General features: G+C 35.4%; 65 protein-coding genes, 2 tRNA genes and 1 riboswitch (2 of these 68 running past the window's edge). Of the genes, 6 read left to right on the forward strand and 61 right to left on the reverse strand.

Annotated features, from left to right (window positions below; all coding sequences use genetic code 11):
• The 3 genes from mnmL to DES36_RS00535 form a co-directional block, all read right to left on the reverse strand.
• On the reverse strand, positions 1 to 547 hold the 5' portion of the coding sequence (gene mnmL / locus DES36_RS00525) for a tRNA modification radical SAM protein MnmL/YtqA (RefSeq protein WP_113919268.1). Its footprint begins 398 nt before the window's first position; 547 of the gene's 945 nt are visible here — the first part of the coding sequence; it begins with the start codon at positions 545 to 547; its stop codon lies beyond the left edge, outside the window.
• Between the two features lie 206 nt (positions 548 to 753).
• Positions 754 to 1,167, reverse strand: a complete 414-nt coding sequence (locus DES36_RS00530; RefSeq protein ID WP_113919269.1) for a hypothetical protein — start codon at positions 1,165 to 1,167, stop codon at positions 754 to 756.
• Positions 1,168 to 1,255: 88 nt separating this feature from the next.
• A complete protein-coding gene (locus DES36_RS00535; RefSeq protein ID WP_113919270.1) occupies positions 1,256 to 1,981 on the reverse strand; it encodes an alpha/beta fold hydrolase in 726 nt (241 codons plus the stop codon).
• A gap of 216 nt (positions 1,982 to 2,197) precedes the next feature.
• Here DES36_RS00535 and DES36_RS00540 point away from each other — a divergent pair, with 216 nt between their 5' ends.
• Positions 2,198 to 3,577 (forward strand): SpoIIE family protein phosphatase, encoded by a 1,380-nt coding sequence (locus DES36_RS00540; RefSeq protein WP_113919271.1) that lies wholly within the window; start codon positions 2,198 to 2,200, stop codon positions 3,575 to 3,577.
• A gap of 694 nt (positions 3,578 to 4,271) precedes the next feature.
• Here the strand turns inward: DES36_RS00540 and asrC are convergent.
• The 19 genes from asrC to lipB all read right to left on the reverse strand — a co-directional run bounded on the left by asrC (position 4,272) and on the right by lipB (position 21,267).
• Entirely contained in the window at positions 4,272 to 5,240 is a 969-nt protein-coding gene (asrC, locus tag DES36_RS00545; RefSeq protein WP_113919272.1) for a sulfite reductase subunit C, read from the reverse strand.
• A gap of 15 nt (positions 5,241 to 5,255) precedes the next feature.
• Entirely contained in the window at positions 5,256 to 6,047 is a 792-nt protein-coding gene (gene asrB / locus DES36_RS00550; protein ID WP_187387036.1) for an anaerobic sulfite reductase subunit AsrB, read from the reverse strand.
• Positions 6,047 to 7,057: an anaerobic sulfite reductase subunit AsrA gene (asrA, locus tag DES36_RS00555; protein ID WP_113919274.1), complete on the reverse strand. Its 1,011-nt coding sequence runs from the start codon at positions 7,055 to 7,057 to the stop codon at positions 6,047 to 6,049. Before asrA ends, asrB begins: the two co-directional genes overlap by 1 nt.
• A 199-nt stretch (positions 7,058 to 7,256) precedes the next feature.
• Entirely contained in the window at positions 7,257 to 8,039 is a 783-nt protein-coding gene (locus DES36_RS00560; RefSeq protein ID WP_113919275.1) for a formate/nitrite transporter family protein, read from the reverse strand.
• An 84-nt stretch (positions 8,040 to 8,123) separates the two neighbouring features.
• On the reverse strand, positions 8,124 to 8,828 hold the full coding sequence (locus DES36_RS00565) for a Crp/Fnr family transcriptional regulator (protein ID WP_113919276.1): 705 nt from the start codon (positions 8,826 to 8,828) through the stop codon (positions 8,124 to 8,126).
• A gap of 252 nt (positions 8,829 to 9,080) precedes the next feature.
• Positions 9,081 to 9,156, reverse strand: a tRNA-Met gene (locus DES36_RS00570).
• A 153-nt stretch (positions 9,157 to 9,309) separates the two neighbouring features.
• Complete coding sequence (locus DES36_RS00575) at positions 9,310 to 11,886, reverse strand: penicillin-binding transpeptidase domain-containing protein (protein WP_113919277.1); 2,577 nt, start codon at positions 11,884 to 11,886, stop codon at positions 9,310 to 9,312.
• 29 nt (positions 11,887 to 11,915) lie between these two features.
• Positions 11,916 to 12,398 (reverse strand): rod shape-determining protein MreD, encoded by a 483-nt coding sequence (mreD, locus tag DES36_RS00580; protein ID WP_113919278.1) that lies wholly within the window; start codon positions 12,396 to 12,398, stop codon positions 11,916 to 11,918.
• 14 nt (positions 12,399 to 12,412) lie between these two features.
• Positions 12,413 to 13,225: a rod shape-determining protein MreC gene (gene mreC / locus DES36_RS00585; protein ID WP_113919279.1), complete on the reverse strand. Its 813-nt coding sequence runs from the start codon at positions 13,223 to 13,225 to the stop codon at positions 12,413 to 12,415.
• A gap of 21 nt (positions 13,226 to 13,246) precedes the next feature.
• Positions 13,247 to 14,257 (reverse strand): rod shape-determining protein, encoded by a 1,011-nt coding sequence (gene mreB / locus DES36_RS00590; protein ID WP_207657406.1) that lies wholly within the window; start codon positions 14,255 to 14,257, stop codon positions 13,247 to 13,249.
• 75 nt (positions 14,258 to 14,332) lie between these two features.
• Positions 14,333 to 14,914, reverse strand: a complete 582-nt coding sequence (locus DES36_RS00595; protein WP_113919280.1) for a Maf family protein — start codon at positions 14,912 to 14,914, stop codon at positions 14,333 to 14,335.
• Between the two features lie 19 nt (positions 14,915 to 14,933).
• Positions 14,934 to 15,185, reverse strand: a complete 252-nt coding sequence (locus DES36_RS00600; RefSeq protein WP_113919281.1) for a DUF4321 domain-containing protein — start codon at positions 15,183 to 15,185, stop codon at positions 14,934 to 14,936.
• A 376-nt stretch (positions 15,186 to 15,561) separates the two neighbouring features.
• Entirely contained in the window at positions 15,562 to 16,383 is an 822-nt protein-coding gene (locus DES36_RS00605; protein WP_242981668.1) for an RnfABCDGE type electron transport complex subunit B, read from the reverse strand.
• A 13-nt stretch (positions 16,384 to 16,396) separates the two neighbouring features.
• A complete protein-coding gene (rsxA, locus tag DES36_RS00610) occupies positions 16,397 to 16,972 on the reverse strand; it encodes an electron transport complex subunit RsxA (protein ID WP_113919282.1) in 576 nt (191 codons plus the stop codon).
• Positions 16,965 to 17,579, reverse strand: a complete 615-nt coding sequence (gene rsxE / locus DES36_RS00615) for an electron transport complex subunit RsxE (RefSeq protein WP_113919283.1) — start codon at positions 17,577 to 17,579, stop codon at positions 16,965 to 16,967. Before rsxE ends, rsxA begins: the two co-directional genes overlap by 8 nt.
• A 16-nt stretch (positions 17,580 to 17,595) precedes the next feature.
• Positions 17,596 to 18,186, reverse strand: a complete 591-nt coding sequence (locus DES36_RS00620; protein ID WP_113919284.1) for an RnfABCDGE type electron transport complex subunit G — start codon at positions 18,184 to 18,186, stop codon at positions 17,596 to 17,598.
• Positions 18,186 to 19,109: an RnfABCDGE type electron transport complex subunit D gene (locus DES36_RS00625; RefSeq protein ID WP_113919285.1), complete on the reverse strand. Its 924-nt coding sequence runs from the start codon at positions 19,107 to 19,109 to the stop codon at positions 18,186 to 18,188. Before DES36_RS00625 ends, DES36_RS00620 begins: the two co-directional genes overlap by 1 nt.
• 12 nt (positions 19,110 to 19,121) lie before the next feature.
• Positions 19,122 to 20,453 (reverse strand): electron transport complex subunit RsxC, encoded by a 1,332-nt coding sequence (gene rsxC / locus DES36_RS00630; protein WP_113919286.1) that lies wholly within the window; start codon positions 20,451 to 20,453, stop codon positions 19,122 to 19,124.
• Between the two features lie 133 nt (positions 20,454 to 20,586).
• A complete protein-coding gene (gene lipB, locus DES36_RS00635; protein WP_113919287.1) occupies positions 20,587 to 21,267 on the reverse strand; it encodes a lipoyl(octanoyl) transferase LipB in 681 nt (226 codons plus the stop codon).
• A gap of 163 nt (positions 21,268 to 21,430) precedes the next feature.
• Between lipB and DES36_RS00640 the strand changes: the two genes are divergently transcribed.
• Positions 21,431 to 21,517, forward strand: a tRNA-Leu gene (locus DES36_RS00640).
• Positions 21,518 to 21,667: 150 nt separating this feature from the next.
• On the opposite strand, the gene coaE is transcribed toward DES36_RS00640, so the two are convergent.
• From coaE to DES36_RS00660, 4 genes are all read right to left on the reverse strand, one after another.
• Positions 21,668 to 22,303, reverse strand: a complete 636-nt coding sequence (coaE, locus tag DES36_RS00645; protein WP_113919288.1) for a dephospho-CoA kinase — start codon at positions 22,301 to 22,303, stop codon at positions 21,668 to 21,670.
• A 171-nt stretch (positions 22,304 to 22,474) separates the two neighbouring features.
• Positions 22,475 to 23,905, reverse strand: coding sequence for an aminopeptidase (locus DES36_RS00650; protein WP_113919289.1), 1,431 nt, complete (start codon positions 23,903 to 23,905; stop codon positions 22,475 to 22,477).
• Between the two features lie 48 nt (positions 23,906 to 23,953).
• On the reverse strand, positions 23,954 to 24,124 hold the full coding sequence (locus DES36_RS00655) for a DUF896 domain-containing protein (protein ID WP_113919290.1): 171 nt from the start codon (positions 24,122 to 24,124) through the stop codon (positions 23,954 to 23,956).
• Between the two features lie 306 nt (positions 24,125 to 24,430).
• Positions 24,431 to 24,697, reverse strand: a complete 267-nt coding sequence (locus DES36_RS00660; protein WP_113919291.1) for an HPr family phosphocarrier protein — start codon at positions 24,695 to 24,697, stop codon at positions 24,431 to 24,433.
• A 176-nt stretch (positions 24,698 to 24,873) separates the two neighbouring features.
• On the opposite strand from DES36_RS00660, the gene DES36_RS00665 reads away from it, so the two are divergent.
• The gene (locus DES36_RS00665) at positions 24,874 to 25,053 is read left to right on the forward strand and encodes a DUF1858 domain-containing protein (RefSeq protein WP_423230743.1); all 180 of its coding nucleotides are present in this window, start codon (positions 24,874 to 24,876) and stop codon (positions 25,051 to 25,053) included.
• Between the two features lie 175 nt (positions 25,054 to 25,228).
• Here DES36_RS00665 and DES36_RS00670 read toward each other — a convergent pair whose 3' ends face one another.
• The 34 genes from DES36_RS00670 to DES36_RS00835 all read right to left on the reverse strand — a co-directional run bounded on the left by DES36_RS00670 (position 25,229) and on the right by DES36_RS00835 (position 54,637).
• A complete protein-coding gene (locus DES36_RS00670; protein WP_113919293.1) occupies positions 25,229 to 26,008 on the reverse strand; it encodes a flagellar hook-basal body protein in 780 nt (259 codons plus the stop codon).
• A 7-nt stretch (positions 26,009 to 26,015) separates the two neighbouring features.
• Complete coding sequence (locus tag DES36_RS00675; protein ID WP_113919294.1) at positions 26,016 to 26,774, reverse strand: flagellar hook-basal body protein; 759 nt, start codon at positions 26,772 to 26,774, stop codon at positions 26,016 to 26,018.
• Positions 26,775 to 26,939: 165 nt separating this feature from the next.
• Entirely contained in the window at positions 26,940 to 27,407 is a 468-nt protein-coding gene (locus tag DES36_RS00680) for a hypothetical protein (protein ID WP_113919295.1), read from the reverse strand.
• Entirely contained in the window at positions 27,407 to 28,129 is a 723-nt protein-coding gene (locus DES36_RS00685; protein ID WP_113919296.1) for a sigma-70 family RNA polymerase sigma factor, read from the reverse strand. The genes DES36_RS00680 and DES36_RS00685 overlap by 1 nt, the downstream gene beginning before the upstream one ends.
• Positions 28,130 to 28,141: 12 nt before the next feature.
• Positions 28,142 to 28,768, reverse strand: a complete 627-nt coding sequence (locus DES36_RS00690; RefSeq protein ID WP_170128121.1) for a flagellar brake protein — start codon at positions 28,766 to 28,768, stop codon at positions 28,142 to 28,144.
• Positions 28,769 to 28,772: 4 nt separating this feature from the next.
• Entirely contained in the window at positions 28,773 to 29,669 is an 897-nt protein-coding gene (locus tag DES36_RS00695) for a MinD/ParA family protein (RefSeq protein WP_113919298.1), read from the reverse strand.
• Complete coding sequence (locus tag DES36_RS00700) at positions 29,660 to 30,595, reverse strand: flagellar biosynthesis protein FlhF (RefSeq protein ID WP_113919299.1); 936 nt, start codon at positions 30,593 to 30,595, stop codon at positions 29,660 to 29,662. Before DES36_RS00700 ends, DES36_RS00695 begins: the two co-directional genes overlap by 10 nt.
• Positions 30,592 to 32,667, reverse strand: coding sequence for a flagellar biosynthesis protein FlhA (flhA, locus tag DES36_RS00705; protein ID WP_113919300.1), 2,076 nt, complete (start codon positions 32,665 to 32,667; stop codon positions 30,592 to 30,594). The genes DES36_RS00700 and flhA overlap by 4 nt, the downstream gene beginning before the upstream one ends.
• A 46-nt stretch (positions 32,668 to 32,713) precedes the next feature.
• Positions 32,714 to 33,790, reverse strand: a complete 1,077-nt coding sequence (gene flhB, locus DES36_RS00710) for a flagellar biosynthesis protein FlhB (RefSeq protein WP_113919301.1) — start codon at positions 33,788 to 33,790, stop codon at positions 32,714 to 32,716.
• 237 nt (positions 33,791 to 34,027) lie between these two features.
• Positions 34,028 to 34,789 carry a flagellar biosynthetic protein FliR gene (gene fliR, locus DES36_RS00715; protein ID WP_207657407.1) on the reverse strand — a complete coding sequence of 254 codons (762 nt, stop codon included), beginning with the start codon at positions 34,787 to 34,789 and terminating at the stop codon, positions 34,028 to 34,030.
• Positions 34,790 to 34,794: 5 nt separating this feature from the next.
• Positions 34,795 to 35,061 (reverse strand): flagellar biosynthesis protein FliQ, encoded by a 267-nt coding sequence (gene fliQ, locus DES36_RS00720; RefSeq protein ID WP_113919303.1) that lies wholly within the window; start codon positions 35,059 to 35,061, stop codon positions 34,795 to 34,797.
• A gap of 10 nt (positions 35,062 to 35,071) precedes the next feature.
• Positions 35,072 to 35,782, reverse strand: coding sequence for a flagellar type III secretion system pore protein FliP (gene fliP / locus DES36_RS00725; protein ID WP_207657414.1), 711 nt, complete (start codon positions 35,780 to 35,782; stop codon positions 35,072 to 35,074).
• A gap of 58 nt (positions 35,783 to 35,840) precedes the next feature.
• Positions 35,841 to 36,215 (reverse strand): flagellar biosynthetic protein FliO, encoded by a 375-nt coding sequence (locus DES36_RS00730; RefSeq protein ID WP_113919304.1) that lies wholly within the window; start codon positions 36,213 to 36,215, stop codon positions 35,841 to 35,843.
• Between the two features lie 12 nt (positions 36,216 to 36,227).
• Complete coding sequence (locus tag DES36_RS00735) at positions 36,228 to 36,695, reverse strand: flagellar basal body-associated FliL family protein (protein ID WP_113919305.1); 468 nt, start codon at positions 36,693 to 36,695, stop codon at positions 36,228 to 36,230.
• 1 nt (position 36,696) lies between these two features.
• Complete coding sequence (locus DES36_RS00740) at positions 36,697 to 37,395, reverse strand: OmpA family protein (protein ID WP_113919306.1); 699 nt, start codon at positions 37,393 to 37,395, stop codon at positions 36,697 to 36,699.
• The gene (locus DES36_RS00745; RefSeq protein ID WP_113919307.1) at positions 37,388 to 38,191 is read right to left on the reverse strand and encodes a motility protein A; all 804 of its coding nucleotides are present in this window, start codon (positions 38,189 to 38,191) and stop codon (positions 37,388 to 37,390) included. Before DES36_RS00745 ends, DES36_RS00740 begins: the two co-directional genes overlap by 8 nt.
• On the reverse strand, positions 38,191 to 38,391 hold the full coding sequence (locus tag DES36_RS00750) for a flagellar FlbD family protein (protein WP_113919308.1): 201 nt from the start codon (positions 38,389 to 38,391) through the stop codon (positions 38,191 to 38,193). The genes DES36_RS00745 and DES36_RS00750 overlap by 1 nt, the downstream gene beginning before the upstream one ends.
• A gap of 286 nt (positions 38,392 to 38,677) precedes the next feature.
• Positions 38,678 to 39,595 carry a flagellar hook-basal body complex protein gene (locus DES36_RS00755; RefSeq protein ID WP_113919309.1) on the reverse strand — a complete coding sequence of 306 codons (918 nt, stop codon included), beginning with the start codon at positions 39,593 to 39,595 and terminating at the stop codon, positions 38,678 to 38,680.
• Between the two features lie 69 nt (positions 39,596 to 39,664).
• Positions 39,665 to 40,039, reverse strand: a complete 375-nt coding sequence (locus DES36_RS00760) for a TIGR02530 family flagellar biosynthesis protein (RefSeq protein WP_113919310.1) — start codon at positions 40,037 to 40,039, stop codon at positions 39,665 to 39,667.
• Positions 40,036 to 40,473, reverse strand: coding sequence for a flagellar hook capping FlgD N-terminal domain-containing protein (locus DES36_RS00765; RefSeq protein ID WP_113919311.1), 438 nt, complete (start codon positions 40,471 to 40,473; stop codon positions 40,036 to 40,038). The genes DES36_RS00760 and DES36_RS00765 overlap by 4 nt, the downstream gene beginning before the upstream one ends.
• A 12-nt stretch (positions 40,474 to 40,485) precedes the next feature.
• The gene (locus DES36_RS00770) at positions 40,486 to 42,234 is read right to left on the reverse strand and encodes a flagellar hook-length control protein FliK (protein WP_113919312.1); all 1,749 of its coding nucleotides are present in this window, start codon (positions 42,232 to 42,234) and stop codon (positions 40,486 to 40,488) included.
• A 304-nt stretch (positions 42,235 to 42,538) separates the two neighbouring features.
• Positions 42,539 to 42,973 (reverse strand): flagellar export protein FliJ, encoded by a 435-nt coding sequence (gene fliJ, locus DES36_RS00775; RefSeq protein ID WP_207657408.1) that lies wholly within the window; start codon positions 42,971 to 42,973, stop codon positions 42,539 to 42,541.
• A gap of 41 nt (positions 42,974 to 43,014) precedes the next feature.
• The gene (fliI, locus tag DES36_RS00780) at positions 43,015 to 44,352 is read right to left on the reverse strand and encodes a flagellar protein export ATPase FliI (protein WP_113919314.1); all 1,338 of its coding nucleotides are present in this window, start codon (positions 44,350 to 44,352) and stop codon (positions 43,015 to 43,017) included.
• On the reverse strand, positions 44,330 to 45,046 hold the full coding sequence (locus tag DES36_RS00785) for a FliH/SctL family protein (protein WP_113919315.1): 717 nt from the start codon (positions 45,044 to 45,046) through the stop codon (positions 44,330 to 44,332). Before DES36_RS00785 ends, fliI begins: the two co-directional genes overlap by 23 nt.
• Before the next feature lie 40 nt (positions 45,047 to 45,086).
• Positions 45,087 to 46,094, reverse strand: coding sequence for a flagellar motor switch protein FliG (fliG, locus tag DES36_RS00790; RefSeq protein WP_113919316.1), 1,008 nt, complete (start codon positions 46,092 to 46,094; stop codon positions 45,087 to 45,089).
• 11 nt (positions 46,095 to 46,105) lie between these two features.
• Complete coding sequence (gene fliF, locus DES36_RS00795) at positions 46,106 to 47,701, reverse strand: flagellar basal-body MS-ring/collar protein FliF (RefSeq protein WP_113919317.1); 1,596 nt, start codon at positions 47,699 to 47,701, stop codon at positions 46,106 to 46,108.
• Positions 47,702 to 47,730: 29 nt separating this feature from the next.
• Positions 47,731 to 48,093, reverse strand: coding sequence for a flagellar hook-basal body complex protein FliE (gene fliE / locus DES36_RS00800; RefSeq protein ID WP_113919318.1), 363 nt, complete (start codon positions 48,091 to 48,093; stop codon positions 47,731 to 47,733).
• A gap of 187 nt (positions 48,094 to 48,280) precedes the next feature.
• Complete coding sequence (gene flgC, locus DES36_RS00805; RefSeq protein ID WP_113919319.1) at positions 48,281 to 48,715, reverse strand: flagellar basal body rod protein FlgC; 435 nt, start codon at positions 48,713 to 48,715, stop codon at positions 48,281 to 48,283.
• Positions 48,716 to 49,066: 351 nt separating this feature from the next.
• Positions 49,067 to 49,453 (reverse strand): flagellar basal body rod protein FlgB, encoded by a 387-nt coding sequence (gene flgB, locus DES36_RS00810; protein WP_113919320.1) that lies wholly within the window; start codon positions 49,451 to 49,453, stop codon positions 49,067 to 49,069.
• Between the two features lie 264 nt (positions 49,454 to 49,717).
• A riboswitch (cyclic di-GMP riboswitch) is annotated at positions 49,718 to 49,795 on the reverse strand.
• A 223-nt stretch (positions 49,796 to 50,018) separates the two neighbouring features.
• Entirely contained in the window at positions 50,019 to 50,390 is a 372-nt protein-coding gene (locus DES36_RS00815; RefSeq protein ID WP_113919321.1) for a hypothetical protein, read from the reverse strand.
• The gene (gene fliS, locus DES36_RS00820) at positions 50,375 to 50,737 is read right to left on the reverse strand and encodes a flagellar export chaperone FliS (protein ID WP_113919322.1); all 363 of its coding nucleotides are present in this window, start codon (positions 50,735 to 50,737) and stop codon (positions 50,375 to 50,377) included. Before fliS ends, DES36_RS00815 begins: the two co-directional genes overlap by 16 nt.
• 387 nt (positions 50,738 to 51,124) lie before the next feature.
• On the reverse strand, positions 51,125 to 52,519 hold the full coding sequence (fliD, locus tag DES36_RS00825) for a flagellar filament capping protein FliD (RefSeq protein ID WP_113919323.1): 1,395 nt from the start codon (positions 52,517 to 52,519) through the stop codon (positions 51,125 to 51,127).
• A gap of 4 nt (positions 52,520 to 52,523) precedes the next feature.
• Positions 52,524 to 52,892, reverse strand: a complete 369-nt coding sequence (locus DES36_RS00830) for a flagellar protein FlaG (protein WP_113919324.1) — start codon at positions 52,890 to 52,892, stop codon at positions 52,524 to 52,526.
• Between the two features lie 419 nt (positions 52,893 to 53,311).
• Positions 53,312 to 54,637 (reverse strand): flagellin N-terminal helical domain-containing protein, encoded by a 1,326-nt coding sequence (locus DES36_RS00835; protein WP_113919325.1) that lies wholly within the window; start codon positions 54,635 to 54,637, stop codon positions 53,312 to 53,314.
• A 373-nt stretch (positions 54,638 to 55,010) separates the two neighbouring features.
• Between DES36_RS00835 and DES36_RS14685 the strand changes: the two genes are divergently transcribed.
• Positions 55,011 to 55,172, forward strand: coding sequence for a hypothetical protein (locus tag DES36_RS14685; RefSeq protein ID WP_170128123.1), 162 nt, complete (start codon positions 55,011 to 55,013; stop codon positions 55,170 to 55,172).
• Between the two features lie 259 nt (positions 55,173 to 55,431).
• Here the strand turns inward: DES36_RS14685 and DES36_RS00845 are convergent, their stop codons facing one another.
• The gene (locus tag DES36_RS00845) at positions 55,432 to 56,115 is read right to left on the reverse strand and encodes a DUF3298 and DUF4163 domain-containing protein (RefSeq protein ID WP_113919327.1); all 684 of its coding nucleotides are present in this window, start codon (positions 56,113 to 56,115) and stop codon (positions 55,432 to 55,434) included.
• 524 nt (positions 56,116 to 56,639) lie between these two features.
• On the opposite strand from DES36_RS00845, the gene DES36_RS00850 reads away from it, so the two are divergent.
• Together DES36_RS00850 and DES36_RS00855 are read left to right on the forward strand one after the other, a co-directional pair.
• On the forward strand, positions 56,640 to 57,653 hold the full coding sequence (locus DES36_RS00850) for an SPFH domain-containing protein (protein WP_113919328.1): 1,014 nt from the start codon (positions 56,640 to 56,642) through the stop codon (positions 57,651 to 57,653).
• A gap of 9 nt (positions 57,654 to 57,662) precedes the next feature.
• On the forward strand, positions 57,663 to 57,671 hold the beginning of the coding sequence (locus DES36_RS00855; protein WP_113919329.1) for a type II toxin-antitoxin system antitoxin. Its footprint extends 171 nt past the window's final position; only the first 9 of its 180 coding nucleotides appear in the window; it begins with the start codon at positions 57,663 to 57,665; its stop codon lies off the right edge, out of view.

A 57,671-nucleotide genomic window follows, 5' to 3' on the forward strand; every position in this document is an offset into this window, starting at 1 on the left:
CACATATATCAAAACCATAGCTCTTCACCATAAGAGCTCCATCAATAAATTCCCCTAGGGTATGACCTCTATTGATCTTATTTAATGTGTGGTAATTAGCTGTTTGCAAACCCAGCTCTATGGTAATATCTAAATTATTTTTCGTTGAAACATCTTTGAGAAATTCTAGATACTTTTCATTTATAGAATCAGGTCTAGTGGATACAGAAATACCGACTATATTCTCCCTGACAACTTGCACAATATGCCTTTTAAAGTCTTCTAAAGGTAAATAAGTATTCGTGTAGTTTTGAAAATAAGGAATAAATTTTTTTGCCTTATACCTTTTAGATATATACTCAATATTTTTATCTAGTTGTTCACTAGAACTCAGACTATTTGGCAAATTTTCATAACCTACTCCACTCTCACCACAGTAAATACAACCTCCCGTAGAAATATTTCCATCTCGATTTGGGCAAGAACAAGGTATGCTAATAGGAATCTTATAGACCTTTTCTCCGTACTTTTCTTTTAAATAATGTGAGTAATTATTATACAATTTCATGTTTTATTCCTCCGTTGAGAAGTATTATAACACAGTAAAGTGCCTTTGGCACTTTACTGTGTTATAAGTTCTAACCACATCAGAGTTGACTTTTTGTTTTTCCTGAACACCTTTTACAAATTAAAAAAAGCAAAGCGCTAGCTCTGCTTTTTTACTCTATTCATAATAAATTGTTTTCTACATTATTTCATTAGTAAAGGCAAATTTTACGAGAAAGCGTAGGCTCTATATTCCTCGGGTAATGGTTCATCGCTTGTGACGCTTACTATAAATGTTACATCGTACTTTTCGCTAAGGAGGTCTATTCCTTTAAAGAGTTCTTCTAAATCATCTAATTCTTCAATCTTTGCAATGCGAACTAAATTATCAACAAATATTGTATCGATGTCGTAATTGCCAGCAATCAATCCGTTAAGAAATCCAAATAATACGGCCGGTGTGTAAATATAAAAGTCGTTTGTGCTCACATAACGTATGCTCTTATTTATTTTTTCTCGGTACTTTTCTCTGTCGTTTATGAACACAATTTCTCCAGTTGTCTCTTTGATTTTCTCATTTGCAAAATCAATGATTTTCTTGGTTTTTCCACTTCCTTTTGGACCAGAAATAATTCGAACCATCTTAGACACCTCTTTCGCCTTTTTATTATATTATAGTATGTATTCGAGTACATTTCAAATAAAGTTCAAGAAAAGATCGAAATACCTACTACATTTTACATAAATAGGATAAAATTAAAAAATTCACCTTACATGGATCTTCTTTAAATATAAAATGATTAACTCCTTCTATAACTTGAAGTTTTGACATAGGTATATGGCGAGCAATAAGTTCAGTATGTTCTTTTTTGACCATATCTTTTTCTCCTACTAGAACTAAAGTTGGGCACTGTATCTTTTTTAACTCTCCAGGATCAAAATTTGGTTGACATACTATCAAATCTAATAAACTTGCTTTTTTCTTTGCTCTTTTGCTAAACCCAGAAGTAATCTTACACAACAAATAAGCCATAACAATAGGTACCTGACTTGCCATTTTTATTCCTGTAGGATATAAATTAGCTCCAGCTAGAACTAGTTTTTTAATTCGCTCAGGATATTTTAGAGCAATCTGTATGGCAATATTTCCTCCATCGCTAAATCCTATAATATGAGCTTGCCCAATTTCCAGCTCATTCATAACAGCTATGATATCATTTGCCATAAATTCAATAGTAAGGGGGTACATCCCAAAGGAGGAACGGCCATGACCTCTACTATCGATGGTCACTATTTTATATAGTTTAGAAAAAGGTTTTATTTGCTTATTAAAAGTATGCCAATCTTCTCCATGTCCATGAATGAGTATCATTACGGGTCTATCTTCTTCTCCAAAAACTTGAAAATAGATATTTGCAGTATTGGAAAATACATACCCTGTCTTATTTGGACTCACAAAATTTCACCTCAGATGTGATTATTACTATTCGCTTTTATTATAATATATAGAAATCTAAACCTCTACTAATTAAATCCTACAAAATAGTCTATAATATTTAATAACTCGTAAAAAATTTGATTCTTTATAAATTATCTAATCACCTTTTCGGGAATCTTATAGAAATTTTTACCTTAATATACTATAATTATTTTATGGGAGGAGGTAATTTATATGAGTGAAACTTATTTAAATTATTTTAAAGATGCAATTACATATCAACTAAAAGAACTTGAAGAACAAATCCCAATATCCATTAAAGATATTACTTGTCCTGTACGCAATGAATTAGGCCAAAATATCGACCTAGTATACATGCGACTTTTTAGACTTGCACTTCGCGATACTTATGGGAGCAAATTGTCTAGCTCTTTATTGTACGAAGCTGGAAGACATACGGCAATTAATAATTTTAAGTTTGTATCAATAGATGATATAGTAAATACCCTTAATGATCTTTCCATTGGCGTAATGAAAGTTGTTTATAATAATGGAGAACATATTATATTTCAAGAAGAGGAATGTGCAATTTGCTCGGGTATGCCTACTACTGATGAAGCACTGTGCTCTTTTGAATCTGGCTTTTTAGCAGGCGCCTTATCTTGTATTATGAACAAAAATGTAGTAGTTGAAGAAACAGAATGTTGGGGTCTAGGTGATCAAATCTGTCAATTTGAAGCATCTATTATCTCAGACACCCCTCCTAAATCTGATGAAAAGATGAACACCCTTGATCTTATTGCAACTCTTGCATCTAGGTCCTCTAAAGCAATAGCACTTAATAAAGAATTAAAAAAGAAAAATGACATCTTTAGTAAACAATTAGAATTTGCCCAACGAATCCAAAAGAAGATTATCCCTCATATGGATGCTTTTAAATCAGATTACTATAACTTCTACTCTTATTTAAAGCCTTTTAGAGAAGTGGGTGGAGATTTCTACGATTTCTTTTTTGATAAAGATAGCAATAAAGTTGCCATTGCAATTGCTGATATGGCTGGTCATGGTATTGATGCAGCAATGATTACGGGCATGATTAAACTCACTCTTAAACATTGCAGCAAAAAAAAGGGTCTTTTATGCAAACCAAGTAAAGTCATGGCATTTATAGAGGCAGATATATCGGACGTGGTACCAGACAACTTTTTTAGCATGATTTATATGGTCTTTGATCCGGACAAGCAATCTATTCGCTACTGTAATGCTGGACATCCTTCTGCCATACTGTACCGTAAAAAACAAAATATCATGCAGTTCCTGCATTCAAACCAACCCTTAGTTGGGCTAAGCCAATATATTGACGACTATCCTTTTGTTCAACAGTCCATCCTATATGAAAAAGGCGATCAAATTTTTCTATATACAGATGGAGTAACAGAACTGCGAAATAGATATGGAGAGTTTTACAAGACAAGTACTTTATTAGACATTATTCGAAACTCCAAGGACTTGTCTATATCCACAGCTTGTGAGAATATCATAGCCAGTTTAAATGAGCACAGGCAAGAAAGAGATTTTGAAGATGACATGTGCTTACTAGGAATACAATTGTAATCTAGTGACTAGCCATTAACCGCTAGTCACTAGTATCATGGTATTCCTCTAGGGTCCTTTTGCTATCAAAGGTAGCATTACGGTTTTTGGTTTTAAGATTTAGCTTACCACCTTATGTAGAACGATATAAGGGACGATTTCACACGATTTGATGAAATTCGTCCCTTATATCTTGTACTCAATCTCCATGCAATTTCCTTCCTGAAGCTAATCTTCCAAGGTGTGGTTTTATTAAAGATCAATCTATACTTTTAAGTGGTCACGCGTTACCTCTAATCCACTCCATAATGTAAACAGTTTAGACTACTTCCTAATTCCGTTTTAGGTTCCTTAATAATCCTTAAAGATTATTGGAGGATTCATCTGCTTATTTACCTACTGCTATTTTATAGATTAGCTTAAAAGCTTTGATTATCTTTTTATGAAACCTGTTACCTTGTACTGATAATATACCCTATTTTTTGAGGATTAAACACAATATTTTATTTTTGGAGTTAAAAACATCTACAAGGTTTTAGCCATCAGCTGCCAGCTATTAGTCACTAGTCTTTAGTCCCTAGCATTAGGGGATTCCTTTTGGGTCAAGATCCCTCGCTTGCGCTCAGGATGACCGGGTAAGAGCCAATGTTAAAAGCAGAGATTTCCTATTAAAAAACACTAGCGACTCTTGACTAGCCGCTAGTGACTAACGCGCCTAAGGCGCGTACTTAATGCCATTCCAGTATACTGTGTGTTCTACCTCTGCTTCTTCTGGGAACTCTACATCTTTTAAGGCCCACTTTTTAAATTCTTCAAAGCCAGTTCTGTCTACAATGTATCCGATGTGCTCTTTTCCACCTGGGGCATCTTTAGCAATATACTCTGTAACGTAATCATAAGTGTTTAATATGATTTTTACGATACTTTCTTCATCAATCCATTTAACAAAGTTTTCTCCTTGGCGAGGGTTTTTCTTGCCTGTTCTACCTAGAAGAGTTAATCTATAATATTTTTTATCACTGCGAGTCCATGCACCTGTTGGGCAATTTAAAACGCACTCACCACAACCTATACATTTTTCATGATTTCTTTCTACCTTATAATTCACCGTTTCTAAAGCGTTTACGGATTTCTTTAGGCATTTTTTCACGCAAGCACCGCAGTTGACACATCGGTCCTTGTCATATTGAGGCTCAGTCATTCCGATAATTCCAAAATCATGCATTCGCACTTTTGCACAATCATTATGGCAACCTGTTAGGGCAATCTTAAAGTGTAAATCATTTGGAAATATGGCTTTTTCAATTCGCTTAGCAAATGCAGATGTATTATAACATCCATAGGGACAGACATTATTTCCGATACAAGCTGTTACATTACGAGTTCCTGAAGCATTATAACCCTCTCCAGGATTTTCTTGATTAATATCCAATCCTTCAATAATTGGTTGTAATAGCTCGTTGACTTTTGGCATATCTTGATATGCAATACCAGGTACTTCAAAGCCCTGTCTCGATGTAATATGTACCGTTCCATTTCCGTATGTTTCTGCAATATTTTGTATCATAGACAAAAATTTAGCATCTAAATGACCACCAGGAACTCGAATTCGGGATGCAGTGATTCCCCTATGTTTTGTTACACGAAAAGCGTTCTTTTTTAATTGTTTTGTATTCATATCCATACTAGCTTCTCCCCCCTAATCCAATAATTGGCGACCTTTTGTATAATTAAATACTGGGCCATCTAAACACACATACACGTCATCGATTTTACAGTGACCACATTTACCTAGACCACAACACATTTTTCTTTCTTGTGAAATCCAAATGTTTTCTTCTTTAAATCCGATATCTAGTAGACCTAATGTTGAAAACTTCATCATCGGAGGCGGTCCTACGACGACAGCTACTGCTTCTTCTATATTTTCAAGTTGTAGTTTTGGAATATATTCTGTAACCATGCCTACATTGCAGATAAATCCTTCTTCAGCACAATCTACAGTCAAAATAACGTCCATAGTTTTTTCCCATTTTTCAAAATCTTTTGTAAACAAAATATCATCAGGGCTTTTAAATCCTGCAATGAAAGTAAGAGACTTAACTTCATCTTTATGATCGCTAAAATAATCTATTACCCCTCTAATAGGAGAAACACCTGTACCACCAGCTACAACAACTAAATCTTTTCCCTTATACTCTTCAATATCAAAACCATTTCCGTAAGGTCCTCGTAAAAACAATTTGTCTCCTACATAATGCTCAAAAATTTCATCTGTTACTTTACCTACTCGGCGTACGGTCAAATCTACAGTTCCTTCTCCTATCCCACTTACAGAGATTGGGGCTTCTCCAAACTTAGGAATAGAGACTTCAAAAAACTGTCCTGGTTTTACAGGTCCTGTATAGGTCATTCTAAAGGTGTATTCAATATCTGTATGCTTAATAACTTCTTTTATTTCTGATTGAAATGGAATATATTCATTTTGCATTATTTAGACACCTCCTGTATTGCATCTTCTAATTTATTGAGGATTTTAGAATAAGAGATATATTCTGGACAAACATCATCGCAACGGCCACAACCTGTACACATGTGATAGCCATTTCTCTTTTTAAAGTCATACACTTTATGCAATACTTTAAAGCGCATTCTTTGACCATTTTTCTTTCGGTAGCTTCCGCCGCCTGCTACATCTGTAAATCCATCAACCATACAGGAAGCTTGAACTCTTCTACGCTCACCAACTTTGCCATTGTCTGTGTAGAAGATATCCTGCATTGTAAAGCAAGTACAAGTAGGACATGAGAAATTACATCTACCACAATTAATACAACGGCTATCGTATTCATCCCACATTGTGGAGTTAAAAATGTCTAGTGTAATATTTTCTGGAATAGATACTCTTGTCATTGTTTCTGTTACGTGCGCAGGAACTACTTCCTCTATGCAAGAGCTATTAGCTGAAAGGAGGTCTTCCCAATCATTGTTTTTATTATCTATGCAGACTGTATCTCCTTTTCGTTCTAATGAAGCATCATAATCTTTTGATTCATTGGTACCCATATCTACGCAGAAGCAACTATCAAATGCACTTTCGCAGCCTATTAGCACAAATTTCACTTTATCTCTTAGTCTCTTATAGTAATAGTCTTCTGGACCATTATGTAAATAAATCTCATCTAGTCTTTTTACACTGTGCAAATCACAACTTCTAAGTAGTACAATTGCTCCTTTTTTTGGTGAATCTGCCTCTTTCACTTCATCTTCTGTAAAGAAGAAAAGGGTTTCTGATAGGGGAATAAGAATCTCTTTAAAAGAAAAATCGGATTTTTCATTTAATTCAATTTCCTCTACCTTTTGTACTTCTCCATAGCGTATGACGTCCGTATCTGAAAAAGCTCCACCTCCTACAAAACGCTTTGGGGCATAAATTACATTTTCTTCAGACCATTGCTTGAATACATCATTGGCTTTTTCCAGTGTCAAATGATAACCCATGTTTTACACCTCTTTCTTTTAATTTAAAGTCCATTTAGGACTACTTGCTCACTAGGTTTGTTTTATATGTTTGTTTTTTATTTTTCAAGTATAGTATATAATTCTAGAACAATGTTCACAGTGATATTTATCACGAACTTAATATTTTTTATTTTACCACTAATTTGCAACTATCAAACACAATTTATCTATTATTTTACTATTGTTCAAGAGCTTTTCCGACTTTTTTCCCTGCTATTATATAATAAGGAATGGCTAAAAATAAAATTCCGCCTATCATATTCCCTATAGTTACAACACCAATATTGTACAAGTATCCCCCTAAAGAAATTGCAGTTCCATGAGGAGCTAATAGCCCAATAGTTAAAAGAGTCATATTAGCGATGCTGTGTTCAAACCCTGATGTTATGAATGCAAATAAACAGAGAAAAATCATAATCAATTTGCCGCTCTCTGATTTACATCTAGTACTGCTCCAAATAGCTAAGCATACTAATATATTACATAGAACTCCTTTTAACAGAAGGGAAATCAGCGGAATGCTCATTTTTGTTGCTGACATTGCAGCAACAAACTCGCCAATTGGTCCAGTACTAATACCTGCCCCCCAGGATAGAATAGCTAAAACAATTGAACCTGCCCAATTGCCAAGGTAGCATACGATCCAAACTTTTATAGTGTCTTTCCAAGAAACCGTGCCCATTAACGCACCTGTGCCTATGACGAAATTATTTCCCGTAAACAATTCTGCCCCTGCAATTACTACTAGACTTAAGGCAATGGAAAAAGACACCCCCATAATGATTTTAGTATAGGGCCCACCTTGAAGCATCCCCCCAATAGAATGAATGAGCAATACGCCAAACCCTACATAGGCTCCACCTAACATAGATGCAATAAAATAGCCCAAAAGATTACCTTTCATAAAACTGACTTTTGCTTTTGCTGCCTTTGAAACTAGTTTTAAATCCTCTTCATACATTTTAGCTGTCCTCACAATCTATGTTTGTCTTTTATTTATCAACAATAGTATAGTACATAAATAAAAAAGGAACCGTGATAAAAGTCACGGTTCCTTAAAATAACTTGCTAATTTTTCACGATCGTAAACAATAAATTTCTTGTCTTCTATTCCCACGAGACCATGTTCCTTTAAAATTTTTATCTGTCTTGAAACCGTTTCTCTTTGGGATCCTAACATATCGGCGAGATATGTAATACTTAAGTCCATATCAATACAAATGCCTTTCTCACAAGCTACTCCGTAATCTCCAGACAATTTCCACAATTTAGCTGCAATTCGTTTATCTGCTCGTACAGAATTAGATGTATTTTTAAGCTGGCGATATAAGCGTCTAGTCTTTAATGACAGAGATCGCAAGACTCCCTTTGTCAAATTAAAGTCTTGGCTCATAATATGTAAAAACTTGTCTTTGTTCCAGCACAAAATCTCACTAGGCTCAAAGGCATCACAACTTATAGAAGATGGCAAACCCTGGAGTACTACTTCATTTATCATCTTTCCTTTTCCCAAAATAAAGATCACCTTTTTCTCACCCTGAGAACTCATCTTATAAAGAGAGACCAAACCACTTTTCACAAGATATAGACTAGAACACTCGTCTTTATCTTTGAAAATGTGTTCATTTTTCTTATACTGACGAACACTAAAACAATCAGCAAGAGTATCTAAAGTTTCAGATTTAGCCTCTCTAAATACTTCAATACCCTTAAGGATTTCTATTTTATCTGCACTGGTCCACTTTTCCATTTTACACCTCTTTTTGAACAGTAGTTAAACGATCTTGAAACCATAGTTGAACAATGGTTGAGCAATAGTTAAACGATGGTTAAACAATTGTATTAGACTCTCGCCTACGGCGAGTTCAACTTTAAAGGTTTTAAAATTTTGCTTACCACCTTACCACCTTACTACCTTACTACCTTACCACCTGACCACCTGACTACCTGACTACCTTAACGAAAAAAACACGAAATCATCTCTGATTCGTGTTTTATGAAATGGTTGCGGGGACAGGACTCGAACCTGCGACCTCCGGGTTATGAGCCCGACGAGCTGCCAACTGCTCCACCCCGCGATAATATTTATGTTCCTTGCGTGTAATATCTATTATAGCACTATTTCAAAGTTTGTCAACATCTTTTTTACTTTAAATTAACTTATTATGAGAAAAATACTAAATAAGTGGAAAGCTGCAATAAACTCACACTTTCCACTTTACATTTTACACTTATTCATCCTTTTCTTGCTGATCTACTTCAGCTTTTTCTTCTTCGTCGTTTTCTTTTTTAGGCTCTTCTTCTTTTTTCTTCATTTCTTGAGCTTCTTCAAAAGTATAATTATTGTAGAAATAAGCATCTATTACATCTCTCGCTACTGGGACAGAGTTGATACTTGTATCCCCTTGAATAATCATGGTCACTACAGCTATTTCAGGATCATCATAAGGAGCAAATGCCATAAACCACCCAGTATTGTCTATCTTTTCCGATCCGTATTGAGCTGTACCTGTTTTACCACCTACTCCTATGCCATTGTGATCAAAACCTAGAAAGCCTGATCGACCACTTCCTTGTAGCATTACATCCTTCATGCCTTTTTTGATTTCATCAATATATCCTTCATCTACGTTAACTTTATTTAGTATTTTTTCTTTATGTTCATAAGTGACTTTTCCATTGCTGTCTACAATCTTATCCACTAAATAAGGTTCTCTCCGAATGCCCCCATTTACTAAAGTAGCTAAAAAATTTGCCATTTGGATTGGCGTAGTAGAGTTTCCACCTTGACCGATAGATGCATTAATTGTGTCTGTTGTTACCCATCTTGAATCCATAATTTGCCGAGTGATATTTTGCAAATATACATTGTCTTTTACATTGTACTTAGCCATAATCGCAGTAACTTCTTCAAAAATACGATTGTATAATTGAGAGATTGAGTCGTATTCGTATTTGTCAGGCGTTATTTGAGTGTATAATTCTCTCGCAATCGCGTATGACTTATATACAGCTTGCTCTGTTCCATCCTCATTTGTAATAATAGCATTTCCCTTAATGCCCACGTTTTTTCGAATATAGTCTGATGTAGAATACGTTCGAATTTGTACTTTATCGGTTTTTGTCGCCAAGTAACCTGAAGACTCCGATATTTCTAGACCTGTTTTCTGGCCTATTCCAAATTCTTTAGCATATTTTTCGATATTATCTATACCTAATCGATATCCCGTTTCATAGAAGAAGATATTACAGGAGTCTCTCAGGGCTTCTCGAACGGTTTCTGCACCATGAGCCCCTAAACAAGTAAATTGGGGGAATCTCCCATAAACCCTTCCGCAGTATATTGTTGAATGTTTTGTAATGACCCCTTCTTGCAAACCTGCTGCAGCCATAAGAGGTTTAAATACGGAACCTGGCTGTAATGCCGACAATGTAGCATTGTTGTAAAGTGGTTTTGGGTATAATGGGTCATTTACGAGCACATTTAATTTATTCCAATCTTCAGAGCTAATTCCATTTGTAAATAAATTAGGATTGTAATCAGGATAACTAGCCAAAGCTAGTACTGCGCCTGTCTTTACATTTAAGGCTACTACTGCACCAGATTTTGCATTAGGCGCATTTGTTTTTTGAATTTTTTTGATTTGATTTTCTAAAGATTCTTCGGCTACTCTTTGTAAATCGTAATCCAAAGTTAAATATACATCATCTCCAGGAATAGGGTCTTGGACCTCTTGTGTTGGGTCGTTTTGGGCAATCCCTTTATAATCTGTAACGGCAAATCGCTGGCCATCTTCTCCTTTTAGATATTCTTCAAAGGAAGATTCGATGCCACTAATCCCCTTAAGATCTCTCATCTTATAGCTTCCATCTTCAACATCTTTCTCACTGACTTTACCAATATATCCCAAAACATGAGAAGCTAAATTTTGAAAAGGATATTCCCTCACAGGATTAGAAGCTACGCTGACTCCTGATAATTCATGTACTCTTGAATCAATTTCAAACACTGTTTCTAGTTTAATATTCCGAGCTACCTGAATAGGCTCCCAAGACCGAAATCCCTGTGCTTTTACCATCTGGCGAAACACTAAGATTTTTCTAGCATCTTCATTGGATAAAGTTTCATCTATTTCATACATTTTCCGAAGCTTTTGAAGAGATTTCTCAGCACTATAGTCATATTCTTCTTTCTTAAAGCCAAAATCTTTTTTCCACTGAAGTTCCTTCGTTTCATAGCCAAATATAATATCTCCATCTCTAATAGAAAGGGGTAAATTTGCATTCATATGAACCTTCTCAATAGCTTCTAGTGCCACTTCATTACTGATTTCATCTTTTACATTGTATTTATCTCTAAGTATGATTAGTGCTTCTTCTGCAGTAGCATTTCGGGGAATCTCGTGTTTTTCTTTCCACTCTTTTTCTTCTTTTTCATAAGTAAAAAATATAGATCCCTTTTCAATCAATATGGGGAATTTATCTTCAAACTCTTCCTCGTTCTTTTCAAGTAAATTATACAGTTGTAAAAGCACTTGATTTTCCTGTCCATCTTCGATATTGCTGTAGATGAGTTCTACTGAGTAACCGACCTTGCTTTTAGCTATCTCATAGCCATCTCCTGTAACAATAGACCCTCTAGGGGCCGTTTCAGTAATTTTTTGTACCATTTTATTCTCAGCCATCTGTGCATACTGCTCGCCACTGATAATCTGCAAGTAAGCAAGGCGAAAAAGAAATATTGTGATTAACAAAATTAAAAATACGAATAAAAAAATAAATCTATATTTATTCTTATTAACTATCATTTATTTAAAATTAACTCCTTATTTGCGACTTAATGACTGTTTCGAATCCATCTTAATGACAAAGGATAAATCAAAAGCAATGCCATAAAATTTATTACCCAATAGGTAAGATTAAAAAACTTCAAGTAATTGATAATGGAGATGTGATTCCCTATTAAATACAAGATTAAAACTCTCGCGCCATGATTGATAATAACTCCTATCGGAAAAACACTAATAGGAGCTAATAAACTATCTTTAAACATATTTTCACTCATTACGCTAGTAATAAATGCCGTCAAGAGAAAACTCAAAGCATATAGTCCGATAAAATCACCATATAAAATATCTCCTAGTAAACCTATGACGAATCCAAGAGTATAAGATTGCTTTCTTCCTAAAAGTATGGAAAAGCATATTAAACTAATTAATAAAAGATCTGGATATCTGCCACTTAAATTAAAAAATTGAAAAACAGTACTTTGTAATATAAGCTCAATCAACAATATTACACTTAATTTGACAATATTCAAACTATCACCTTATTCTACCGTTTAATGAGTAATACCTTATCGATCTTTTCAATGTCTATTGATGGCTCAATGGTGAGAATTTTTTCTAATCTTCCAGCATCTGTCTTGATCTCTTTTACTTTTCCCACGACGATATTTTTTTCAAATACACCGGCTAGACCTGAAGTCACGACAATATCACCCTTCTGTATTTTTGCTTCAGGATCAGCATATCCCTCCAGCATAGAATGATCATCTTTACCAGTAATCCGAATATAGTCTTTGCTTTTTACGCTTATACCATTAAACATACTTGTACTATCTATTATAGTCAAAACTTTGCTCGTTCCATTAGAGACTTCCTTTACTCTTCCTACAAGACCTTCGCTTAAAATGACCGTCATATCCTTTTTGACTCCTTCATTGCTGCCCTTATCAATTACTACTAAACTAAAACCTCTATAAGGGTCAACACTGACAACCGATGCAGATATATACTGATATTGACTATTTTCTTTTGTAAAATCCAACAATTTCAATAGCTCTTCATTTTCTTGAGTCAGTTTATCGTAATTTGCTAATTTAATTTGAGCTTCATTTAATTCTTTTTCCAACTGTTCATTTCTGGCTTTAAGAAACGGCAAATCAACGACGAAATCGTATAGATTTTTAACGTATTGTGACGATAAGTACAGTACTCTTTCTACAGGTGATGTAGTATTCCGTATTATGCCCTCAGGAGCAGTAGTATATGCTCTACCCTGAGATGTCGTTCCGATACATACGAACAGAAATAAAACCATTATGACAATATTTATGGCCACACGATGTTCTTTAAACCATTTCAATTACAAAATTACCTCCAGAAATTATTTTGCATTAAATATTTCATTATTGTATCCCTGCTCTAATACCATTACTGTTCCTTTTGCCACACAATCCAATGGATCCTCTGCGATACTGCACCTAATGCCTGTTTCCTTTTCTACTAGATTATTAAGACCCTTTAACAAAGCACCACCACCTGTCATGACAATTCCTCGCTCCATAACATCTGATGCTAACTCTGGCGGCGTCTTTTCTAATACGCTTTTTACAGATTCTACAATCGTCTGTATAGGATTTTCAATAGCGCTATAAATATCTTCTGTAGTAACAGCTATTGTCTTTGGCAAGCCAGATAGTAGATCTCGTCCTTTAATATTCATCTCTTCATCATGTAGATCTTTTATTGCACAACCGATAGTCATCTTTATGTTCTCTGCTGTTCTTTCTCCAATAGATAAATTATACTTATTCCTAATATATTGGATAATAGACGCATCGAAATCATCTCCACCAACTCTCTTGGAATTGCTGATAACAAGACCACCTAATGAGATTACCGCAATATCTGTAGTACCCCCACCAATATCGATGACCATACTTCCCGTAGCTTCACCAACTGGCAAACCTGCGCCAATTGCTGTAGCAAGAGCTTCCTCAATAATGCCTATTTGGCTAGCTCCTGACATCTGAGCGGCTTCAATGACCGCCTTACGCTCTACTTCTGTAATATCCGATGGCACGCCAATTAAAACCCGCGGTCTTCTAAACTTTGAAAGCTTAATAGCTTTATCGATAAAATATTTTAACATAATTTGCGTTGACCTAAAGTCTGCAATCACTCCATCTTTTAAAGGCCTAATAGCCACAATATTACCTGGCGTTCTGCCTATCATCTCCTTTGCCTCATTTCCAACGGCAATAGGTTCTTTGGTGTCTAAGTTTATGGCCACAACAGAAGGCTCTCTTACAATAATACCTTGTCCTTTTATAGCAACTAAAATATTTGCTGTACCTAAGTCAATGCCCACGTATCCATTATTAAATATACTCAATTAATTTCCACCTTTCTACATCTATTATCATTGTTAACTTTATCTATAATAGACCGACTTTCTCATTTAAGCTTCTTATAGGATATGAACATCAAATTCTGCTAGCATATCACAAAGCAGTGTAATTGGCAATCCTACTACATTCGTATAGCAACCCTCTATCGTATCTACAAATAGAGATCCTAAACCTTGAATGGCATAGGCTCCTGCCTTATCTCGTCCTTCTCCTGTTTCGATGTATCTCCAAATGACTTCATCACTATGAGTAGCAAATTTTATTTTGGTATTTCTATGACTTACAATTTTTCTGTTTTTTTCTGTACTAAAAACACATATCCCTGTAATTACTTCATGCTGTTTACCAGACAAAGACTTTAAAATGCAAAACGCTTCTTGATCATTTGTAGGCTTGCCAATTAATATGTCATCAGCAACTACCATAGTGTCGGCTGCAATAATAATTCCAGGGGTGTCATTTGTCTTTTCCGCCACATCTAATGCTTTTTCCAAAGCAATTTTCTCTACATTTTCTTCATTGGATAATTGTTTGTCTATTTTTTCTTCGATATCGCTGACTACAATATCAAATTTTAAGTTTAAATTTTGTAATATCTCTTTTCTTCTTGAAGATGCAGATGCTAAAATAATTCTACTCACAATTTTATCCCCTCTGTTATTAATTTCGGTAATAAAGGGCTAGAGCAAGTATTAAAAACACAATGCTACCTAAATTGATATTAATGACTACACCTAAAGTCAAGGTAACAAAGCTTAAATCTAATACCCATGGAGCACCACCACTTAAAATGCTAATATTAACAGTTTTCCCGAAAATACTTATGTAATCAGAAAGAAATTCTCCTGCCAACTGCCCAGCAAACAAGGAAGCAAGCACAATTAAGAGTAAAATCCCCTTATTATTCCTCATATACACTTAGGCCCCTTCCAAATAAACAGTCTTACTAGATGATATTATACAGTATATTAAAATTTTCTAAATAAGTAAAGAAAATTACGTCTGATTCCAAAATCAACCTTACTGCGGAATGTGGAAACTTTGTGGCGTAGGTTTTTACTTAGAATTTAAAATGTAGAACTTAGTGGTTAGACGGAAAAAAGAAAATAGCTGAATGCGGAATGCGGAAAGCGGAACTTTTTATAAGGTGGTCAGGAAAAACATTTAATCGCATTTCTGCGGGGAGTGCAACTTTACAATTAACATTTCTGTGACCCGAAAGAATACCCCAGTGCTAGGGAATAAAGACTAGCGCCTAGGGACTAAAAAAGCGCCCAAAGGCGCTTTTTTAAGATACTTTTTGCTTTGTTTGAATCATTTCTGCTGTGATTGCATTTGTTGGGCATTTTTCTACGCAGACCATACATTGTGTGCATTTATCGTAGTGGATTTTGGCTAAATTGTCTTCAAAGCCGATTGTTTCTTCAGGACAATTTTTTACGCAAGCTTTACAACCAATACAGCCCACTTTACAATTTGATTTTACTTCTTTACCCTTATCTTTTGAGTTACAATCTACGTGAACGCCTTTAGATGCTGGCACTAAATCAATAACTAATTTAGGACATGCTTCTATACATTTTCCGCAAGCTGTACATTTATCAGGGTCCACTTTTGCAATCCCATCTTCCGTTACGTGAATGGCGTCAAAAGGACAGACTCTTTCACAAGTTCCAAATCCCAAACAACCATAATTACAGCTTTTATGACCGCCTTGGGCAATAACCGCTTCCTTACAGTCTCTTACTCCATAATACTCAAATTTGTTAGAGCAATTAGAAGATGTACCTTGACAGATTACTCGAGCAATCATTCTTTCAGAACCACCAGCATCTACGCCCATGATCTCACCAATCTTTTCAGCAGTGCTCGCGCCTCCAACTGGACAGCTATCGACTTTTGCACTTCCTGCAGCAACAGCCACTGCAAAGGCTTCACAACCTGGAAATCCACAACCACCACAGTTTGCACCAGGCAGTACATCTAGAATCAATGGTACTTTAGGATCCTTTTCTACTGCAAATACTTTTGATGCATATCCTAGGATGGCTCCAAAAACTATGGCCATTCCTCCTAACCAAAGAACAGGAACAATTAATTCACTTATCAAGCCTTATCACCTCCTATAGTAATCCTGAAAAGCCTAAAAACGCTATAGACATTAAGCAGGCAGTAATCAATGCAATAGGAAAACCTTGTAATGGTTTAGGAATAGGAGCTATTTCTAATCTCTCTCTGATTCCTGCAAAGAGTACAATCGCTAAAGTAAAACCGAGTGCTGCTCCCACACCATTAAAAATGGTTTGAATAAAATTATACTTTGCATCGATATTTAAAATGGCTACCCCTAATACCGCACAGTTTGTCGTAATAAGAGGAAGATATACACCTAAAGCATCATACAATGTAGGGCTTACCTTTTGAATAACCATCTCTACAAATTGCACTAAAGATGCAATGACTAAAATAAAAGCTATTGTCTGCAAATACTGCAAGTTAAAGGGTTCTAATATCGTATATTGTATAATATATGTAACTGCAGAGGCAAGAGCCATAACAAAGGTAACTGCTGCTCCCATGCCTGCAGCTGTTTCTACTTGTTTAGATACTCCTAGAAAAGGGCAGATACCTAAAAATTTTACTAATATAAAATTATTTACTAGTATAGCACTTAATAGGATAATCAGTAACTCAGTCATTTACACTGCTCCTTTCCTTTTTTCTATCCGTCAACTTGTTTAGTAGTCCCATGAGAAGTCCTAGAGCAAGGAACGCACCTGGAGGTAAAATCATAATCAAAGCTGGTTCATAACTAGCACCAAACAGCGAAAATCCAAACATGCTACCCGCACCTAATATTTCTCTGACACTACCTAATAGAGTTAGTGATAAAGTAAATCCAATGCCCATACCTACCGCATCAGCTAAAGAATCTAAAATACCGTTTTTAGAAGCAAAAGATTCTGCTCTCGCTAAAATAGTACAGTTTACGACGATAAGAGGAATAAAAAGACCTAATGCCCTATCTAAAACAGGCACAAAAGCCTTTAAAAGCAATCCTACAATAGTTGTAAAGGATGCTATAATTACTACGTAAGCTGGTATTCTTACCTTATTTGGTATGAAATTTCGAAGTAGTGAAACTACTACATTCGAGCCAATTAATACGGCCATTGTGGCAAGGCCCATTCCCAAGCCATTAACCGCAGCAGTGGTTACTGCCAGTGTAGGACACATTCCCAAAACCAATCGAAAAATTGGGTTTTCTGGAATAATACCTCTCCAGAGATTTTTAATAAAATTCATAACTTATACCTCCCCCCTATTTATTCATTTCATTAAATACTTCAAGAGCAGCGTTTACCCCATCGGTAACAGCTTGTGTAGTAATAGTAGATCCCGTAATAGCTTGAACCTCACTATCACCAGCAGTACCTGATTTGATTACAGTAAGTGGGGTACTTGTAGACATTCCTGCAAATTGATCTTGGAAGGATTTTTCTGTAGCCTTTGCCCCTAATCCAGGAGTTTCACTGTGTCCAACTACCTTAAGCCCTGTAATCTCGCCCTCTATTGAAATCCCTACTAATATATTCATTTCACCACCATAGCCTTTTGGTAAGACTTTAAACGTATAACCTATTATCTCATCCCCTACAATATCTTTGTACACTTCAGAGATGATTTCGAGGTTATTAAAACCTAATTTCTTTTCATGATCAATAATCGTTTGCTGTTCAACCTGTTCAAAGTAGTCAGAAGGCGATATGACCTCTTCACGAGCTAATTTATTTTCCATTTCGATTTGTTCTGCGATTCTTTCTCCTGTAATCGAATTCGTGAACGCTAAGGCTAAAGCTGCAACTGCAGTAATAACAAAAAGTTTAAGAGCTAAATTAATAATCTCTTTCATCAACCTTTCACCTCCCCGTAAATTCTAGGTATGGTAAATCGCTCAATTAATGGTGCACATACATTCATAAGAAGAATTGCATAGGACACCCCTTCTGGGTAACCTCCCCATAGTCTTATGACTGTTGTCAATAACCCGCATCCAAAAGCATAAATAATTTGGGCTTTTTTTGTTGGAGGACATGAAGCATAGTCTGTAGCCATAAAGAAAGCACCTAAGAACAAACCTCCACTTAGAAGGTGATACATTGGGTTTTCGCCAAAAATGAATGCAAGTACAAATACAGTTCCCATAAATACTACTGGAATATGCCAAGTAATAACTCTTCTGTAAAGCAGATACAGTCCTCCAATAAGTAAAGCTAAGGCAGATACTTCTCCAATACATCCGGCTACATTACCTATTAGCAGATCCATATAACTTGGTAATCCTTCTGTAACTCCGCTTTTTACAAGTTCTAAAGGAGTTGCTGAAGTTGTAGCATCTACAAAAGCAGAAGAAGTCATCCTTGAAGGCCAAGATGCTACAAGCATCGCTCTTGCTCCAAGAGCTGGATTCATAAAGTTTTGACCGATTCCTCCAAAACATTGTTTGACGATGGCAATGGCAAATGCAGAACCGATTACAGCCAACCACCAAGATGCGCTAACAGGCAAGTTAAATGCTAAAAGTATGCCAGTTACTACTGCGCTGTAGTCATTAATAGTAATTTCTTTTTTCATTAATTTTTGTATTATTGCTTCTGTAACCAGACAAGTTCCTATGCAGATGGCTGTGAGTATCGCTGCTCTTATTCCAAATCGCACTACTCCAGCTATAAGTGCTGGCATTAAAGCAATGACCACATCTCTCATTATGCTAGAGGTACTGTGATTTGCGCGGATATGAGGCGACGATGATACGATTAATAAATCTTCCTTCAATGTTTAACCCCCTTATTTCTCTTTTCTGCTATTTGCGATAATTTCTCTTTTTGCAACACGAATGGAAGAGAGCAGTGTTCGCTTTGAAGGGCATATGTAGGAACAACTGCCACATTCCATACAATCTAATGCGTGATATTTCTTACATTTTTCATAATCTCCATTTAAAGAGTATTCTGCTATATACAAAGGCAATAATCGAACAGGACATATGCTAGCACATTTTCCACATCGAATACATAGTTGAGGATTTGGCACCTCTGCTTCTTCCTTTGTAAGACATGAAATACCAGTAGTTTCCTTGAGAAGAGGAATATCAGGAGAGTACTGAGCAAGTCCAGTCATTGGCCCACCATTGATAATCTTCGTAGGTTCTTCTGAAAAACCCCCGCAATTTTCAATTAAATCCGCTATATTTGCACCAATTTTAGCTTTTAATACACTTGGATTTTTTACAGCTCCGCCGGATATGGTTACGATTCTCTCTATGAGAGGCATTCCTTCTTGTATCGCATCAGAAATGGCAGCTGCTGTCCCCACGTTAAAAACTACTGCTCCAACATCAGCCGAAGAGCCTCCAGATGGAACTTCTTTACCTATAATTGCTGTTATTAATTGATCCTTATAACCTTGTGGGTATTTCGTATGTAGTGAAAAAAGCTCAATGGATTCGTCATTACCAAGAGCCCTACTTATGGCCTCGATAGCTTCCTTCTTGTTGTCTTCAATTCCTATGTACCCTCTTTGAACACCCATGCACTTCATCATTGCTTTTAATCCAAAGACTACTTTATCAGCATGATTGTTCATAATGTACTCATCTGATGTTAAATAGGGTTCACACTCTGCACCATTTAAAATAATGTGCTCTACTGTTTTTCCTTTTCTTGGGGTGAGCTTTACATGTGTAGGAAATGCAGCTCCACCCATTCCAATAATACCAGCCTCCTGTACAATTTGCTTGATCTCCTCAGGGGATAAGCTTTCTAAATCTCCTTTTGGTTTCACTTCTTCATAAAGAGTATCTTGCATGTCCGATTTGATGACTACAGATAAGATTTTTTGCCCTTTTGGATGAAGTCTTGGTTCAACGGCTATGACCTCGCCAGATACACTTGAATGAACCATAGCAGAGATAAATCCATTAGGCTCACCTATGCATTGACCTACTTTTACAAGGTCGCCCTTTTTTACTATAGGTTTCGCTGGGGATCCTGAGTGCATCAACATTGGAATGACAACGGTTTCAGGAGCTTTTGCTATTACTAACTTTTTACCGCTTGTTAGCTCCTTACGTCCTGGTGGATGAATTCCACCCTTAAAGGTAGAATGCTTAATATTCACTTAGAAACACTCCTTTCAATTATTTTATACAATGTGTCCATTATAACAGATTATTAAGTATACTACTATATTTTTGTTAAAAAATTATTTTACAAAAATGTAGCAATATACTTTTTGTAAAGCTTTTCATTGCTTAAGATGCTGTCAACACATCTTTTAAGCTCATAATAACTGGTTCTACTTCAAATAATTCACAGAAATATTTTACAGTCTTATCTTTTAGTTCATCCATATCCATAGGATGCCCCACTAGTTTTTCTAAGGAGATTGCTCCTCGGTCTTTAAAACCACAAGGATAAATCCAATTAAAATGCTCTAAATTTGTGTTTACATTAAAGGCAAAGCCGTGCATACTTACCATTTTACTTATAGATATGCCTATAGCCGTTATTTTATCATTGCCTATCCATACACCTGTATGTTCTCCATCGAGACCATAGGATTCAATATTGTATATTTCTCGTAACATCTTAATAAAGGTTTCTTTTATTCTCCAAACAAATTTGCGCACGTCTTTATTGTAGTTCTTTAAATGAAAAATAAGATATCCTACAATTTGACCAGGACCATGGTAGGTGACATCCCCACCTCGACTCAATCGAACTACATCTACCCCTCTACTTTGTAGAAATTCTTCGGAGACTAGTATGTTTTCGACTTTACCTTTTACTCCTAAGGTTAGTACTGCTGGATGTTCTACAATGAGAAGAGTATCCTCTATTTTATCATTTGCTCGAAGTTCTCTTAATTCTTCTTGTATTTTTAGCGTCTGTGAATAGTCCAAAGTTCCCAAGTTTACAATATTAATTTTCACAATTCATTCATCCTTTTCTCCCCTGTGGTATTTATTATACTAAATAAAATCATATTAATTAAAATATTTTTTAACAATGCTCTTCATCCAATAGATTTCAAAAAAGAGTTGAATTTTATCTATCAAACCTTTATAATGATTTAAGTAATTGATTATTACTACTGCGAGGGTGGCGGAACTGGCAGACGCGCATGCTTGAGGGGCATGTGAGAATTTTCTCGTAGGGGTTCAAGTCCCCTCCTTCGCACCAAATATACAAATCACGTTGCAATGAATAGTGAACAGTGAATAATGAGCAATATATGATAAGCGTAATCTAAGTGCTGCATATTTGTACTATTCCATGTTCAGTGTTCATTTTTTATTTTGCTAAAGGGTTTAGAGGATAAAGGGGACACATTTAAAATGTGTCCCCTTTATTCACTTTCAGCTTTCCGATTTTCAATATTTCTCTCCCTAAATAAATCACTGCATCTTTTAACTGATCATAATCTCCGTCATTATAAATTAAGTAATCCCCATAGGGAATCTTGTCTTTTATATTCATTTGAGATTCAATTCTTTTTATTGCTTCATCCTCTGTAAGATTGTTTCGCGCCATTAATCGCTCTAATTGAGCATCTTCACTGGAAACTACTAGAATCACTTCGTCTACAGTATCTGTAAGTTTTTCTTCTATGAGCAAAGGGCAGTCGTAAAGAATGGCTTCATAACCTTGTGTTCTATACTGATCTGCTACCTCATTGTATAGCTTAGCTACCTCTGGATGCACAATATTATTTAATATTTTGATGGCATGGCTACTGCCAAACACGATATCGCCTAGTTTTTTCCTGTTGAGAGTGCCGTCTGGTAAAAGAATACTTGGGCCAAATTCTTCTGTTATTTTTTCTAAACCAATGCTATCTGGCTCTACAGCTTTGCGAGCGAGCAAATCTGCATCGATAATTTTGGCATTACAATACTCCCTAAGAATATTAGAAACGGTACTTTTTCCTGTAGCAATACTACCCGTTAAGCCATATATTTTCATCATTACACCGCCTTTATAGTTCTAAGATATAAGTTCTAAGTTATAAGGAAAACCTTTTATTCACCTATGATAAGGTAATAATAATCTTTGCTTAAAAGGAACTCAATTATTTACAACATAGAACATAGAACATAGAGCATAGAATTGACCCTAAGATGTGACCTTGGTCACGCATTAGTATTCATAATTACTGTAGAAAAATGCTTTATATGCTTTATATGCCATATATATATCCGCTTTGCTAGCAATCTCATATGGAGCATGCATACTCAGTAAGGCGACTCCTACATCTATAACATCCATACCGTATTTTGCTGGAATATATGCGATGGTTCCACCACCACCTTCGTCCACTTTTCCAAGTTCGCCCATTTGCCAACAAATATCGTTCTCATTAAAGATTCTTCTCACTTCAGCGACAAATTCTGCACTAGCATCATTGCTTCCGCTTTTTCCTCTTGAGCCTGTATATTTTGTTAGTACAATACCTTTACCAATATAAGCAGCGTTTAACTTATCATGAGTTGTAGGGTAGTTTGGATCAAATGCTGCATTTACATCTGCAGATAAAAATTTGGAATTCATAAGACATCTTCTTAAGACTAAATCTGCTTTACCTACTCCTGATAAATGAATCAATTCACTTACTAAATTTTCAAAGTAATTAGAAGTCATTCCTGTATTGCCTACACTTCCAATTTCTTCTTTATCTGCTAAAATTGTTACACAAGTTCTCTTAGGAGCATCTATGTCTAAAAGAGCTTCTAATGCAGTAAAAGCACATACTCGATCATCATGCCCATAGGCTCCTACTAAGCCTCTATCGAACCCAATATCTCTTGCTTTTGCTGCGGGTACAATTTCTAATTCTGAAGAAGCTAGGTCTTCTTCTTTAATATCATATTTCTCATTTAATAATTTTAAAATATTAAGCTTGACACTATCTTTAATATCCTCATCATCCATTGGAATACTTCCTACTAGAATATTTAGCTGTTCACCTGTAATAGCTTCGCTAATTTTCTTTGCGTTTTGATCTTTTGAAAGATGTGGTAATAAGTCTGTAATATAAAACACGGGATCTTTTTCGTCTTCGCCAATATTTACAGTGATTTTTGTCCCATCTTGTTTAATAATTACCCCATGTAATGCTAGGGGTATGGTAATCCACTGGTACTTTTTTACTCCACCGTAATAATGAGTCTTGAAAAAAGCTAATTCTGTATCTTCATACAAAGGAGCTTGCTTTAAATCTAATCGTGGCGCATCTACATGTGCCCCAATGATATTTAAGCCTTTTTCAAAGTTTTCCTTTCCTATAACAAACAAAATTACTGTCTTATCTTTAAATAAGCCATATATCTTATCCCCTGGCTCTGGTCTTTTATGATTTTTAATATAGTAGTCAATGGATTTAAAACCTTTCTCTTCTGCAATTTTTGCGGAGTAAAGAGAAGCTTCTCTCTCGGTTTTACAAGTATCTAAATACTTTTTATAAGATTCACTAAAGTCCATGACTATTTCTTTTTCATTACCTTCTAATCTTCTCCATGCATTGTCATATCTCTTAACGAGTAATTTTTCTAATTCTTTATAATCTGACATGTTATTCTCCTTTCTTTGTTGCTGTAGCATATGGTTCTAAGTTTTGCTTTAGTCAACGAATTCAATATTGTCTAATTGTTTTCTAAAACTTTTTCTAAAATTCTCAAGATATTCTTTTCTAAGAGCGTCCTGCTCCTTCTGTTCTTCTAGATTCAGCCCTGTCTCTTTTTTTTTCTTTGCCAAATAATTTATTCTATCTAATTTTTCCTCACTAATCATATTTTATCTCCTTAAATTTGCATTATACTATAGCATACCCATTATCATGAGTACTAGGCACCACTTTATTTATGCAGATAACCCCAACCGCTTTATTGGTCGAGGTTATTATTTATTTATAGAAAGTCCTATATATATGATCTCTTTTTTACATCGAACTGCCCATTTGCATATTATAGCACAATTTTTGTAAATTTAAAGATAAGAAATAAAAAATATACAGGCAAACGAAAAAACTTTAGGTAAACCTAAAGTTTTTTTTTACATTCTTATACAGGCTCGTTTATTTAAGATTTTACAAATTTTTTATTCTTCGTTAAAATTGCTATCAATCAATTGAATAATTGCCTTTAACGCTTCCTCTTCATCTGAACCATCTACTTCTATTATTATTTCCGTGCCATGAGCTGCTCCAAGAGTCATTACTCCCATAATACTTTTGGCATTTATTGTCATATTATCCTTTTTTATAAAAATTTCACTTTTGAATTTATTGGCTAATTCGACTAATAAAGAAGCAGGTCTTGCATGTAGTCCAGATTTATTTGTTAGTACTGCTTTATTGGAAACCATTACATCACCCCACTTATCTACTCTACTCTATTACCTCTATTATACACATAAATCGACTTTTAGCAAACACAGTAATTTGAATTACGACAATTTTTCACAAAAAGGTATAGATATTATTTAACTATTGTATTATCATATATTTTATGGAGGTGAGCTTAATGAAAATTACTAAAGACATGGGTATTTTAACTTCTGTTGAAAATCACCCTGAAATTGTGAAGGTTTATGAAAAATACGGAATGCACTGTTTTGGATGTATGGCTGCACGATTTGAAAATATCGAAGAAGGTGCTCTAGCACACGGAATCGATGTAGATGCATTAATGAAAGATTTAAATGCTGCTGTAATAGCTTAAAAAGCGCCTTTGGCGCTTTTTTTAGTCACTAGCATTAGGGTATTCCTTCTGGGTCAAGATCCTTCGCTTACGCTCAGGATGACTGGGCAGGAGCTATGGTCAAAAGTAGGTGTTTCCTAGCAATCACACACCCCTCGCAGAAATGCAAATCAAATGGTTTTGCTTACCACCTTAATTATCTTTTAATCCCATTAATCATTCCCATAATCTCATCTGTCGTTTGGATAGCTTTGCTGCTCATAGAATAAGCTTTTTGAGTTATGATCATATCTGTCATAACTTTGCTCATATCTACATTAGAAGACTCTAATGCCCCTTGAACGATGCTGCCAAACATTTCTTCCTGGTCTATAGAATTGTATAGAGTAATACCTTGGCGATTTACGTACTTACCTTCTCCTAAGGAGATTAAAGAGTCTAAAACTTCTGGGTAGTATAGGGGGATTCGCCCTACTGTAGTAGCTACTCCATCAATATCCTTTATGATATCGCCTTTACGAGATATGGTAATATCTCCTGTTCTCCACTCTTCTATTGGCACACTTACATTTATCTCCAGATTGTGTCCATTATCATCTGTAATACTTAAGTCTTCATTGATGTGAAAATTCCCATTTCTCGTCAGAAAGAGATCACCATTTTCATCTCTTACGCCAAAAAAGCCATTGCCTTCAATAGCCAATTGATAATCACCAGATGTACTAATAATGGATCCTTGTTTAAAATCTACGCCGCTCACCCTACTTGTGGAGCCTACATTGATGCCTGAAGGATTCATATCTTCTGATAAGAGTACGTCTTCTTGATGAATTTCATTTAATAATAGCTCCTGAAAGCTTACCTTCTTCTTTTTATAGCCGGTCGTGTTGACATTTGCCAAATCATTAGCTATGGCATCCATTTTATTTTGATTTGAATGAAGCCCCGTTTTTCCAATGGTCAAAATCTTATTCATGGTTCACCTATAACCTTCCCAATTCATTTACTGCTTTATTTAAGGTCTCATCTGCAGCGTGGAGTAATTTTTGATTTGATTCAAATTCTCTTGATATTTCAATCATCCTAATCAATTCGTCTGCAACTTGTACATTGGAAGCTTCTACATAACCTTGTCTTACCTCTCCATTCACTCGGTTATATGCTTCTGCCTCACTTGTAAAAATCGTATTGCCAATAGTTCGCAAATTAGTATAATCTTCAAAATCGACTACAAGTAAATAGATCTCTTCTTCTGGAAAAAAACCTCTATTATCTATATGTACTTCATTGTTTTGTATTGGAATTTGCTCTAATTGGCCATTCTCATCTATGCCCATTACAGAGTAACCATCTAATGTGGTCAAAATGCCTTCATTGCTTATTTTAAAATTTCCATTTCTTGTATAGCCATATTGCCCATTGCCCATTTCAATGACAAAAAAACCTCTGTCTATAATTGCAAAGTCTGTAGTTTTATCTGTTTGAACTAAACTGCCTTGACTAAAATCGGTATAGACCTGATCTAATTGATTTCCATAGACATATCCACCCAATCTGTGTTCTAAATTTTCATTTCTTCCAGCAGTAAAGTTCACCATTTCCTTTGATTCCAAAGTACTTTGAACCATGTCTTGAAACTTATAACCTACGGTATTTACATTTGTAATATTGGCGCTGACATTTTCTTGTTTTTTCTGAAGTACATTCATATTTCTATTTAAAGTGTACAGGCTTCTAATCATTCTTAGGCTCCTCCGTATCTAAAACTTTTACTTCGGATGGATAAACCATTCCTAGTCTTCGTGCTTCTTGTTCAATATTGGCATTAATCTTTACCTGGTAGCTCCAATTCATAAGTATTGCAGAAATGAGTATACCTAGGCCAAAGGGAATAAGGTATTCCTTTTTTATTCTGAAATATTTTTGAACAAATTCTTTAATAATAAGAGCTCCCCCTTTTGCATATGTAATAAAGAAGATATTTGATCTAGAGTATAGTGTTTATTTTCGTATTCACATAGTTTTCTGTATTGATCTAAATATGTTTCATTGACCTGTATTTGATCTTTGTTTTGTGGTTCTTCTTCATGGACTATTTCTATTTCTTTAGGTGCCTCATCTTTATATAGCTCATCCATCTCTTCTTCTGAAGAGTGCCCCATAATCTGGTTTTCTAATTCTTCTTTAAAACTACTCATATCTTGAAATAGGAGTCTTTCCACAAGCTCTATTCGCTCTTTTATCTCTTTAATTTCATTTTCATTGTCTTGTATTTTTTTTATATGTACTACATCTTTATACGTGTTTTCTGATTTTCTCCCAAGAAAACCTAGCCCAATACATATACAGCCTAAAGCAATCAGTACATGAAACATTAGGCTTCCCCCGCATTCGTTGAGATATAATCTCTTAATTTTAAAAGTACTTTCCCATGAATTTGAGACACTCTAGGAATTGAAATTCCCAAAATATACGCGATCTCTTTTAAGCTCAATTCTTCTGTATAATATAGATTTAAAATAATTTGTTCTCTCTCTTTTAAACTACTTATAGCATCTTTCAACAAGCTTTCCTGCTCTCTTTTTACAATATGCTCCTCTGGCAATAAGACATGTTCATCTTTTACAAGATCTATTAATTGAACTTCACTTCCTTTTTCTGAGAAGACTACGGACTCTAAAGAAATCTCAGATAAATAGTGAACCGTCTCATGAATTTTATATAATTCTTTACTATCAATACTTAATTGCTGGCATATCTCTGATTCTTCAGGTGACCTCATCAATTTATTTTCTAATTCCTCTTTTGCCTTGTAGTATTCATTGAGTTTATAAATTCGGTCTCTTGACACCCGACCGGATTTTCTAAATTCGTCAATGATTGCTCCTCGTATACGCAAAGTAGCGTAAGCCTCAAAAGGGACGTTTTTCTTGTAATCGTACTTGTCAATGGCATCTAATAGTCCAATAACACCTAAGCTGACTAAGTCGTCTTTTTCATACCTATTGCCTTTTACCTCTATCTTGTCTGCAATCTTCTTCACCAAGGGTAAATATTTTATTATTAATTTGTCTTTTTGGCTTTTTTTATAACACATGTAAACCCTCTTTTACCTCATTTTGTTTTTTCTCATTAAGGCGAATAGATATTGAATAATCTTTTCTCTTTCCCTTTCTTCAATGTCTATAAATTTAATCCCGTAATGGTAGATAGACCTTTCCTTTTGAGGGATAAGCTCTTTATATACGATTTTAGCATTCAGTTGATACTCTCGATTCTCTATATCGAATCTAATGAATAAATTGGTATTCATTTTATAATTCACAGAACAAGATAGTCTCAAGCCACTTGCACTTAAATTCACGATAGTACCTTCATAGGGAATCCATTCCTTTTGCATAGAGTCTTTGTCTATAAATTCAATAGGTAGACTACAAGAAACTCTTACATCTTCTCTTCTCTGCATCTCTTTTAAATTTGTTATAGAGGATAGTTCATAAATGGGAGAGTCCGATTGAATTCGATCTGTCAGAATGGCTTTAAAACTCAAGATCGTCTTCGAATCACTGCTAATGCACTGTAGTTTTTCTCCTTTATGCAATAATTTAAACTCTTTGTCATCTGCAGATACAGCTACAAACACTTTATCTTTTATAATGTCGTAAATGATTCCATAGACTTTTTCATTTTCATTTGTAATTAATTCTATTGTGCTATTTAATTTTAAAGAATTCACAGTATCACCCAAATATTCTTAATAATTTATTGCTTAATTGCTTAAAATTAGAAACTTTATAAGAATACTCTTTGTCTTCTAGTATATTTTCACATATTTGTTTAATATTTTGACTAGCTAATCCATTAGGGTATTTTAATACTACTGGTATTTGTTCCATAATAGATTTCCTCACTCGGGTGTCGTAAAAGATAAAACCAATACTTTGTAATTTCATATGTAAAAATTGACTAGATGTCTTAAATAGCTTCTGAAAAGCTTCTTCCCCCTGCGACAAATCGTGGATTTGATTGACTACTACTTTCACTTGCTCCTTTAATTTGTAAACAGCTATAGCCTTTACAATTCGATATGCATCTGTTATCGCCGTAGGTTCTGGAGTGGTAATAATAATCACCTCATGAGATAATTGAATGAATGTCAGAGAGTACTTGGTGATCCCTGCTCCAATATCGATGATTAAAATGTCGTAGTCCATAATTTGGCTCATGGCATCGACAATCTCTTGTTGGCGAATATCTTCTATCGCTTTTAAAGATAGCAAATCTGCTCCACCTGAAATCAAGTGAATTCCACTAGGTCCCTTAGTGATAATCTGGTCTAATGTAGCTCTACCTTGAATGAGATCTATTAAACTTAGCTTGGTTTCCATGCCTAGCATAATATTTGCATTGCACATTCCCAAATCTGCATCCAGCAAAAGCACTCTTTTGCCCATTTGTTGAAATTTGATCGCCATATTAATCGAAAAATTTGTCTTACCCACTCCACCTTTTCCACTGACGACAGAATATATTTTGATATAGTGTTCTGCTTTCTTTTCAACTTGGGTAAGCTCATCTATTGTTCTATTTCTATTAATCATAGATCGTAGACTACTTGCTTGATCCATCATATCCATTTATTCTCCTTTGCAAAAGCAAATACATTGTCTATTGTAGCGTCTTTAATATCATCTGGAACACCTTGTCCATTACAGATGTATTGAATAGGAAAAGGGCAGTGTTCTATAATATTCCAAAGATTCGATAAATGATTTACCTCATCAAATTTAGTCAATATTAAAGCGTCATAATGCAAATAATTGTACTTATCTAATATGGACAATATCGTATCTTTATCTGTTGAAATGCTGAGAATTAAATAGGTGGTAATGCTTTTATTCACCTTTTGAAGGTATTCTTTTATTTCATATATTTTATCTTGATTCTTAGGGCTCGTTCCTAATGTATCTATTAAAATAATATCACAGTAGCTGAGTGCATTTACTTTCTCTTCCATTTCATTTGCTTCATTGACTACTTCAAATGGCAAACCAATAATATTGGCATAGGTTTTTAATTGCTCTACAGCGCCTATTCGGTAGGTGTCCATAGTAATTAATCCCACTTTTTTTTTATGAATCAAGTGCTCTCTTGCAGCAATCTTAGCAATGGTTGTGGTTTTACCTACTCCTGTTGGCCCTATAAAAACATTAATTTTAGATAGTTCTCCTCTTCGTTCAAAGCCGCTGTATTGATACTGATTTGTAATAAGATCTTTAAACTCTTCTATAGATAATCCTGCATCCTCCACACTTATAGGGATAATATGGGGTGGATCTTCCTTCTTCTCTTTTTCTTGTATAGAGGTGTCTTGTGGTGGTACAATTTGAGTATTTTCCTCTATGGCCACAGTAACTTCAATCTTTGTTTTTTTAAAAGGGTTATACCATTTCCCAATTTTTATATTGCGTTGACTAATAATAATGGCTTCTCGACCTAATTCGTATTTAGCCCTCACAACGGCTTCTTTCATATCATCTACAATATATCTTCTTACGATCATAGTTTTTCAACCTGCCCAACTGCTTCAATTTCAATATCATTTGGTATTTCGTGTAGGGATAGGACAGGCACATTAGGAAAGGTAAAAGAAATTAAATTCCTAAATGCTATTCTAATTTTTGGCGAAGTCAATATGATGGGTTCTATACCATTTATCATAAGGCTATTAATGGAATGATTAATATTGTCAAAAACTTTATGTATGATATCTGGCTGTAAAACTGGTATAGAACCTGACATAGATTTTTGTATGTTGTTTCCAATTAATTCTTCTAAATCTGGATGTACCGTCATAACCATAAGCACCCCATCTCTGTTTAAGTAATTTTTTACAATAGTGCGCCTTAATGTGTATCTTACCTGCTCTGTAAGAACTTCAATGTCTTTTGTCATCATTCCATTATCTGCTAATGCTTCTAAAATCGTAACCAAATCATATATAGGCACATTTTCCTTTAAGAGGTTTTGGAGTACTTTCTGAACTTCTCCTAAGGACAAGATATCTGGTATGAGTTCATCTACGACTACATTATACCTTTCTTTTATTCCTTCTAGTAATTGTTTTACCTCTTGCCTTCCTAAGAGTTCAGCGCTATTTTTCTTGATGACCTCTTTTAAATGAGTGACAAGTACGGTCACTGGTTCTACAATGGTGTATCCTTTTAAATCGGCTTTTTCACGGTTTGCTTCTTCTATCCAAAGGGCATCCAAACCAAAGGAGGGCTCTTTCGTTGGAATGCCATCTAACTCAAAATCGCTGTTTCCAGGGTCGATGATCAAGTACCTCTGAGTATATAATTCTCCTCCTGCAACTTTGTTTCCTTTGATTTTAATAGTGTATTCATTAGGACCTAATTGCAAATTGTCCCGGATTCGTATCGGATTGACCATAATACCCATTTCACTAGCACATTGTCTTCGAATGGCAGTGATATGATTAATTAAATTATCATCATTCCCCTCATCTACTAAAGAAATAAGCCCATATCCAATTTCTAAAGAAATAGGTTCCACTTGGTAAGTGGCGATATTTTCTTCTCTTTCTCCACTATTACTTGTTTCCTTCTGTGACTCTACTTTTGTCATAGCTAGTTCATTTTCATTTTTTTCATTTTCCATAAGCAAATACCCTAATCCACCTAAAATCAATGCTACAATCAAAAAAGGCAGTGTAGGAAAAGCTGGCACTAATGCAATAAGAAGTAAAATTACTGCTGCCACCATTATGGCTTTCGATACACCAAATAGTTCTCCTACTACTGAAGTACCAAAATCTAACCCATCATCAGATCTCGTCACCAATATACCTGAAGCTACAGAGATTAATAAAGAAGGAATTTGGCTCACTAGACCGTCACCTATAGTCAGTTTTCCAAATACATTTAGTGCTTCTACTACGCCTATACCACTTTGGACTCCATAGATCAATATTCCACCGACAAGATTGATTAATGTTATGATTATGGAAGCTATGGCATCTCCTTTGACAAACTTACTGGCACCATCCATAGCTCCGTAAAAACTTGCCTCTCTCTGTAAATCCTGTCTCCTCTTCTTTGCAATGGCTTCAGTGATTGTGCCAGAATTGAGATCTGCATCTATTGCCATTTGCTTTCCTGGCATTGCATCTAAGGTAAACCGCGCGGAAACTTCTGAAACTCTGCTTGCACCGCTGGTTACTACTATCATCTGCACAATGACGATAATAATAAAGATTACTGCTCCTACGATATAATTATTTCCTGTAACGAAATTAGCAAAGGCATCTATTACTTGACCAGCGTATCCTTCACTTAATATCAATCTGGTAGAAGAAATATTTAGAGATAATCGAAGCATGGTCGTTATCAACAATAAAGTTGGAAAAGTTGAAAATTCCAGTACATTCTTTGTAAATAGTGTTAAAAGAAACATTATTACAGATAATGTAATATTAAATACTAAGAGCAAATCTAATAATGGGGCTGGCATAGGTATAATGATAATTCCAATAACCGCAATTACTGTAAATGCTACCACGTATTCAATGTACTGATTGGATAGGGTTATGATTTTTCTTAAAATTCCAGCCATGATAAACTCCTTAGTAATTCATTTTGTATGATGTTCTCTATTGGTTTTAAATCTTATATTTGTTCTTTTTTTGCATTTGATATACAATTGCTAGTATTTCTGCAACGGCTTTATATAAATCCATTGGAATGAAATCTCCTATTTCAACCCTTTTATACATAGCTCGAGCCAAGGGCTTATTTTCTACAATAGGAATTTTGCCTTCTTTGGCTTTCTCCTTAATCTTGAGAGCTATATAGTCTGCGCCTTTTGCCACCACAATAGGGGCATTATCCTTTTCTCCATCGTATCGTATGGCGACGGCAATATGGGTTGGGTTTGTCACCACTACAGTTGCAGTGGCAATATCGTCCATCATTCTACCCATGGCCAATTGCCTTTGCCTCTGTTGCCTTGCTGATTTAATTTGAGGATTTCCTTCCATTTCCTTGTATTCATCTTTAATTTCTTGTTTACTCATTCGCAAATTCTTTTTATGGTCAAACTTCTGAAAAACATAGTCGACAAGAGCTATAATTAGCATAATGACTCCTATACTTATACTTAGTTCTCTGATAAAAGACATAATAAAGAGAAAAATCTTCTCTGTCCCTATACTTCCACTATTTAGTATTTGTTTCCCGGATTCTTCTAAATTCTTAAAAGTCAAATAAAAAACTAGGATTAATTTCATTAAATTCTTTAGCAATGTAACAAAAGCTTTTTTTGAAAAGATATTCTTAAAACCTTTTATAGGATTTATTCGACTAAAATCAGGTTTTATGGTCTCACTAGTAAATAAAAAGCCTGTCTGAATCAAATTGCTCACAATTCCTACAACAACAGCTATAAGGGCAAAAGGAAGTACAAGCATAAAGTAGTGAAATACTCCATTTGTAAATAAACTGTTCATATTCTCCATATTGACATTGATGGTGTAGCCAATCTTTAATGAATTCCTCATATAAGCTAGTCCATTTGAGAATAGATACTGGCTTAAAGTCAGCAAACCCATTGTAAAAACCAAGAAGGATATGGCAGCATTTAAATCATTGCTCTTTGCTATTTGACCTTTTTTCTTAGAATCTCGAACCCGCTTGGGGGTAGCCTCTTCCGTCTTTGTATCCTTATCTACATCTGGCACTTTTCACCACCACCTTCTTAAGCGACCAGCGGCCAGCGTTCAGCCATCAGCCATCAGCCTTTGGTATTCCTTTTGGGTCAAGATCCTTCGCTAGCGCTCTAGGATGACTGGGGGCATTCTCTCGTCCGAAGGCGAGTATTTCAGCTTTCGGCATTCAGCTTTCCGCCTTTAAGATTTTCCTGTCCCACCTTACTACCTTACCACCTTACCACCTTACCACCTTACCACCTTACCACCTTACCACCTTTGTGATTGTAAGAAATTCTCTATATATCCAGGTACACTTCCGACGATTCCAGATATCTCCCTCATCACCCAGGACAAAATCATCATAAAAGCAATAAAACTAATTATTGCTTTTAAGGGCATTCCTAGCATGAGCACATTAATTTGGGGTACTGTCTTGGATATGATGCCTAGTGCAATATCTGTAACTAAGACTACGATAATCATAGGAACAGACAAATTTAATCCTAATTCAAATGCCATTCCAAAGAGCTTTACAATACCTTCTGGATTGAATTCGTTCAATACTACTGTCCCTAAAGGAACGTATTGAAAGGACTTTACAAGTGTTTCAATGACTGCATGATGTAGATCCAATACAAAAAAGAGGCTAATGCTGAGCCAATAATACACTTTTCCGTAATTGGAAGCGGAGGTCCCTGATAGAGGATTGTATACAGAAGCCATGGAAAATCCCACTTGAAAGTCTATGAGCTGCCCAGCGATTTCTGCTGCTGCAAAAATCACTTTAGAGATAAAACCAATAGCCACACCAAGAAGCACTTCTTTAAAACTGAGGAGTAAAAAATGCAATAGCTCATTTCCAATCTCTATTTCAGGTGTGATAGAATAAACTAATACTGTAAAAACAAAGGATAGCGACACCTTTAATATATTTGGAAACCCTTTATATGAAAAACCTGGACACACAACTATAAAAGAAGTGATGCGAAGGAATATGAGAATTAGTTTTTGTAATTGAATAATCATCATATTTCCTAACTAATAGTAGGAATCAATTTAAAAAGATCCCCAGTAAAAGATATTAACGTATTTAACATAAAGCTTCCAAAAACGATTAAAGCCACCATTACAGCTACAATCTTAGGTACAAAGCTCAAGGTTTGCTCCTGTATTTGAGTTGTGGCTTGTAATATACTAATAATAAGTCCAACAATTAAGGCAATGATCAGGACTGGTCCTGATACAAAGACAATTGTAAAAAAGGCATTTCTCATAATGTCTAATACTAATGTTTGAGTCATCTTATCACCTCTATATAAAACTTTCTATTAAAGATTCTACTACTAAGTACCAGCCATCAACTAAGACAAATAATAAAATCTTAAAGGGAAGAGAAATCATTACAGGCGGTAACATAAACATTCCCATAGACATGAGTATACTTGCCACAACCATATCGATTACTAAAAAAGGAATATATATAATAAATCCTATACTAAAAGCCGTCTTTAATTCGCTAATGGCAAAGGCAGGAATTACAGTAGTTAAAGGAATATCCATAGGCTCTTTAATATTTTCTATACCTGATGCCTTGACAAACAGCGCCAAGTCCTTTTCCCTAGTTTCTTTTAACATAAACTCTTTAATAGGGATTTCTGCTATATCTATTGCCTCTTCTTGCGTAATCTCCTCATTTAATAATGGAGTGATAGCTTCATCCATGACCCGTCCATAAATAGGTTGCATAATAAAGAATGTCAAAAACAGGGCAAGTCCAATAAGCAATTGATTTGGCGGCGTTTGTTGAGTTCCTAAACCACTTCTAAGAAAGGATAACACTACGATAATTCGGGTAAAACAAGTGGTCAAAATCAAAATAGAAGGTGCTAATGAGAGAACCGTCATAAGTATTAATAGTTTTACAGTATCTACCGTCGCTTCAGGGTTTTCTTCTCCATCACCAAATACGATTCCCAAAACGCTATCATTTTCTGCAAATGTCACCAAAGGATTCATGGCCATTATTAGTAATACAAGTATTAGAACTACAATCCATTTTTTTGTTCGTTTTCTAGTCAATTTATTTCCTCGCTCTAAAAGCACTATGTAATTTATTTTTGATTTGCATCTTGTTTTCCATCTTTAAAGCCATATGAACAATCTGTTCTTGATTTATTTTCTTTTCTTCAATGATCTCTAAGACATCCTCTTTATTTAATTCCTTCAGTATTTTGTTCTCACTACCTGTAAAACTCATCAGATAATAAGAGCCACAAATCTCTACAATGTTCAAAGATGAATTGTTACTCACAGAAACCCTCTCATGGACTTTAATCATCTTATTTTGTTTATTCATATGCTTATTTACATATTTTAGCGTAATATTTGCCAGCGCTATAACTGCAATCAGCACAAATATCGTTTGGACAACAGAAAAAAAAGCATTATAATTCACTTTTTCACACCCTTACTGAACAACCAAATCTATAAAGTAGACTCCGTTAATCATATCCCTATTTAATGACGTATTTAAATTTGTTACCATTTCTGTTTTTATATTCGATATATTTCCATTATCTAAAATTTCCGTGGCTGTTTTTTCACGTAAATCTGCAATGATTACGTCTCTTAATTTGTTCACATTTGCCTCAATCACTTTTACATCCTTTTTATCTTTACACATAAGAGCAACTTTTACTTTTATATAATTTTTCACATTGTTTTCAGGCCGTAAATTTAAGACGAATTCATCTAATAAAACGGTATGCTCCTCTTTTGGCTCAGCCTCTTTTGAACCAAAAACATCTAAATCTCCACCTACCATATAATACCCTATTGCTAAAACGAGACCTATTAGCATCAACAATAATACAATAATGATGATGGCGACAAGCCTCTTTGATTTTGTTTCTGAACTTGCTTCACTCTTTGCCACTTTAACCCTCACTTTCCTCTTCAAAGACGATAAATATATTAACTCTTCTATTAGCAGCTCGATTGGTTACGCTGTCATTGGGAACCATTGGTCTGTATTCTCCATAGCCTGTTGCAGAAATCCTTTTTGCATCAACCCCCTGTACCTCTGTTAGGTATCTTACTACGGAAACGGCTCTAGCAGTAGAAAGCTCCCAATTGGTTGGATAATCCCCTCCGCTTGGAACATTATCCGTATGACCTTCTATGACAATATCATTATCAAAATTATTAATGAGACCTTCTAACTGTTGAAGGATACTAAGACCGCTGTGTTTGATTCCAGCACTTCCTGATTCAAATAAAATAGCCTCTTTTATATCTACATATACGCCCTGTTCATCTGCGCTAACAGATACCTTTTCTTCTAATCCCTGTTTTGTAATGTATTCATTTACCTGATCATAAATAGCTTGTTGTCCTCCACTTAGTATGGGCATATCTCCATCAGCCCCCTCAAAGATAGAGTCCTGTGTGTTACCACTACCTGCCAAAGCCAATTGAAGTGATGAACTAACATGTGCAAATTTTTCAGAATCGACGGAGGACATAGAAAACAACAATATAAAAAAGGTCAAGAGCAGAGACATTAAATCAGAAAATGTGGTCAACCACTCTCCTGAAGCACCGCTACTTTCCTTTTTTCTTCTTCTCCTACTCATAGCTCGTTGCCTCTTTTGATACATCAGCAGCATTAGCTAATTCCTTTTTCTCTGCTGGAGATAGATATGTAAGAAGTTTATCTTCTACCACTCGAGGATTGCTGCCCCTTTGAATTGCCAATACACCATCTATAATCATCTCGCCGGTGTAGATTTCTTCATCTGTTTGCACAGCTAGATTCGATGCAATAGGAATAAAAATCATATTCGCTAGTAAAGAACCATAAAATGTAGTAATTAAAGCAACAGACATACCACTACCTATAGTACTAGGATCTTCTAATTCCGCCAGCATAACAACTAACCCTATAAGAGTACCTATCATACCGAAGGCTGGAGCAAATTCGCCCCATTTTGAAAACACAGCTTGTCCAGACCTATGGCGATCTTCTAAGGCATCTAATTTGGACTCCATAATCTCCTTTATACTATCTGGCTCTACGCCATCAATAACCATTTGCAATCCAGAAACTAAAAATTCATTATCAATAGCTGAAATATCATCTTCCAGTGCCAATAATCCATCCTTTCGAGCTTTTCTTGCAAGATCTGAAAAGATCGTAACCAGCTCTTTTCTATTATTGGGAGGGGATGATATCAATTTTTTTATCATAATAGGTATCTTCAAAATGCTCTTTATGGGAAAGCTAATAACTAAGGCGCTAAAGGATCCAAATACAGTGATTACGATAGCTGGAAAATCATAAAAATTAAAAAGCTCTCCACTCTGATTAATGGACCAGAAAACCAATACCATTCCAACGACTATACCTATTAAAGGTGTTTTGTTCTTCATTACTCTCCTCCTGTTGCACCCCTATAAATGCGCCTTTTGTAGTCTACAATCTTTTCTACAATGTCATCTGTTTTATCTATTACCCGTAAGATTTTACCATCTGTCAATGTGATGATTGTATCAGGGGCTTGTTCAATTTTATATATCAACTCACTATTTAAGCAAAATTCTTTTCCATTTATAGTAGTAAGTACAATCACAATTCTATCTCCCCTTACGTGTTTAAGTGTTGTATTTGTTTTAGCGGAAAGCGGAAGTTTAGGTCACCAATGGTGACCGTAAGGCGGAACGGTGAGGCACCGTTCCCTACAATTTATCTCCAACATTCAACATCCAATGGTCATCTCTAACTTTCAACAGCCGCTAATCATCCTCAGCGTAGCGAAGAATCTTAGACCCAAAAGCTCGACCCAAGCATTATCTCGCCTCTAGGCGAGTTGGTTTTGCTGACCACCTGACCACCTGACCACCTGATCACCTAATAAACTATCTCTTCAAATTAATCAACTCTTGCAACATCTCATCGGAAGTAGAGATGGTTCTTGAATTGGCTTGATATGCTCTGCTTGTAACGATCATCTCTGTAAACTCTGTTGCCAAGTCTACATTCGACATTTCTAGAGAGCTTTGGCGAATGTAACCATAGCCTGGGCTTCCTGCTTTTCCGTTTTCAGGGATACCAGAATTCTCTGTAGCTAAGTATGTGTTGCCTCCAGCTTTCTCTAAACCTGCAGTATTGCTAAAGCTTACTATTCCAACCTGCCCGAGTACATGAGATTGTGTTATGTTTACACCATCGCTGTAGACGCCGACAATTTTACCAGTTCTATCAACAGAAAAACTCTGAAGTTCAAGAACTGTTCCTCCAACAGTCAGTTCTTCTGGAATCGTTAATGGTTTTAGCTGAGTTGGATCGTGGATAATTGTTTGCGCAGTCGTTGGAAAAGTATCTAATATACCATCAGCATTACTATCTGTACCATCTGTATAACCTAATACTTTGTGACCACTACCTGTTACAAGATTTCCAGCATAATCCTTATAAAGCGCACCATCTCTTGTGTAGCTTACAGATAGTCCATTATCCTCGGATACTGCAAAAAAACCATTCCCTTCTATTGCAAAATCCAATTCTCTATTAGTAGATTGTAACGAACCATCTGTCATTATGGTATCAATAGCGCCTACTTTTACACCTAAACCAACTTGTTGTGGATTGACACCACCAGAACCAGCAGTAGGAGCTTGTTCATTGGATATGGTTTGACTTAACATATCCTGAAAATTTACTCTGCCTGATTTAAAGGCTGTCGTATTTACATTGGCTATATTATTTGCAACTACGTCCATCTTTGTTTGAAAGCTCTTCATTCCTGTTACACCTGAATACAGTGATTTTATCATCTTACTTCCTCCTAAATGTGCTCCGCTTCAATCAGTCAGCGGGCTTCGGCTTCCATAAGGTCCAGCCGTTTATTTTACTACAATTGCACTATCAATATTAGTTACTACATCCATCTCTTTATTCTGCATAGCAGTAATAATAGTTCTATTACTTACACTGGCGATAAAAGCCATATCCTTATAAATCATCAAGCTTTCCTTTGCACCCTTTTTTTCTAGGGTATCCATGGCTTGATTTAGTCGAGTTAGATCTCCATCATTTAAGCTTATATGCCTTTCATTTATCCTTTGCTGAGCATGAGCAGAGATTTTTATTTTATCTTCCTTTTTGCCAATGCTATCTTGTAATACCTTTTGAAAATCCTTGCTATTTGTTTTAGCACTTTTCGTATCTGTGCTATGAATGGGTGGGATAAACTGTCCTCGATGAATTCGAAAACTCATTTGCTCACCTCTGGATTTGAAACTTCTACTATTGAGCCTAAGTAGTAGTCTTTTCCTTGTACTTGAATAATTCCATAACCGCCTTCAAATTTGACTTTTTCTACATTACCTGTAATATTATTGCCTTCTCCATCTGATAAAGTTACTTCTTTCCCCATAAGGCTAAAAGCATACTGTTGCTGTCCCATTAATGTGAGGATATTTAAACTGTCTGAAATCTTACTCATCTCATCTAGAACAGAAAATTGTGCCATCTGAGAAATGTAATCCGTATTGCTTCCACTTCCTCCACTGCCTCCCATGGGATTTTGATTACTGATTTCAGCAGCCATAATTTGAAGAAAGTCCTCTGTGGATAGACTGCCTCGATTATTGGTTTTAGTGCTATCATTAGCTGTAGTTTGCCCAATGGCAATACCATTTCGTATCTCCATATTTTCCCTCCTTTATGCTAAGATACTTATCTGTCTACTTCCTGATGATTTTGATTCACCATAAGAAAGCTCTGGTGATGTGGTTTTTAGATCATACCTTGTTTTTACATAATGATTTTTATGCTGATGGGGGTTAGAATCTCTGTGAGCACTGCCGTCCCCTTGATCATTTAAATCAATATGTACTTCATCTAATTGAATATTTTGTCTGTTTAAATTATCATTTAATTCACTTAGTTTACTTTGAAATAATTGTTTGACAGATTCATTATCTACTAGAATCTTTGCCATAACTTTACCCTCTTCTAAATGAAGAATCACATTAACAGTACCTAGCTCTTCAGGATAAAGTTTTACCTTCATTACACTAGTGTCTCCATCAGACGTAGTCTCAATAAGCTCTATAATAGAATCATTAACCTTTTGCAGATTTTCATTAGAATATTCACCTTCTAATGAATTCATCATAAATTCGTTAGAAGTAATTTTTAATTCTTTCATAAAAGGATCTACTATACCAGTTTGTGTTACTTCATGAGTCTCTGTAGTCAAATTGTCCTGAAAGTCTGTATTTATTTCATTACCATCGATTTTCACAGCACCTTTATCATTTACTTCTAAAGTCCCTTTTATATTGTGAATATCTAATGTAGTAGGCGCTTGGCTAAGGATAGAGTTTTCTACTTGATTTAAGTTCACACTCTGTCCTAAATTGGCTGTACGAGTTAGCTTGTCTGCACTTTTCATATTGTCTATCGAACCACTAATAATTTGCGTCCTAGCTTCTATATCTTCTACATAGTCTATCTTGGCATTACAACCATCCTGTTGCTCATGGATGAGTAATCCATCCTCATTACTTGTCTTAATACTGCCTACAGGACTATAGTAATTCGAATTGATGGTGTCTCTAACTTGTTCTTTCGTTTCACTAGAAATCTTCTCAGGTGCAAAAATCGTTTGTGGCAGCTCTTGATTTTTATCAGGGCTTACTCCTTCAAGTGCTTCAGCAATGGTGTTCTTCATAGGATTCACTTTACCATTACTTAATGGACTATTGTTTTGTTCAGGAGGTATCTCCATTTTAATTCTCCCAATAATAGGAAGGTATTCTTCTCCATTTTCACCCTTTTGAATCTGATGATATGGCAAGTAATTCGTAGGAGCACTCTCTGTTTGTGTATTACTGTGTTCATTCACATTGTTCGTCAGCTCTAGAGCTTCTGGACTTGATGTAATAAGGTGTTGTGGTTTGATTGTATTTAGCTCATTTATATTTTCTATAGCTACTGTCTCTACTTTGCTGGTGATTAACACATTATTGTCATTAGGTAAAGCATTTTGTAGCCCTATATAAAATGGATTGTACAGAGTGTTTTCTTGGTAGTGAACTAACTTTTGATCATCCTCCGATGGAAACTCCATCTCGCTTAAAGTCTTCCCAGCCATATAAACAGCCTCTTCATCAGATTTAAGAGGTTGTATATCAATCTGCACATCATGCCCTGTTGACGAGTTGTCCTGTACATCTGTCAGAGATGAGCTTGAAATCATATTATGCGATCTTTTCATCAGCTTGCTATTTTCTTGAATAGAGTCTTGATTTATAGAATTTGTCTCGGCATCTCCTAAGTGGTTGTAATGGGGAGCTTCTCCATTTAATATATCAACAAGCAACTGCTCAAAAGCTACAGGATTGGCTGTATTAGACTTCTGGATTTTTGTACCTGGCAATATGATTTGGATGTTTTCGGTCTTCACTTTTTTCACCTCCTTTCGTTATCGTTATAAGTTGTAAGTTCTATGTAAAAACCTAGGTGTGCTAATCGCATATGAGGGATCGCGCCATTCAAAGCGTAGCGAAGAATCTCACAAACTAACTATTAAGTTGTACATCATATATTAGAAAGACTTTATAATCCTTTTATATATTCATTGGACACTGAAAAATGAACACTGAACATTGAATAGTACAAATATGCGACTATTTACTTAGGTTTTATATACTCCTAATTGTTTATTGTTCCATATTCATTATTCATTGCGACATAAGTCGCATATTCGCTTACCACCTTACCACCTCGTATTTTAGCACCGCCATCTCATCTAAATTCTTCTGCTCTATCGCCTTTTCACTGTCTTGGTACGCTTCAAAGTCTTTTTCTTTGAGCTTTTCTATAATCTTTCGGTCTTTTTGGGCGGAGATGAGTTCTTGGCGGGCTTTTTCTAGGTTTTTTCTTGATTCTTCGATACATATTAATTGAGCTTGTATCCTTTTTTCTAACCATTCTTTGCATAGGTATAGCTGTCTAAGTTCTACAATGTTTTTACATCGATTTGATTTTAGCTTTATGCTGTCTTCTTCTGTTCGGAGTTCTATAAGTTTGGACTTTTGCTTCATTAGGTCCCGTTGCATAGATGCAAAGTTTTCCATTGAGGTCTTTTCTTTATTTGCTCGTAATTCTAGTACTTTTTCCATGGAAAATTTATAAGTTTTCATCATTAACCTCGTTTAGTTTAATGTCATTATCATTATTAGCTCTATTTCATGGCTTCCTCTAACAATCCTTTTGTGTCTTCATAGGAACAATACTCTTCTACTCTTTGTCTTAAAAATGTATTGATTCGATTATTAAGTTCAATTGCTCGATCTATTTTAGGATTGCTTCCACTTACATAGGCACCTACATTGATTAGATCTTCGGATTCTTGATAGGTTGCCAAATTTTCTTTTAGCTCTCCTGACAAAAGATAATGATCTTCTGAGACGATTTCTTTCATAATTCTACTGATGCTATTTTGAATATCTATTGCAGGAAAGTGATTCTTTGCGGCGATTTTTCTCGATAAGATAATATGTCCATCTAGTATTCCTCGAACCGAATCGGAAATAGGCTCGTTCATATCATCTCCTTCTACTAGCACTGTATAAAAGGCAGTGATGGATCCGGTTTTGGCCATACCACTTCTTTCTAGCAATTTCGGTAATTTTGTAAAGACCGAAGGAGTATATCCTTTCGTCGTTGGAGGTTCTCCAGTTGCCAAACCAATCTCTCTTTGTGCCATGGCAAACCGCGTGACAGAGTCCATCATGAGCATGACTTTTTTACCTTGATCTCTAAAGTACTCTGCAATAGCAGTAGCTACGAACGCTCCCTTTAATCGGACTAATGGGGGCTGATCTGAAGTAGCACATACGACAATTGATTTTTTATAGCCTTCTGGACCTAAATCCTTTTCAATAAACTCTAAGACTTCTCTTCCCCTCTCGCCTACAAGGGCTATAACATTTACATCAGCTTCACAATAGCGAGCAATCATCCCTAGCAAGGTACTCTTGCCCACACCACTACCTGCAAAGATTCCAATTCTTTGACCCTCTCCGCAAGTGAGTATGCCATCTATGGCTTTGACCCCTGTGCTCATGATTTGTTCAATCTTTCTTCTCTCAAAGGGATTAGGTGGAGACCTGTCTACGTCGTAAAACCCCCCTTCTATTTCAAAATTGCTGTCAATAGGTCTTCCTAAGCCATCCAAGGTATGTCCTAAAAGCTGATCACTTATCTGTACTTTTAGGGCACTTCCTGTAGGTTTTACGATACATCCAGGTCCAATCCCTTGTAAATCGTCTAAAGGCATTAGGAGTACACTATTGTCTTTAAAACCAACTACTTCCGTTAGAACGACCTTGTCAGAGGATTGAATGTATATTTCACATATCTCTCCCATAAATACATCCAAGCCTTCTACCTGTATGATCAAGCCAATAACGTGAGTTACCTTGCCCATTACAGTATAGTAGTTTTTTTTCTTGATGACATTTCTATAGCGTTCAAAAGGTATCGTAAACAAAGAATCACTCCATGTTTGTAATCTCATGTATCATTGATTTTATTTGTGTTTTAATTTGTAAATCTACAATTTGCCCTTCATCCTCTATGACTACACCATCTTCTTCTAAATTAGAGTCTTCTAAGATGATAAATTTTCCATTAGGGCACATATTCTCTAATTGATATACATTCATCCTTACATGATTTATATTATGAGGATGACACCTGAGAATGATATTCTCTTTCTTACCATACTGCTCAAGAATAGGTTTAATCAATAAGAGGATATTTTGTGAGGATGCATCAATAGTAGTGTGAACAATTGCCTCTGCCATATCCGCTGCCAAACCAATAATTGAGTTTTTGTTGTCGTGGCAATACTTTTTGACTTCCTCTTCTGCTTGTCTTAGCAAGTTTATGGCACTGTTTCTAATAGCTTGACCTTCACCATGTGCCTTTTCCATTCCTTCTTCATAACCTCTGCTAAAGCCTACCTGATACCCTTCGTCAAAGCCCTTTTGGCTGGCTTCACTCTTTATCTTTTCAGCTTCTTCATAGGCATTTTGGAGGATAGATTGTTTTTCTCTTTCTATCTCGTCTAGAAGTTCTCTTTGGATTTTTTCTCTAAGAGTAGTTTCTACTTCACTGCTCACTGTTTCCTGTACCACGGGCTTTTCTTCATCTAGTACAGATGGTATAGAGGATTTTTCATAATCAATCTTCGTATCGATGAGAGACACTTGGCCATTGTCGTAAGCAATGGCATGATTTTTTATAATTTTATAAGATGACAGAATCTTGATCGCCTCTTCCTATTACAATTTCACCTGCTTCATCTAGTCTTCTAATGATGCCTACAATTTTTTGTTGAGCATCTTCAACAGTAGAAAGTCTTACAGGACCCATAAATTTAATGTCTTCTTTTAGCATATCCGCAGCACGTTTTGACATATTGCTAAATACTGTGCTAGATACAATCTCTGATGCTCCCTTCAATGCAAGAACCAGATCTTCATTTGCAACTTCTCGAAGAATTCTTTGAATAGAACCTTTATCCAGATTGACAATGTCCTCAAAGATAAATAGATTAGATTTTATAATTTCTGCTAAATCTGGCTGAGCGTCTTCAAGTGCATTAATGATGTTTTTTTCAGTACTTCGATCTACGGAGTTGAGAATCTCTACTAGTGTTTTTACGCCACCTATAGTCTCTGTATCATTCTCTACAAGGCTAGTAAATTTATTTTCCATAATTTCTTCAATCCTCTTAATGACGATTGGAGAGGTTCGATTGATGGTTCCGATTCTTTCAGCGATTTCCGTCTGCAATTCAACAGGAAATTCGGATAATACTATAGCCGATTTTTCTGGTTGCATATAGCACATAATTAAGGCTATTGTTTGAGGGTGTTCATTTCTCAGCAAATTGGTCAACTGCTGTGGATCTGCTTTTCTCGCTATGGCAAAAGGCTTTTCTTTTTGCTGTATTTGATAGAGAACATCTATGACCTCTTTCGCACGCTGAGCCCCTAGGGCCTTATTTAGTAAATTCTTTGCATAATCTATGCCCCCATCTAAAACGTATTCTTTTGCAGACGCCATATCTACAAAGTCACTAAGAACTTTATGTTTTTCAGCAGGCTCCACATAGTCAATATTTGCAATCTCATAAGTAACCTTTTTAATAATATTATCTGGTAATGATTTTAGTATTTGTGATGATGTTTCAGGACCTAAAGCTATTAGTAAAATAGCTGCCTTCCTTGCACCACTGTTTTTTGTCTGCATTGTCGCCACCTTTACTCTTGAATCCATGTTTTGATTAAATCTGCTACGATCTCTGGATTATCCTTCGCATAATTTTGCGCCTTTACTTCCTTCGCATCTGTTTTTACTTCTATATTTAAAGATTGTTTCGTATCCTCTTCATTTGCCATCCTTAACATCTCCATTGCTGTTGCTTCAGGCTGCAAATCCATCGCTAATTGACCTTGAGCTAGTTCCCTATTAGCAAATAACTCTTTCTGTTTTCTCCTAGAGAAGATGAGTCTAATGAGAGCTATTAATATCACAATTCCAAGGGCACTTAATAATGCGAAAATCACGTACTCACCGTATTTTTCAAATAGACTGCGATTATTTAATTCTTCTAATTCAATGGCTCGTAGTTCTTCTTCTAGCTGTTTTTCACTGGTTTTGTCAAAGATTACACCTTCAACGGTAATGACATCGCCCCGTTCTACATTGTATCCTGTTGCTGACGCCACAATATTTTGTATGCTTTGAATATCTCGATTTGCTAGCTCCCCATCGTAAATAACAGATGTAGTTAATTTATTTACCTTTCCAGGAGCCTTTATCCTTTGGGTTGTGGTAGAGTTTAATTCATTATTTATAGTTCTTTCATAAGTAGAGCCGCTGCCCTGTTGGCTCTCTACTACATTACTTACATTGTCATCTATATTGCCACCGGTAGCATTTTGCATCTCAATAGTATCTCCACTAGCAGATACTTGCTCGCTTCGAAGAACAGGCTCTTGATATGTGATTATTGTGCTTTCTTCTGAATCAAAGTCTAAATCTGCATAGACGGATATTTTTATTTTATCCTTGCCATAAGCACTGCCCAACAAATCATCTAGATTGGATTCAAGCTCTGATTCAAATTGTTTTTTTATTTCTTGATAGCCAGATGCAATATCTGTTGCATTTAATTCAGTATCTTCTTGTAAAAATGCGCTGAGGAGATTGCCCTTTGAATCAATTACTTGAATGTTTTTTTCAGGCAAATTGTCTACTGCCCCAGAAACCAATGAGGCAATGCCTTTGACCATGTCGTTTGTGACTTTTTGATTGGGTTTTACATCTACTATAACAGATGCACTAGCCTCTTTATCCTCTTTTTCAAATATGCTCTTTTCAGGCATCACTAAGTGCACTTTTGCAGACTTTATAGCCTCTAAGGACATAATTGAACGCTGTAGTTCTCCTGTTAGAGCCCTTTGATACATGATCTCTCGATCTTCTTCTGTGGCCATTAAGCCCGTATCATCAAAGATCTCAAAACCGGTGGAATTTTCAGGCATCATTGCATTCATTGCCAATTGCAAACGGTATTCATCTACTTGTTTTTTGTCAATGAGGATATCACTACCGCCATTTTCTAATTTATACTTCATTTTCTTCGTTTCTAGATCACTTACGATATTTCCTGCATCACTAAGTTCTAAATCACTAAATAAAGTAACGTATTCTGTTCTTTGTGTAAAATAGGTATAGATAGAAACAAAGGCAAGAATACTTACTAAAAAAGTAATCATTAAGACTTTTTTCCTCTTGTCAATCTTGTTCCAACCACTCTTTGCTCCATCTAAAACTGCCACAAATCTTTCCATCGTATTAAAATAACTCCTTTACAAGTCAACTATAATTGCATGTTGTTGATTTCTTTATACGCTTCCACGCATTTATTGCGAACTTGAACGGCAAGCTCTAAGGCAATTCGGGCTTCTTCTGTTGCTATCATAACACTATGCAAATCTTCAACTTCACCAGTAATGAAATCTTGTGTTAATTTATCAGCCTTTACCTGGGTATTATTTAATTTTTCAATTTCATTGCTAATAATATCTTTAAAGGAAGAAATTCCTTCAACAGAAGAGTTTTCACTCGGTAAAATGGTAGAATCTGTTTTATTGACTGTAGGTATATTGGCACTTGCTAATGACTCATAACTTATTTGGTTTGTATTAGCTAGAATACTATTGTATAAAGACAATATGTTCATTTACGTTTCCTCAATTCTATTGTTTTTAAGGTGGTAAGCTTTAAGGTGGTAAGGTGGTAAGGTGGTAAGGAAAAGCATTTTTGCCACCGGTGGTGGCTTAGTGATAGAACGGTGAGGCACCGTTCCCTCCCCTGTCTCAGCTTATTTTTCTTCCACTTTCAGCTTTCCACTTTCCACTAACCTGAAATCACCCTTTAGAAATTTCCAAGGCCTTTTTTAGTATGCTCTTGCTGGTATTTAAGGCAGTTACATTTGCTTCGTATGCTCTCTGTGTGCTGATTAAATGAATCATTTCATCTACCATATTTACATTTGGCATCATAACATATCCTTCTTCATTGGCATCAGGATGAGATGGATTGTAAACCATTTCGAGATTTTCCTCATCTTGAGCAATGCCAACCACTCTAACACCAGCGCTCTTTTTTTCCATACGTCCTGTAACCTTGCTGATTTCAGTTCTTAATTTCTCTTCAAAGACTACGTCTTTACGCAAATAAGGCCCACCCTCTTCTGTTCGAGTAGTGTTTACATTGGCAATATTTGTAGAAATCGTATCCATCTTTAATCTTTCAAGAGCTAATCCACTTGCGTTAATTTGCATGGAGTTAAACACTGACATATTAAACTAACCTCACTTTAAAAACATTTTAAAAATGTCTTAGTATATTGTTTGTTCTCTAATAGCTAGTCTTCAAAGATCCTTCGCTACGCTCAGGATGACTGGGGCAGGAGCTAGGGCGCTCAGAATGAATGAGCAAGGAGCTTGGGTGCTCAGAATGACTGAGGCAAGAGCTTGGGTGCTCAGAATGACTGAGACAAGAGCTTGGGCCTTCGGCACTTAGAGATACGAAGAATCGCCTCTAACCAACTCCCCGGTCATCCTAGAGCGCAGCGAAGGATCTTCACATCAGCCACCAGTGGTGGCTATAAGGTTTTGCTTACCACCTGACCACCTTACCACCTGACCACCTTATTTATTAATTACATAGTTCAAATTAGCGAGCCTAGAATTCAACTGAGAGACTAATGTATTGTAATACAATTCATTAGCTGCTAATTCGGTCATTTCTAAATCGACATCTACATTGTTTCCATTGTCGTTTAGAGAAGTAGATTCTCTTTTTTTTACAATAGGTTCTATATCTTCTACTTCCCCAATGCCAAAGTGATTAGGATGAGATTTTTCTAAAGTCACTGCATTTTCATCTATGGCTGTCTTTAGTAAGTCTTCAAATTGAACTTTATTCACTTTGTAATCAGGTGTGTTGATATTTGCAATATTGCTAGATACGGTTCTTTGACGTAAAGAGGACATATCTAATCCTTTTTTGATCAAATCATAACTAAAATTACTCATTGTAAAACCCCTTTTATACAGTTTCTAATACCCATTTTATACAATAGTCTAACGATTCTTGTACAGTTGTTTAATAGCTGTTCCACTTTGGTTAGCAATCGTTAATAATTTAGTACAAATTATTCTAAACTTAAAAGTTTAGTCGTCTATTAGTAAGTTCTATTTTTAAGCTTTCTTATTCTCCCTATTAAACATATAGGTTAAGTTGACTATTTTAAAATAAAGTAGACCTTTTACAATATTACTAAAAATTGACAAAAAAAATATAGCAACTGGCTGCCATCTTGCGAAGGCCCTATAGCTTTGCGTCCTTACCTTTCGATAAGTTTGCCATTATAGTACATATTATCTTTATATGACATATTATCACAAATTTTTACATCTAACAACAAAAAGCGCAAAAAATACATGGATTTTACATGGATTTTCTTTGCGCTTTGGTTTTATTTAACTTGAATAAGATTTAATTTATCGTTCTACCTTAATCGTCTTTTAATGACAACTACGTTTGTGTGTTAGAATGTTGGAAATCAAATTTATTTTATACCTTAAACTTTACGTATACTTAAATATCCTTATCTATAAATATAGCTCTTTTACTGACAGATATATAACTATCTACTACATTATTTCGTTTTTTCACTTGTTTCATAGCTCCTACCAAATTTGCCTTTTTCTTTTGTAAGGATTCCATTAATTCTCTTTGTGCTGTAGAAAGAATATTAATATTTGTGCGATAAACTTCGTCTTCTGCATAGGAGCCTTGTTCTTCTTTGACAGCTTCCGTAATCTTTATGACTTGATCAAATTCGATTTTATTCTCCTCAATCAACCCTATACCTGTTTCTATTTCTCCGTCCCAAGATTGAATGTTTGCGATCACCTTTTTTAGAATTTCATTCCTTCGGTCAAGTAAATTTTCTAAATCTGCGCCCATGTGTCTCTCAACTCTTGCAGGTAATTTTTCACTTCAATAATACCCTCTGGATTTTTGTCAATATTAGCACGGACGAGTTTAAAATTCATATACTCATAAAGCTGGTATAAATTCTTGGCAATGTCTCCACCTGTTTCAAAATTTAAGGTAACCATAAACTCATTTATTATATCTTGAGCTTTCTTTAGGTTTGTATTAACCGTTTCATAGTCCTTACTCTCTAAAGCCATCTCCGCTAACTTACAATTTTTTATAGCACCATCATATAACATAATCAACAGTTTTTTCTTAGGTGCCGTCGTGATTTGATTATTTTTATATACATTGTTTGCATAAGCGTGGTTCATTTTTTTCTCCTTTATGCGGTTATTTGATATATGAGGTTTCTGAAAGTAATTAGTGCTCTAGCTAATCAGAGTTGTTAGTCGAAAAAAGCGGAAAGTGGAACTCGCCCCTAGGCGAGATTGTGTAAGATCCTTCGCTACGCTCAAGATGACTGAGGTAGTTAGCTTCGGTGATTACACAAGTCTCTGCACCCCTTAGATCTAAGCTACTGCTTTGTCATCCTGAGGAGCGCAAGCGACGAAGGATCTTTGACCCCAAAGCTTGACCCTAGCCTCCCACTTCCAACTTCTTACCTCCTGCATCTAAATGCATAGGGAACGGCGCCCTCATCGTTCCTCCATTAAGCTACCACTGGTGGCTAAGACGGTTTTGCTGACCACCTTACCACCTTATTTCTTACTCACATTCATCGCATCAATCTGCCCCACCAACCAGCTCATCTGGCTCTCTGCTTCCATCATGGCTACGTCTAAGGCGGTGAACATCTTTATGTATTGGGCTTGTTTCTTTTCCATTCGGAGGTTAAATCGGTCGATTTGATCGTTTAAATCTTCTAAGGTCTTTTCTAAACTTTCTGTCTTGCCTTTGATAATCCCTTTATCAGATGTAATATAGGAATTAATGTAATCATTTAATCGTACGCCAAAACCACTTTCTTCACCTTTGCTGTCCTTACTATTAAAGAAATTCGCTACATTTTGTGGGTCTTTCTCTAAAGCTTCGGTCAATTTACTAGAGTCAAATTGCAATTTACCAAACTTATCTATGGTAGTGACCCCTAGTTCCGAAATATCTTTAATCGTCGTGTTTTCATTACCTATAGTAGAAGTCACCAGATTACGAAGAGAGGAATGAAGCCTCATTAATGTACTATCTCCTGCCAAAGTTCCTCCACTACCTGGTATTTTAGGATCTCCTGCTGCTAGCTTGTCCTCTATAAAAGTCATAGTAGAATTATACTGGTCTACAAAATCCTGTATGGCACCAGATAACTTGGAAGTGTCTAATGATACTTTGACCGTATCGTGTTTTCCTTCTTCGTGGGTATTCTTCAAATGAATGGTTGTATACTGTAAAACGTCCTTCACTTCATTGGAATTTCGCTCTACGCTTACTCCATTAATGGTAAACTTTGCAGTAGTACCTTCTTCAACCTTCTTACCTGCCTCTGTAGTCAGACCAAGTTTTCCTAAGACCGTACTACCCTCAGCTTCTGATAATGTGATGGCACGATTACCTGTTTTTGCATCTGTAAGATAGAGCTGATCGTCAATAATCGTTGCGCTGATACCTGTGTCTTTTGATGCATCATTAATTTTACTGGTGATCTTACTTAGAGAATCCCCTGCTTCAATCGTAATATCTACACTTTTGTCATCACTGTTTTTAATAGTAAAAGTACCACTTATATCTAAAGCCTTGGTAATCCCACCCTCAGGTAAAGAAATTTTTCCAGAAAGAACACTAGTGCTCGTCGCCAATCGCTCTACATGTATTTTGTAATCTCCTACAGAAGTATTCTTAGATGCCGTAATAGAAACAGTATTTTCATTCGTAGAAGTAGAAGATTTTGCATTAAGAGTATCGGTTTTCGTTAATGCACTAAGTTTACTATTTAGAGAATTTAGCCTCGTATTAATATCCTTCCACGCATTTTGTTTTGCTGTAAGATTTGTCTTTTTATTCGATAATTGCACCAAAGGCAATTTTTCCGCTTCCATAAGCTTATCAATCGACGTCTGATCGATCCCAGAATAAGACCCTATAAAATTAATTCCTGCCATTATTTCACGCCCTTTCGTCTACTAAAATACCAACCAAATCCCAAATATTTGCCACAAGATCTAATATCTTTTCTGGAGGTATTTCTTTGATGATTTCATCGGTTTGTGTATTGACCAGCTTTACCATAATGCGATTGGTTCGCTCATGGATTTCGAATTTAAACTGCTCTTCATTTCGAAATATTAACTCATTACTATCCTCTACAGCCCTTTCTAAATCCTCTCGGCTGTAGTCACGTGCTTGTCCTTGTTCCTTAGAATAAACCACTAGCTCAGGAGCCTTCCGCTCACTTAAATGATTATCTAAAGACTTGTCTTCTGTTTTTGGTACGGTTTTTTGAGTCTGCGTTATAGGTCGAGTAATATGAATCATAAAAACACCCCTTTAACAATGAACAATGAACATTGAACATTGAACATTGAACATTGAACATTGAACATTGAACATTGAACATTGAACATTGAACATTGAACATTGAACATTGAACATTGAACAATTATTGAAACTTTTCGCTTTGCGAAAAGTACTTTTGGAAATTCTCTTCGCAAAATTAAAAGCACATTAGTTCTAAGTTTTATGTTGTAAGTTCTAAGTAAAACCTTTGATTACTAATAGTAACTATGTATGCCAATTAAAGCCACCCCTACTACTCATGTCATCCTGAGGAGCCTGCGACAAAGGATCTTACACTACCTCGCCCCTAGGCGAGATATGTTTTCAGCTTTCCGCTTTCCGCATTCAGCTTTTTAAAAAAAGCCGACCGCATAACAGTCGGCTTATTTTAAAAACTATTATTGAAGTAATTGAAGTACAGATTGTGGCATTTGATTTGCTTGTGCAAGCATGCTTGTAGCTGCTTGGCTTAAGATATTGTTCTTAGTGAACTCCATCATTTCTTGAGCCATATCTACGTCACGAATACGTGATTCAGCAGCAGATAGGTTTTCAGATGTTGTAGTTAAGTTGTTGATTGTGTGATCTAATCTATTTTGAGTAGCACCAAGTTTAGATCTTTCAGCTGATACTGATTTGATAGCTTCATCTAGTGTTGCAATAGCTTCATTTGCACCACTCTGTGTTAATACGTCGATATCTTTAACTTTATTAGTGCTACTACCGAGTGTTTTTGTACTCATTTCGTTAATGTCTATTAACATATTTTGATCTTTATTAGCACCGATATGTAACGCTGCACCACTTTTTGTTACGTTAATTGTAGCGGTATCACTATCAGCTCCAGCTACTTCTAGTTCGGCACCTCTATAAATTACTGATTGACCAACACCTTTTAGTTCTTCAGTTACCATATCACCATCACTGATATTTACTTCAACATTGTCTCCAGCTACAAAAGTACCTCCTGTATAATCAGTACCTCCAATAACTACCTCCGCACTTGAACCATACGCTTTAGCAGTAAACACCTCACCATTATTATCTACTGATACACCTGTCTTCTCTGTTTGTGCATTGACTTTATCTGCAAAATCAGTTGCACTAGTTACTCCTGTTAAATCAATTTTAATTCCATTTATTGAGAAATCATTAGTAAGTGCAGTAAAATCAGTAGGTGCAGTAAATGTGTTAGTACTCTGTGTAGCTTCTTGAGTGACTGTTAATTCATATTTCCCTACTTTTAACCCAGTTGCACTTGTAACATCTGCAATTGTTTTATCACTTGATGTTCCTACTGCACCTAAACTACCATTGAGCAATTTTTGAGTATTAAATTCTGTGGAATCTGAAATTCTATTAATTTCTGATTTTAATTGTTCAATTTCTTTTTGTATTTCTCTTCGATCATCTAATGTGTTGGTATCATTTGAAGATTGTACGGATAGTTCTCTCATTCTTTGAAGAATAGAGTGAGTTTCGCTTAAAGCACCTTCCGCAGTCTGAATTAACGAAATACCGTCTTGTGCATTTCGTACAGCTTGATTTAACCCACCAATTTGGCCTCTCATTTTTTCTGAGATTGCTAAACCTGCCGCATCATCCCCAGCTTTGTTGATTCGAAGACCTGAAGATAATTTTTCTAAAGAGTTGCTCTTTGCAGTGTTAGCGCTTGTTAATCTTGAATAAGTGTTCATTGCTGATAAGTTGTTATTAATTCTCATGTGTAATTCCTCCTTGAATTTTCGTTGGCATCCTTGCCGTTTTTTAAAGAAACATCGCGATATTTGCTTCTTGATGTTTATATCGGAGGATTTTGGGGGGAGTTAATAGGGGGCGAAATAATTTTTTCGTATTTCTTACCGCGAAATCTATTTTAAATTTAGTGGAATTTTTTTTAGTTGGTCAGACACAAGAAAACTCAATTAAAGAATATGAAGATCAAGATCTTTTCTTGCAAATATCTATCTACTATCTTAAAAAAATCAAAAATTAGTAGCCCTTGAACTTCTTAAAAGGGTGCTAGAACATAATTTGATTCAAAAATTGTCGAAATGCTTATTCAAATTATAAATAAAAAATAAGGAGAATCAAGTAATGGACTACACAAACTTTTCAAGAGAACAACTTTTAAACCGTATAAAAAGTCTCGAGATGCTCAACAATGAATTGCTAAAGTCTTCAGGGGACATGTCTCAAGTTCTTACTGTTTACATGCATCATTTAGCCATTCCACCATATAAAAACGAAACCTACTAAAAAACACAATACCACTGCCATCTTATTTTATAAAAATAGAGACAAAAAAAGCATGGCAAATATACCATACTTCTTTAATGAACGATATTAATAAATAATTATTGATTTAGACTTGTTATCTTATATTTGTATTGTTACGCTACCTGGATCTCTTCTAATAATTTAGATAAGAGATTTTTATATTTGTCCTTTCTGTTTAGGAGCTTAAATCCATCATTGGAGAGGGCAGCGACTCTTGAAAGAATTAGTTTACACATAGCTAACAGGACGGGAACCACCCTATTTTTACATATGGAATTGTGAATTCAACAATGCCTGTTGAGTATGGTGCTATATCATATTGCTGATAGTAAATGGTTATTTCATTAGATGACATATAAAAGCTGTAGGGATTAAAATTTTTTATAATTAGGTCTTTGTAGTCATCAAAGTAAATTCCCGGATTTTCTTTTAAGTTTTCTCCGGTCTGTGTTATTATTTCCTGTATAATCATATGGGTATAATCTGTATGAGGCTCAAAGAAACAATAGAGATAAATACTTTCTCCGGTGCATAATTCCCATGTGTTTGAAGTTCTTATCGTGTTTCCGTGTGCCCCTCCCGTGAATTCATATTTGTCGACATAAAGGCTTAAAAAGCAGTTGCCATTATAAGTTATTGTATATTCCATATAAGCTTCATAACCATGAAAAGGAAAATTGTTTTTCAGTGAATCTATATAGGTATTCATTGCCTGATTATAAAGTGTGTTTGTAGCATATTTGATGTATTCATTAACTTGCATACTAATTTGATTATTTATCATCTCTTCTGCACGTGGACTGTTATAAACATTTACTATTGGATATTTAATATTAAGTGTCAGTATTTCAATGTCATCATGCTTAAATTTGCAATTAATTTCTCGCATGTTGATAGTGGCAAAACATCTCGGTTTCCTCATTTACAAACCTCCCTTAATATCTAATGCAAGGTATTAGATAGTTGTTCTTCCTTTCTTATATAAGCTTATTATCATCATATGCTCAAATTGTAAAGATGCTAATCTATCTTTAGGCATATCCTGACGGTGACTTTTCACTCCAATACTTTACAGTTAATAGATACGAGTTTTACCAGGGATGGGACTTTTTGATTTATTAGGTTTTAAAGAATTTGAGATAGGGTGGTCAATTTAATAAAAATAAATACTGCCCTACTTGAATGTCATCAAGAAGAATTTTTGACTTCATACTTAAATATGTGTGATCCTTCGGCTAAAGCCTCTGGATGACTGGGGTAATAGTTAGGGTCTCAAAAAGCTACTAGCTTTTAACAACTAACATTTTAGTCACTGGTAGTAGCTAAATGGGAGAATTATCTTCCATTCTTATCTTTTCTTATTTACTTTGTGTGGAGTTATTGCCATATTTATACTATTAATATATAATAATGATATCAAAATAATATCAATGGAGGTTTTTAATTATGGTCGAGGAGAAAAATAAATTTATTGAAAATGAGATTCTACCGAAAACGCAAAATGGAATGGGTGTTTTATTACTGAATATTGCATTGATGATTCTATCCATAATCTTATTGATCTGCAGCATATCTTTTATGAATGGGATATTTCAAATTATTCTCCCTACTCTTAGCATGCTTTATTTCTTTATTATTGGCCCAATAATATTCGCGGGTCTTAAAATTTTAAGACCCAATGAAGCATTAGTCTTAACTTTATTTGGAAAGTATTACGGCACATTAAAAGGAGAAGGTTTCTATTTTGTCAATCCATTTGTAACTGCTCTAAATCCAGCGACAAACAATACGACTACTGGTAATTTATCCGTAGATTCCACAGTAGAAACAAGAGTTGGAGAAGTAAACATTAATAAACCAAACATCTCCAACAAAAAAATTTCTCTTAAAGCTATGACTTTAAATAATGAAAGACAAAAAATAAATGATGCATTAGGCAATCCAATCATCATAGGTATTGTAGTAATCTGGAAAGTAGAAAACACCGCTAAGGCAGTATTTAATGTAGACAATTACACAGAGTTTCTTTCTATCCAATGTGATTCAGCCCTAAGAAACATTGTGCGCCTTTATCCATACGATACTTTTGGTGAAGATAACGAAAAAACCCTAAGGGGGAGTAGCCAAGAAGTATCACTAAAATTACAAGAAGAAATACAGTCTAAAGTAGAAGTAGCTGGATTAAAGATAATGGAAGCGAGAATCACCCATTTAGCCTATGCTCCAGAAATTGCAGCAGCTATGCTACAGAGACAACAAGCCTCTGCAATAATCGATGCAAGACAGATGATTGTAGAAGGAGCAGTAGGCATGGTGGAGATGGCATTAGTTAAATTAAATGAAAATAATATTGTAGAACTTGACGAAGAAAGAAAAGCAGCTATGGTGAGCAATTTGTTAGTCGTTTTATGCGGAAACAAAGATGCTCAACCAATCGTCAATAGTGGATCACTATATTGAAGGTAATACATGGAAAAA

Origin of the sequence: Alkalibaculum bacchi, assembly GCF_003317055.1 — a bacterium.
GTDB lineage: Bacteria > Bacillota > Clostridia > Eubacteriales > Alkalibacteraceae > Alkalibaculum > Alkalibaculum bacchi.

Excerpts from the sequence above, each read along its gene's own strand:
- coaE (WP_113919288.1), bottom strand. The coding sequence starts at position 22,303 with ATGATGAAAATATATGGCTTAACGGGTAGTATTGCTACAGGAAAAAGT.
- fliR (WP_207657407.1), bottom strand. The coding sequence starts at position 34,789 with ATGATGATTATTCAATTACAAAAACTAATTCTCATATTCCTTCGCATC.
- DES36_RS00540 (WP_113919271.1), top strand. The coding sequence starts at position 2,198 with ATGAGTGAAACTTATTTAAATTATTTTAAAGATGCAATTACATATCAA.
- DES36_RS00680 (WP_113919295.1), bottom strand. The coding sequence starts at position 27,407 with ATGTTTCATGTACTGATTGCTTTAGGCTGTATATGTATTGGGCTAGGT.
- DES36_RS00830 (WP_113919324.1), bottom strand. The coding sequence starts at position 52,892 with ATGATTCATATTACTCGACCTATAACGCAGACTCAAAAAACCGTACCA.
- flgB (WP_113919320.1), bottom strand. The coding sequence starts at position 49,453 with ATGAGTAATTTTAGTTATGATTTGATCAAAAAAGGATTAGATATGTCC.
- fliG (WP_113919316.1), bottom strand. The coding sequence starts at position 46,094 with ATGCAGACAAAAAACAGTGGTGCAAGGAAGGCAGCTATTTTACTAATA.
- fliI (WP_113919314.1), bottom strand. The coding sequence starts at position 44,352 with ATGAGATTACAAACATGGAGTGATTCTTTGTTTACGATACCTTTTGAA.
- DES36_RS00695 (WP_113919298.1), bottom strand. The coding sequence starts at position 29,669 with ATGGATATGATGGATCAAGCAAGTAGTCTACGATCTATGATTAATAGA.
- DES36_RS00620 (WP_113919284.1), bottom strand. The coding sequence starts at position 18,186 with ATGAAAGAGATTATTAATTTAGCTCTTAAACTTTTTGTTATTACTGCA.
- asrA (WP_113919274.1), bottom strand. The coding sequence starts at position 7,057 with ATGGGTTATCATTTGACACTGGAAAAAGCCAATGATGTATTCAAGCAA.
- fliQ (WP_113919303.1), bottom strand. The coding sequence starts at position 35,061 with ATGACTCAAACATTAGTATTAGACATTATGAGAAATGCCTTTTTTACA.
- DES36_RS00655 (WP_113919290.1), bottom strand. The coding sequence starts at position 24,124 with ATGATTAGTGAGGAAAAATTAGATAGAATAAATTATTTGGCAAAGAAA.
- DES36_RS00850 (WP_113919328.1), top strand. The coding sequence starts at position 56,640 with ATGGTCGAGGAGAAAAATAAATTTATTGAAAATGAGATTCTACCGAAA.
- asrB (WP_187387036.1), bottom strand. The coding sequence starts at position 6,047 with ATGCAAAATGAATATATTCCATTTCAATCAGAAATAAAAGAAGTTATT.
- fliE (WP_113919318.1), bottom strand. The coding sequence starts at position 48,093 with ATGAACATATTGTCTTTATACAATAGTATTCTAGCTAATACAAACCAA.
- DES36_RS00530 (WP_113919269.1), bottom strand. The coding sequence starts at position 1,167 with ATGGTTCGAATTATTTCTGGTCCAAAAGGAAGTGGAAAAACCAAGAAA.
- DES36_RS00660 (WP_113919291.1), bottom strand. The coding sequence starts at position 24,697 with ATGGTTTCCAATAAAGCAGTACTAACAAATAAATCTGGACTACATGCA.
- fliJ (WP_207657408.1), bottom strand. The coding sequence starts at position 42,973 with ATGAAAACTTATAAATTTTCCATGGAAAAAGTACTAGAATTACGAGCA.
- fliP (WP_207657414.1), bottom strand. The coding sequence starts at position 35,782 with ATGGCCATGAATCCTTTGGTGACATTTGCAGAAAATGATAGCGTTTTG.
- DES36_RS00835 (WP_113919325.1), bottom strand. The coding sequence starts at position 54,637 with ATGAGAATTAATAACAACTTATCAGCAATGAACACTTATTCAAGATTA.
- DES36_RS00765 (WP_113919311.1), bottom strand. The coding sequence starts at position 40,473 with ATGGAGATACGAAATGGTATTGCCATTGGGCAAACTACAGCTAATGAT.
- DES36_RS00675 (WP_113919294.1), bottom strand. The coding sequence starts at position 26,774 with ATGATTAGAAGCCTGTACACTTTAAATAGAAATATGAATGTACTTCAG.
- DES36_RS00600 (WP_113919281.1), bottom strand. The coding sequence starts at position 15,185 with ATGAGGAATAATAAGGGGATTTTACTCTTAATTGTGCTTGCTTCCTTG.
- flgC (WP_113919319.1), bottom strand. The coding sequence starts at position 48,715 with ATGTCAGTGTTTAACTCCATGCAAATTAACGCAAGTGGATTAGCTCTT.
- DES36_RS00700 (WP_113919299.1), bottom strand. The coding sequence starts at position 30,595 with ATGATCGTAAGAAGATATATTGTAGATGATATGAAAGAAGCCGTTGTG.
- fliS (WP_113919322.1), bottom strand. The coding sequence starts at position 50,737 with ATGAACCACGCTTATGCAAACAATGTATATAAAAATAATCAAATCACG.
- DES36_RS00575 (WP_113919277.1), bottom strand. The coding sequence starts at position 11,886 with ATGATAGTTAATAAGAATAAATATAGATTTATTTTTTTATTCGTATTT.
- DES36_RS00560 (WP_113919275.1), bottom strand. The coding sequence starts at position 8,039 with ATGTATGAAGAGGATTTAAAACTAGTTTCAAAGGCAGCAAAAGCAAAA.
- fliD (WP_113919323.1), bottom strand. The coding sequence starts at position 52,519 with ATGGCAGGAATTAATTTTATAGGGTCTTATTCTGGGATCGATCAGACG.
- DES36_RS14685 (WP_170128123.1), top strand. The coding sequence starts at position 55,011 with ATGGACTACACAAACTTTTCAAGAGAACAACTTTTAAACCGTATAAAA.
- DES36_RS00745 (WP_113919307.1), bottom strand. The coding sequence starts at position 38,191 with ATGAAGAACAAAACACCTTTAATAGGTATAGTCGTTGGAATGGTATTG.
- DES36_RS00755 (WP_113919309.1), bottom strand. The coding sequence starts at position 39,595 with ATGATAAAATCACTGTATTCAGGTGTAACAGGAATGAAGAGCTTTCAA.
- flhA (WP_113919300.1), bottom strand. The coding sequence starts at position 32,667 with ATGGCTGGAATTTTAAGAAAAATCATAACCCTATCCAATCAGTACATT.
- DES36_RS00760 (WP_113919310.1), bottom strand. The coding sequence starts at position 40,039 with ATGAGTTTTCGAATTCATCGAGGACAGTTTATCCCACCCATTCATAGC.
- DES36_RS00650 (WP_113919289.1), bottom strand. The coding sequence starts at position 23,905 with ATGTCAGATTATAAAGAATTAGAAAAATTACTCGTTAAGAGATATGAC.
- DES36_RS00815 (WP_113919321.1), bottom strand. The coding sequence starts at position 50,390 with ATGGGCGCAGATTTAGAAAATTTACTTGACCGAAGGAATGAAATTCTA.
- DES36_RS00665 (WP_423230743.1), top strand. The coding sequence starts at position 24,874 with ATGGGTATTTTAACTTCTGTTGAAAATCACCCTGAAATTGTGAAGGTT.
- DES36_RS00845 (WP_113919327.1), bottom strand. The coding sequence starts at position 56,115 with ATGAGGAAACCGAGATGTTTTGCCACTATCAACATGCGAGAAATTAAT.
- rsxA (WP_113919282.1), bottom strand. The coding sequence starts at position 16,972 with ATGACTGAGTTACTGATTATCCTATTAAGTGCTATACTAGTAAATAAT.
- fliF (WP_113919317.1), bottom strand. The coding sequence starts at position 47,701 with ATGGAAAGATTTGTGGCAGTTTTAGATGGAGCAAAGAGTGGTTGGAAC.
- asrC (WP_113919272.1), bottom strand. The coding sequence starts at position 5,240 with ATGGATATGAATACAAAACAATTAAAAAAGAACGCTTTTCGTGTAACA.
- DES36_RS00685 (WP_113919296.1), bottom strand. The coding sequence starts at position 28,129 with ATGTGTTATAAAAAAAGCCAAAAAGACAAATTAATAATAAAATATTTA.
- DES36_RS00670 (WP_113919293.1), bottom strand. The coding sequence starts at position 26,008 with ATGAATAAGATTTTGACCATTGGAAAAACGGGGCTTCATTCAAATCAA.
- DES36_RS00740 (WP_113919306.1), bottom strand. The coding sequence starts at position 37,395 with ATGAGTAGGAGAAGAAGAAAAAAGGAAAGTAGCGGTGCTTCAGGAGAG.
- DES36_RS00565 (WP_113919276.1), bottom strand. The coding sequence starts at position 8,828 with ATGGAAAAGTGGACCAGTGCAGATAAAATAGAAATCCTTAAGGGTATT.
- rsxE (WP_113919283.1), bottom strand. The coding sequence starts at position 17,579 with ATGAATTTTATTAAAAATCTCTGGAGAGGTATTATTCCAGAAAACCCA.